The organism is Seonamhaeicola sediminis, from assembly GCF_004358095.2.
GTDB lineage: Bacteria > Bacteroidota > Bacteroidia > Flavobacteriales > Flavobacteriaceae > Seonamhaeicola > Seonamhaeicola sediminis.
Genome location: NZ_SMZJ02000006.1, coordinates 1 through 57,671 on the forward strand (window position 1 = coordinate 1; position 57,671 = coordinate 57,671).

At 32.6% G+C, this 57,671-nt stretch carries 63 protein-coding genes and 1 riboswitch (1 of these 64 running past the window's edge); of the genes, 42 read left to right on the top strand and 21 right to left on the bottom strand.

The features are described from left to right. Positions 1–284: 284 nt before the first annotated feature. The 3 genes from E1J38_RS10750 (at position 285) to E1J38_RS10760 (ending at position 2,238) form a co-directional block, all read left to right on the top strand. The gene (locus tag E1J38_RS10750; RefSeq protein ID WP_255449863.1) at positions 285–620 is read left to right on the top strand and encodes a hypothetical protein; all 336 of its coding nucleotides are present in this window, start codon (positions 285–287) and stop codon (positions 618–620) included. Between the two features lie 78 nt (positions 621–698). Further along, complete coding sequence (purB, locus tag E1J38_RS10755; RefSeq protein WP_133357030.1) at positions 699–2,042, top strand: adenylosuccinate lyase; 1,344 nt, start codon at positions 699–701, stop codon at positions 2,040–2,042. A 7-nt stretch (positions 2,043–2,049) separates the two neighbouring features. Then, on the top strand, positions 2,050–2,238 hold the full coding sequence (locus tag E1J38_RS10760; protein WP_133357029.1) for a hypothetical protein: 189 nt from the start codon (positions 2,050–2,052) through the stop codon (positions 2,236–2,238). A 65-nt stretch (positions 2,239–2,303) separates the two neighbouring features. Here the strand turns inward: E1J38_RS10760 and E1J38_RS10765 are convergent, their stop codons facing one another. From E1J38_RS10765 to E1J38_RS10780, 4 genes are read right to left on the bottom strand one after another with little or no spacing between them, the layout of a single operon-like run. Further along, positions 2,304–2,846, bottom strand: coding sequence for a GFO_1091 family lipoprotein (locus tag E1J38_RS10765; protein ID WP_133357028.1), 543 nt, complete (start codon positions 2,844–2,846; stop codon positions 2,304–2,306). 17 nt (positions 2,847–2,863) lie between these two features. After that, positions 2,864–3,424 carry a GFO_1090 family protein gene (locus E1J38_RS10770; protein ID WP_133357042.1) on the bottom strand — a complete coding sequence of 187 codons (561 nt, stop codon included), beginning with the start codon at positions 3,422–3,424 and terminating at the stop codon, positions 2,864–2,866. A 50-nt stretch (positions 3,425–3,474) separates the two neighbouring features. Beyond that, positions 3,475–3,957, bottom strand: coding sequence for a PG0215 family putative anti-sigma factor (locus tag E1J38_RS10775; RefSeq protein ID WP_133357027.1), 483 nt, complete (start codon positions 3,955–3,957; stop codon positions 3,475–3,477). Next, positions 3,944–4,453, bottom strand: a complete 510-nt coding sequence (locus tag E1J38_RS10780) for a GFO_1088 family ECF-type sigma factor (RefSeq protein WP_133357026.1) — start codon at positions 4,451–4,453, stop codon at positions 3,944–3,946. The genes E1J38_RS10775 and E1J38_RS10780 overlap by 14 nt, the downstream gene beginning before the upstream one ends. A 146-nt stretch (positions 4,454–4,599) precedes the next feature. On the opposite strand from E1J38_RS10780, the gene E1J38_RS10785 reads away from it, so the two are divergent. Next, on the top strand, positions 4,600–6,036 hold the full coding sequence (locus E1J38_RS10785; protein ID WP_133357025.1) for a GFO_1087 family putative carboxy terminal peptidase: 1,437 nt from the start codon (positions 4,600–4,602) through the stop codon (positions 6,034–6,036). Positions 6,037–6,047: 11 nt separating this feature from the next. Beyond that, positions 6,048–6,770 (top strand): Dph6-related ATP pyrophosphatase, encoded by a 723-nt coding sequence (locus E1J38_RS10790; protein ID WP_133357024.1) that lies wholly within the window; start codon positions 6,048–6,050, stop codon positions 6,768–6,770. Between the two features lie 135 nt (positions 6,771–6,905). Here the strand turns inward: E1J38_RS10790 and E1J38_RS10795 are convergent, their stop codons facing one another. Next, positions 6,906–8,777 carry a TonB-dependent receptor plug domain-containing protein gene (locus E1J38_RS10795; RefSeq protein WP_133357023.1) on the bottom strand — a complete coding sequence of 624 codons (1,872 nt, stop codon included), beginning with the start codon at positions 8,775–8,777 and terminating at the stop codon, positions 6,906–6,908. 65 nt (positions 8,778–8,842) lie between these two features. Next, positions 8,843–9,060, bottom strand: a riboswitch (cobalamin riboswitch). Positions 9,061–9,264: 204 nt separating this feature from the next. Here E1J38_RS10795 and E1J38_RS10800 point away from each other — a divergent pair. From E1J38_RS10800 to E1J38_RS10855, 12 genes are all read left to right on the top strand, one after another. After that, complete coding sequence (locus E1J38_RS10800; RefSeq protein WP_133357022.1) at positions 9,265–10,413, top strand: ABC transporter substrate-binding protein; 1,149 nt, start codon at positions 9,265–9,267, stop codon at positions 10,411–10,413. After that, complete coding sequence (locus E1J38_RS10805) at positions 10,414–11,445, top strand: FecCD family ABC transporter permease (protein WP_133357021.1); 1,032 nt, start codon at positions 10,414–10,416, stop codon at positions 11,443–11,445. Then, on the top strand, positions 11,445–12,239 hold the full coding sequence (locus E1J38_RS10810) for an ABC transporter ATP-binding protein (RefSeq protein ID WP_133357020.1): 795 nt from the start codon (positions 11,445–11,447) through the stop codon (positions 12,237–12,239). Before E1J38_RS10805 ends, E1J38_RS10810 begins: the two co-directional genes overlap by 1 nt. A gap of 106 nt (positions 12,240–12,345) precedes the next feature. Then, positions 12,346–14,073 (top strand): tetratricopeptide repeat protein, encoded by a 1,728-nt coding sequence (locus E1J38_RS10815; RefSeq protein ID WP_133357019.1) that lies wholly within the window; start codon positions 12,346–12,348, stop codon positions 14,071–14,073. Positions 14,074–14,148: 75 nt separating this feature from the next. After that, complete coding sequence (locus E1J38_RS10820) at positions 14,149–15,465, top strand: DNA recombination protein RmuC (RefSeq protein WP_133357018.1); 1,317 nt, start codon at positions 14,149–14,151, stop codon at positions 15,463–15,465. 125 nt (positions 15,466–15,590) lie between these two features. After that, positions 15,591–16,199, top strand: a complete 609-nt coding sequence (locus E1J38_RS10825) for a transcriptional regulator (RefSeq protein WP_133357017.1) — start codon at positions 15,591–15,593, stop codon at positions 16,197–16,199. Continuing rightward, positions 16,196–16,900: a DUF3307 domain-containing protein gene (locus E1J38_RS10830; RefSeq protein ID WP_133357016.1), complete on the top strand. Its 705-nt coding sequence runs from the start codon at positions 16,196–16,198 to the stop codon at positions 16,898–16,900. The genes E1J38_RS10825 and E1J38_RS10830 overlap by 4 nt, the downstream gene beginning before the upstream one ends. A gap of 5 nt (positions 16,901–16,905) precedes the next feature. Continuing rightward, on the top strand, positions 16,906–17,442 hold the full coding sequence (locus E1J38_RS10835) for an acyl-CoA thioesterase (protein WP_133357015.1): 537 nt from the start codon (positions 16,906–16,908) through the stop codon (positions 17,440–17,442). Positions 17,443–17,496: 54 nt separating this feature from the next. Further along, complete coding sequence (locus E1J38_RS10840) at positions 17,497–17,877, top strand: OB-fold protein (protein WP_133357014.1); 381 nt, start codon at positions 17,497–17,499, stop codon at positions 17,875–17,877. Positions 17,878–17,926: 49 nt separating this feature from the next. Beyond that, positions 17,927–18,775 (top strand): DUF5777 family beta-barrel protein, encoded by an 849-nt coding sequence (locus E1J38_RS10845; protein WP_133357013.1) that lies wholly within the window; start codon positions 17,927–17,929, stop codon positions 18,773–18,775. Positions 18,776–18,809: 34 nt separating this feature from the next. Beyond that, positions 18,810–19,193 (top strand): c-type cytochrome, encoded by a 384-nt coding sequence (locus tag E1J38_RS10850; protein WP_133357012.1) that lies wholly within the window; start codon positions 18,810–18,812, stop codon positions 19,191–19,193. Position 19,194: 1 nt separating this feature from the next. Then, the gene (locus tag E1J38_RS10855; protein WP_133357011.1) at positions 19,195–19,743 is read left to right on the top strand and encodes a YceI family protein; all 549 of its coding nucleotides are present in this window, start codon (positions 19,195–19,197) and stop codon (positions 19,741–19,743) included. A gap of 24 nt (positions 19,744–19,767) precedes the next feature. Here E1J38_RS10855 and E1J38_RS10860 read toward each other — a convergent pair whose 3' ends face one another. From E1J38_RS10860 to lpdA, 6 genes are all read right to left on the bottom strand, one after another. Further along, on the bottom strand, positions 19,768–20,469 hold the full coding sequence (locus E1J38_RS10860; RefSeq protein WP_133357010.1) for a hypothetical protein: 702 nt from the start codon (positions 20,467–20,469) through the stop codon (positions 19,768–19,770). A 126-nt stretch (positions 20,470–20,595) separates the two neighbouring features. Beyond that, positions 20,596–21,423: a mechanosensitive ion channel family protein gene (locus E1J38_RS10865; protein ID WP_133357009.1), complete on the bottom strand. Its 828-nt coding sequence runs from the start codon at positions 21,421–21,423 to the stop codon at positions 20,596–20,598. Between the two features lie 8 nt (positions 21,424–21,431). Then, positions 21,432–21,620: a hypothetical protein gene (locus E1J38_RS10870; RefSeq protein ID WP_133357008.1), complete on the bottom strand. Its 189-nt coding sequence runs from the start codon at positions 21,618–21,620 to the stop codon at positions 21,432–21,434. Then, positions 21,620–22,192, bottom strand: a complete 573-nt coding sequence (locus E1J38_RS10875) for an RNA polymerase sigma factor (RefSeq protein ID WP_133357007.1) — start codon at positions 22,190–22,192, stop codon at positions 21,620–21,622. The genes E1J38_RS10870 and E1J38_RS10875 overlap by 1 nt, the downstream gene beginning before the upstream one ends. Before the next feature lie 198 nt (positions 22,193–22,390). Beyond that, a complete protein-coding gene (locus E1J38_RS10880) occupies positions 22,391–23,965 on the bottom strand; it encodes a T9SS type A sorting domain-containing protein (protein ID WP_133357006.1) in 1,575 nt (524 codons plus the stop codon). 218 nt (positions 23,966–24,183) lie between these two features. Continuing rightward, entirely contained in the window at positions 24,184–25,584 is a 1,401-nt protein-coding gene (gene lpdA, locus E1J38_RS10885; RefSeq protein WP_133357005.1) for a dihydrolipoyl dehydrogenase, read from the bottom strand. A gap of 190 nt (positions 25,585–25,774) precedes the next feature. Between lpdA and smpB the strand changes: the two genes are divergently transcribed. From smpB to E1J38_RS10905, 4 genes are all read left to right on the top strand, one after another. Further along, positions 25,775–26,233: an SsrA-binding protein SmpB gene (gene smpB, locus E1J38_RS10890; RefSeq protein WP_133357004.1), complete on the top strand. Its 459-nt coding sequence runs from the start codon at positions 25,775–25,777 to the stop codon at positions 26,231–26,233. 75 nt (positions 26,234–26,308) lie between these two features. Then, positions 26,309–26,857, top strand: a complete 549-nt coding sequence (locus E1J38_RS10895; RefSeq protein WP_133357003.1) for a hypothetical protein — start codon at positions 26,309–26,311, stop codon at positions 26,855–26,857. Between the two features lie 4 nt (positions 26,858–26,861). Then, positions 26,862–27,404, top strand: a complete 543-nt coding sequence (locus tag E1J38_RS10900) for a pyridoxamine 5'-phosphate oxidase family protein (RefSeq protein WP_133357001.1) — start codon at positions 26,862–26,864, stop codon at positions 27,402–27,404. Between the two features lie 4 nt (positions 27,405–27,408). Then, on the top strand, positions 27,409–27,846 hold the full coding sequence (locus E1J38_RS10905; RefSeq protein WP_186525856.1) for a YybH family protein: 438 nt from the start codon (positions 27,409–27,411) through the stop codon (positions 27,844–27,846). Between the two features lie 3 nt (positions 27,847–27,849). On the opposite strand, the gene E1J38_RS10910 is transcribed toward E1J38_RS10905, so the two are convergent. Further along, complete coding sequence (locus E1J38_RS10910; RefSeq protein WP_133356997.1) at positions 27,850–28,491, bottom strand: protein-L-isoaspartate(D-aspartate) O-methyltransferase; 642 nt, start codon at positions 28,489–28,491, stop codon at positions 27,850–27,852. 160 nt (positions 28,492–28,651) lie between these two features. On the opposite strand from E1J38_RS10910, the gene E1J38_RS10915 reads away from it, so the two are divergent. From E1J38_RS10915 to E1J38_RS10955, 9 genes are read left to right on the top strand one after another with little or no spacing between them, the layout of a single operon-like run. Next, positions 28,652–29,611, top strand: a complete 960-nt coding sequence (locus tag E1J38_RS10915) for a Gfo/Idh/MocA family protein (RefSeq protein ID WP_133356995.1) — start codon at positions 28,652–28,654, stop codon at positions 29,609–29,611. Between the two features lie 2 nt (positions 29,612–29,613). Next, positions 29,614–30,504: a 3-hydroxyacyl-CoA dehydrogenase family protein gene (locus E1J38_RS10920; RefSeq protein ID WP_133356993.1), complete on the top strand. Its 891-nt coding sequence runs from the start codon at positions 29,614–29,616 to the stop codon at positions 30,502–30,504. Between the two features lie 2 nt (positions 30,505–30,506). Beyond that, the gene (locus E1J38_RS10925) at positions 30,507–31,175 is read left to right on the top strand and encodes a YggS family pyridoxal phosphate-dependent enzyme (protein WP_133357041.1); all 669 of its coding nucleotides are present in this window, start codon (positions 30,507–30,509) and stop codon (positions 31,173–31,175) included. Positions 31,176–31,205: 30 nt separating this feature from the next. Then, on the top strand, positions 31,206–32,567 hold the full coding sequence (locus E1J38_RS10930) for an exonuclease domain-containing protein (RefSeq protein ID WP_133356991.1): 1,362 nt from the start codon (positions 31,206–31,208) through the stop codon (positions 32,565–32,567). Between the two features lie 8 nt (positions 32,568–32,575). Next, entirely contained in the window at positions 32,576–34,537 is a 1,962-nt protein-coding gene (locus E1J38_RS10935; RefSeq protein ID WP_186525857.1) for a DUF3858 domain-containing protein, read from the top strand. Between the two features lie 24 nt (positions 34,538–34,561). Then, complete coding sequence (locus E1J38_RS10940) at positions 34,562–35,392, top strand: ion transporter (protein WP_133356987.1); 831 nt, start codon at positions 34,562–34,564, stop codon at positions 35,390–35,392. Positions 35,393–35,404: 12 nt separating this feature from the next. Continuing rightward, on the top strand, positions 35,405–36,343 hold the full coding sequence (gene miaA / locus E1J38_RS10945) for a tRNA (adenosine(37)-N6)-dimethylallyltransferase MiaA (RefSeq protein ID WP_133356985.1): 939 nt from the start codon (positions 35,405–35,407) through the stop codon (positions 36,341–36,343). Further along, positions 36,318–36,596 carry a pyrimidine/purine nucleoside phosphorylase gene (locus E1J38_RS10950; RefSeq protein ID WP_133356983.1) on the top strand — a complete coding sequence of 93 codons (279 nt, stop codon included), beginning with the start codon at positions 36,318–36,320 and terminating at the stop codon, positions 36,594–36,596. The genes miaA and E1J38_RS10950 overlap by 26 nt, the downstream gene beginning before the upstream one ends. 13 nt (positions 36,597–36,609) lie before the next feature. After that, complete coding sequence (locus E1J38_RS10955) at positions 36,610–37,290, top strand: GNAT family N-acetyltransferase (RefSeq protein WP_133356981.1); 681 nt, start codon at positions 36,610–36,612, stop codon at positions 37,288–37,290. Between the two features lie 13 nt (positions 37,291–37,303). On the opposite strand, the gene E1J38_RS10960 is transcribed toward E1J38_RS10955, so the two are convergent. From E1J38_RS10960 to E1J38_RS10970, 3 genes are read right to left on the bottom strand one after another with little or no spacing between them, the layout of a single operon-like run. Next, the gene (locus E1J38_RS10960) at positions 37,304–39,955 is read right to left on the bottom strand and encodes a DNA gyrase/topoisomerase IV subunit A (RefSeq protein WP_133356979.1); all 2,652 of its coding nucleotides are present in this window, start codon (positions 39,953–39,955) and stop codon (positions 37,304–37,306) included. Further along, positions 39,939–40,439, bottom strand: coding sequence for a hypothetical protein (locus E1J38_RS10965; protein WP_133356977.1), 501 nt, complete (start codon positions 40,437–40,439; stop codon positions 39,939–39,941). Before E1J38_RS10965 ends, E1J38_RS10960 begins: the two co-directional genes overlap by 17 nt. Next, on the bottom strand, positions 40,439–42,298 hold the full coding sequence (locus E1J38_RS10970) for a DNA topoisomerase IV subunit B (protein WP_133356975.1): 1,860 nt from the start codon (positions 42,296–42,298) through the stop codon (positions 40,439–40,441). The genes E1J38_RS10965 and E1J38_RS10970 overlap by 1 nt, the downstream gene beginning before the upstream one ends. A 277-nt stretch (positions 42,299–42,575) precedes the next feature. On the opposite strand from E1J38_RS10970, the gene E1J38_RS10975 reads away from it, so the two are divergent. Further along, entirely contained in the window at positions 42,576–43,586 is a 1,011-nt protein-coding gene (locus E1J38_RS10975; protein WP_186525858.1) for a DUF3500 domain-containing protein, read from the top strand. Between the two features lie 131 nt (positions 43,587–43,717). Here E1J38_RS10975 and E1J38_RS10980 read toward each other — a convergent pair whose 3' ends face one another. Beyond that, entirely contained in the window at positions 43,718–44,875 is a 1,158-nt protein-coding gene (locus tag E1J38_RS10980) for a THUMP domain-containing class I SAM-dependent RNA methyltransferase (RefSeq protein WP_133356971.1), read from the bottom strand. 263 nt (positions 44,876–45,138) lie between these two features. Here E1J38_RS10980 and E1J38_RS10985 point away from each other — a divergent pair, with 263 nt between their 5' ends. The 4 genes from E1J38_RS10985 to E1J38_RS11000 all read left to right on the top strand — a co-directional run bounded on the left by E1J38_RS10985 (position 45,139) and on the right by E1J38_RS11000 (position 47,476). Continuing rightward, the gene (locus tag E1J38_RS10985) at positions 45,139–45,870 is read left to right on the top strand and encodes a class I SAM-dependent methyltransferase (RefSeq protein WP_133356969.1); all 732 of its coding nucleotides are present in this window, start codon (positions 45,139–45,141) and stop codon (positions 45,868–45,870) included. A 46-nt stretch (positions 45,871–45,916) separates the two neighbouring features. After that, entirely contained in the window at positions 45,917–46,591 is a 675-nt protein-coding gene (locus E1J38_RS10990) for a ZIP family metal transporter (protein ID WP_133357040.1), read from the top strand. A 113-nt stretch (positions 46,592–46,704) separates the two neighbouring features. Continuing rightward, positions 46,705–47,007 (top strand): GIY-YIG nuclease family protein, encoded by a 303-nt coding sequence (locus E1J38_RS10995; protein ID WP_133356967.1) that lies wholly within the window; start codon positions 46,705–46,707, stop codon positions 47,005–47,007. 40 nt (positions 47,008–47,047) lie between these two features. After that, on the top strand, positions 47,048–47,476 hold the full coding sequence (locus tag E1J38_RS11000) for a DUF4268 domain-containing protein (protein ID WP_133356965.1): 429 nt from the start codon (positions 47,048–47,050) through the stop codon (positions 47,474–47,476). 82 nt (positions 47,477–47,558) lie between these two features. On the opposite strand, the gene E1J38_RS11005 is transcribed toward E1J38_RS11000, so the two are convergent. Genes E1J38_RS11005 through E1J38_RS11015 form a run of 3 tightly spaced genes read right to left on the bottom strand, consistent with a single transcriptional unit; the run spans position 47,559 to position 49,366 of the window. Continuing rightward, the gene (locus E1J38_RS11005) at positions 47,559–48,050 is read right to left on the bottom strand and encodes a GNAT family N-acetyltransferase (RefSeq protein WP_133356963.1); all 492 of its coding nucleotides are present in this window, start codon (positions 48,048–48,050) and stop codon (positions 47,559–47,561) included. 4 nt (positions 48,051–48,054) lie between these two features. Next, on the bottom strand, positions 48,055–48,681 hold the full coding sequence (trhA, locus tag E1J38_RS11010) for a PAQR family membrane homeostasis protein TrhA (protein WP_133356961.1): 627 nt from the start codon (positions 48,679–48,681) through the stop codon (positions 48,055–48,057). 1 nt (position 48,682) lies between these two features. Further along, positions 48,683–49,366 (bottom strand): DUF4294 domain-containing protein, encoded by a 684-nt coding sequence (locus E1J38_RS11015; RefSeq protein WP_133356959.1) that lies wholly within the window; start codon positions 49,364–49,366, stop codon positions 48,683–48,685. Positions 49,367–49,504: 138 nt separating this feature from the next. On the opposite strand from E1J38_RS11015, the gene E1J38_RS11020 reads away from it, so the two are divergent. The 6 genes from E1J38_RS11020 (at position 49,505) to E1J38_RS11045 (ending at position 55,546) form a co-directional block, all read left to right on the top strand. Then, positions 49,505–50,593 carry a M42 family metallopeptidase gene (locus E1J38_RS11020; protein ID WP_133356957.1) on the top strand — a complete coding sequence of 363 codons (1,089 nt, stop codon included), beginning with the start codon at positions 49,505–49,507 and terminating at the stop codon, positions 50,591–50,593. A gap of 114 nt (positions 50,594–50,707) precedes the next feature. Continuing rightward, positions 50,708–51,262: an NUDIX hydrolase gene (locus E1J38_RS11025; protein ID WP_133356956.1), complete on the top strand. Its 555-nt coding sequence runs from the start codon at positions 50,708–50,710 to the stop codon at positions 51,260–51,262. Further along, complete coding sequence (locus tag E1J38_RS11030) at positions 51,262–51,933, top strand: PrsW family intramembrane metalloprotease (protein WP_133356954.1); 672 nt, start codon at positions 51,262–51,264, stop codon at positions 51,931–51,933. The genes E1J38_RS11025 and E1J38_RS11030 overlap by 1 nt, the downstream gene beginning before the upstream one ends. A 136-nt stretch (positions 51,934–52,069) precedes the next feature. Further along, a complete protein-coding gene (locus tag E1J38_RS11035; protein ID WP_133356952.1) occupies positions 52,070–52,555 on the top strand; it encodes an acyl-CoA carboxylase biotin carboxyl carrier protein subunit in 486 nt (161 codons plus the stop codon). Positions 52,556–52,558: 3 nt separating this feature from the next. Then, the gene (gene accC / locus E1J38_RS11040; protein ID WP_133356950.1) at positions 52,559–53,998 is read left to right on the top strand and encodes an acetyl-CoA carboxylase biotin carboxylase subunit; all 1,440 of its coding nucleotides are present in this window, start codon (positions 52,559–52,561) and stop codon (positions 53,996–53,998) included. 6 nt (positions 53,999–54,004) lie between these two features. After that, positions 54,005–55,546, top strand: coding sequence for an acyl-CoA carboxylase subunit beta (locus E1J38_RS11045; RefSeq protein ID WP_133356948.1), 1,542 nt, complete (start codon positions 54,005–54,007; stop codon positions 55,544–55,546). A gap of 52 nt (positions 55,547–55,598) precedes the next feature. Here E1J38_RS11045 and E1J38_RS11050 read toward each other — a convergent pair whose 3' ends face one another. Continuing rightward, a complete protein-coding gene (locus E1J38_RS11050) occupies positions 55,599–56,174 on the bottom strand; it encodes a YceI family protein (protein ID WP_133356947.1) in 576 nt (191 codons plus the stop codon). A gap of 134 nt (positions 56,175–56,308) precedes the next feature. Further along, positions 56,309–56,902 carry a Crp/Fnr family transcriptional regulator gene (locus E1J38_RS11055; protein ID WP_133356945.1) on the bottom strand — a complete coding sequence of 198 codons (594 nt, stop codon included), beginning with the start codon at positions 56,900–56,902 and terminating at the stop codon, positions 56,309–56,311. A 72-nt stretch (positions 56,903–56,974) separates the two neighbouring features. Here E1J38_RS11055 and E1J38_RS11060 point away from each other — a divergent pair, with 72 nt between their 5' ends. Beyond that, positions 56,975–57,671, top strand: partial view of a multidrug effflux MFS transporter gene (locus E1J38_RS11060; RefSeq protein ID WP_255449873.1) — the 5' portion only. It continues 509 nt past the right edge of the window; 697 of the gene's 1,206 nt are visible here — the first part of the coding sequence; its start codon is at positions 56,975–56,977; the stop codon falls past the right edge of the window.

The following is a 57,671-nucleotide window of genomic DNA, read 5'->3' on the forward strand; positions in this document are numbered from 1 at the left end:
TTGTTATGGCTCTTGTATATATGCTCATCTTCCACAATCGAAATATACACTTTTTCAAAGCGTTATGAAAAACCAACCGTTTTTCATACTTTTCCTTTTCTACACCCGAGGCAAGCCTCGGGGAATTCTATTGGATTAAAAATCCAGATTTAGTTCCAAAATTACTTGATATTCTTTTTAAAGTAAATGATAAAATATCTCACAGAGCTGCTTGGGTTTTTGAGTTTATGTGTACAGATAACATTGAAAATATAATTCCATATTTAGACCTATTTACCAAAAACATGCATAAGGTTCATTTAGATTCTGCTGTAAGACCTGTAGCTAAAATTTGTGAGCTTATTGCTAAAGCATATGCTTCGAAAAACGATAATAAAATAAAAACAGTCTTAACTCCAATTCATAAACAACGTATTATTGAAACCTGTTTTGATTACATGATTAACGATGAAAAAATAGCACCTAAAGCCTACTCGATGAATACACTATTTATACTTGGAAAGGAATACGATTGGGTACACCCAGAATTGGTTCTTATACTTGAGCGCGATTTCCAAATGCAAAGTTCTGGTTTCAAAGCTCGAGCAAGACATATTCTAAAAAAACTAAAAAGATATTAGTTAAAAACTTAGGTTTGTATGCTTCTGTCTTCTTTATAAAAAACTTATCTTTGCAACTTCTAAAAATCACATAAAAATATGTCATTATCTGTTTTAAATGCCATCTCTCCAATTGACGGACGCTATAGAAGTAAAGTCAGTGAATTAGCACCTTTCTTTTCTGAAGAAGCCCTCATAAAATATCGTGTTCTAGTTGAAATTGAATATTTTATTGCGCTTTGTGAATTGCCTTTACCTCAACTTTCAGATGTTGACCACAATATTTTTGATGATTTAAGAACCATTTATAAAGAGTTTTCTACTGATGACGCTTTAGCAATAAAAAAAATTGAAAGCGTAACTAACCACGATGTTAAAGCTGTTGAATATTTTATAAAAGAAAAATTTGATGCTTTAGGTTTATCACAATATAAGGAGTTTATTCACTTTGGATTAACCTCTCAAGACATTAACAACACAGCTATTCCTTTAAGTATTAAAGAAGCAATGAATGGTGTTTATGTTCCTGAATATTTTACGGTTTTAAATAAACTTAAAGAATTAGTTGAAGCCTGGAAAGATATTCCTATGTTGGCAAGAACACATGGGCAACCAGCTTCTCCAACGCGTTTAGGTAAAGAAATAGCGGTTTTTGTAACGCGTTTAGAAGAGCAGTTTAATTTGTTGAACGATATACCAAGTGCTGCAAAATTTGGTGGTGCTACAGGAAATTTCAACGCACATCATGTAGCTTATCCTGATATTGATTGGAAAGCTTTTGGAGATTCCTTTGTTCAAGAAAAATTAGGGCTTCACCACTCGTTTCCAACAACTCAGATTGAACATTATGACCATATGGCAGCGCTCTTTGATTGTTTAAAACGGATAAACACGATTTTAATTGATTTAGACCGAGATGTTTGGACTTATGTATCTATGGATTACTTCAAGCAAAAAATAAAAAAAGGTGAAGTTGGTAGTTCTGCAATGCCTCATAAAGTAAATCCAATCGATTTTGAAAATAGTGAAGGAAATTTAGGGATTGCCAATGCCGTTTTTGAGCACTTATCTGCTAAATTACCAATCTCAAGATTACAACGTGATTTAACTGATAGCACCGTTCTAAGAAATGTTGGTGTTCCATTTGGACATACCATTATTGGGTTTAAAGCAACTTTAAAAGGCTTAAATAAATTACTTTTAAACGGAACTAAATTTGCTCAAGATTTAGAAAACAATTGGGCCGTAGTAGCAGAAGCTATTCAAACCATTCTTCGTAGAGAAGGCTATCCTAATCCCTATGAAGCTTTAAAAGGACTAACAAGAACCAACGAAGCCATAAATAAAAATTCCATTTCAAATTTTATTGATACCTTAGAGGTGTCTAACAAAATAAAAGACGAATTGAAACGTATTACACCTAGTAATTACACCGGAATATAATTTATTTATGCTAACTGACAAACAATCGTTGATACTCTGTGGATTTATGGCCGTTGGTATTTTTGTTGCCGGGGTGCTTGATATTCTAGATAACTTTGTAATCTTAACGGTTCTCACTATTACTTTTTTAGCTATTATACTAAATTTAGTTGTAGCAAAATCATTTGTTAAAAAAGAAGAAGAATTGGAAGAATAAAAAAGCTTATCTAAATATCTTAGATAAGCTTTTTTATTATTGCTTCAAATATTAGTATAATTTATTTATTTAAAGAAATTCATAATATTTTGCATTTGATTTTCATCAACATTAGCGTTTTGTAAACTGTGAATTAATACTCCCATTTTTTCGGGGTTCATATCATCTCCCAAAATCCTTACAATGGCAAAACCCATTTCTTTTGCACTGCCAAATACAATTATTTCATCGGCTGCTTCATCGGTACCTATATACTTAATGGTAATCTTTCTTCCTCTATCACTAACATCCATTAAATCATTATACTTCTGGTCACTTAAAATGGTTTTAACCTTAGCTAATTCAGTATTATACGTTTCTAAATCATTTTCAGAAGTTTTATAGCCCAAAAAATTTAACCTTTTAACAGAATTATAGGCCTCTTCCTGTTCTTCAGTAAAATTAGATTTATCAATTTCTAGCATCGATATTGGAATATCTTGAGTTATGAAATTTTTTGTTTCTTGATTATCTACATAATACCGCTGTAAACTAACACCATCACCACAGCTTACAAAAAAAGCTGTGGTTAAAATGGCACATAAAATATATTGGATTGTCCGCTGCATGATTGATGATGTCTTTTTTATTTATTTTTTTCTAAATGTTCTCCTGCTGGGATATTCATTTTATCTGTAAGCTTTGATATTTCGTTCAAATCAATGTCACCAGTAAAGGATACAACTACCGTTTCTATTTTCCGTTCTTTCCCATTTATCTGGATTTTGTCATCCATATGTTTATCAATACCATTTACAAAGATTAAGAGTTCCTCTACATGATCTGCATCTCTACCTTCTTTTACATAAAATTTCACTTCACTTCCATCATCTCTAACTTCCATTAATTCTTCTAAAGAGCTAGATCTAGATTTTACCCATTTAGAGATATCAGAAGAAATATCTTTATTATCAGTCACTATAGTTTTAAAACTGGTAATACTTTTTACCATATCCATAAATGCCTTTGCTTCAGGATCAGAAGTATCAACCCCTACTTTGGCTATCATTTGAAACATTTTGGGTTTAATGTTTACATACGTTACATTGGGATCATCACTATACTTATCAAAAATATTTTTTTGAGCCATTCCCGCTAATGGCATTAACATAATTGCCATTACAAATACTATTAATCTTGTTTTCATTTTTTCTGTATTTAATTTTATTGTATTCATTTTGTTCGTTTTTTTGATTGTTACTTTTTGAAAATAATTTTGGTGGTATTTTCTATTTCGTTTAAATATCCTAACGTTGCTGTTCCTTTGTCAACTTCATTTAAATATCCAACGGCTTGAGTACCTTTATTGAAATGATTTGAAATCATTGCTAGTTGCTTTGAAACTTCCTCTAAAGCCTCTTCTGGTTCACAATACGTACCTAAATCATTGCAATTATTATCAATAATTGAAGTGGTAAAGTAAAACCCTATCATAAGAACCGCTACAGCTGCAACCGATAACCATTTATAATTAAATCGATTCTTAGGTTTTAATGGAAGGTCTTTAGTAAACTGTTCTTTTTGATTTCCCAAAAAATACTGAAACATTGGCTTATACATTTCTAAATGTGGCGCAACAGTTTCCTGAGAAAAATAGTTTTTTAACTGGGCTTCTTCCTTTAGTGTAGTTTCACCGTTCTCGTACTTTTCAAGTAATTTTTCTATATTATCTAACACCATAATTATGTGTTTTAGTTAACTTTTCTCTTATTGTTTTTCTTGCTCTAGATAAGGTCACACGTACCGCAGTATTATTCATATCAAGCATTTTTGCAATCTCATCATAATCATACGCTTCAATATCTCGCAACTGAATTATCATGCGCTGTTGCTCTGGTAATTCTTCTATTATTTTTCCTACCCAACTTGCACTGTCATTTAATTCAACTTGCCTTTGTAAAGGGGTATTTTTTTCTTCGTAATTGCTATGAACAATCTTTAAATTTTGTGCTTGTTTAGATTTTAACTTATCAAAACAAAAATTCTTGGTCATGGTCATAGAAAAGGCTTCTACATTCTTATACTCTTGAATTTTAGCCTTATTATTCCATAATTTTAACAGAACCTCTTGAGTTGCATCTTCAGCCTCTTCAGTCGATACCAGTAATCGTTTTGCTAATCGATACACTTTATCTTTAAAAGGCATTACAATATTTAAAAACTCTGTTTGAGTCATTCTTGGTCTGGTTTAGTTAATAGCTATTTTGGCTATTTGATATTACGACGAACTACTTCCTAATTTGTTACAAAAATTTTTTATTGTACAATAATGTAAGTAAATTTAGAGTTTGTTAGACTATCTATTGTACTAAAAATTGCCTTATGAAAAAATTCAAGCACTTTATCCTGTGCCTTATAGCCATTTGCTTAACAGGTTGTTTTACTGATAATGATGATAATATTGTCCAAGCCAGTGAGATTAATGACTTTATTTACAAGGGTATGAGTATTTTTTACCTTTATAAAGATAATGTTGATGTGCTATCAAATGACAGATTTTCAAGTGATGCAGAATATGCCGATTATTTGAATGGCTTCTCTAGTCCGTTTGATTTATTTGAAAGTCTAATTTTCGATAGACAAAATGTAGACAGGTTTAGTTGGCTGGTTGATGATTATTTTGAGCTAGAAAGACAATTTCAAGGAATAAGTGGCACCAATGGTATGGCATTCACCTTGTTTCCAGAACCTAACACTACAAATGGTGTTTTTGGTGTGGTAAGGTTGGTTTTACCAAATTCTGATGCCGATTTACAAGGTATAAAACGTGGTGATATTTTTTATGCCATTAATGGTGAAGAATTATTCTTTGATGCTTCTACAGGAAACAATAATTTCAATTTATTTGACCCTCAATCCTACACGTTAAATCTAGGCGTATACGATGATAAAGGTACTCCAGATGATAATGATGACACAGTAGAATCCCTCAATCAAAATGTGTTACTTTCAAAATCAGATTACACTGAAAATCCTATATATGAAACTGGGATTTTTGATGTTGGTGGTGAAAAGGTTGGTTACTTAATGTTTAACGGATTCACATCTGGTTATGATGACGAACTAAATTCGGTATTTAGCAATTTTAAAGCCAATAATGTGCAGCATTTAGTTTTAGATTTAAGGTACAACCCTGGCGGACGTGTTTCCATTGAAACTTCTTTGGCCAGCATGATTACGGGGCAGTTTACTGGTCAATTATTTACTAAACTTATACGTAATAGTAATTTTGAGAATACCAATTATAACTTTGAAGATAAAATTAGTGATGGGTCTACTATAAATAGTTTAGGTCTCATTAAAGTGTATGTGTTAACAACTCAAAGATCAGCATCAGCCAGTGAAGGACTCATAAATGGTTTAAATCCGTATATTGATGTCGTTCAAATAGGCACAAACACTACAGGTAAAACACAAGCATCTATTACACTTTATGACTCCCCTGATTTTACTAGAGAAGGTGTTAACCCAAACCATACGTATGCTATGCAACCGCTTATTGCTGATGGTGTAAACAAAGATGGTACAAAGGTTCCAAATACTGGTTTAATACCAGATATTGAATTTAGAGAAAATGGTTTAAACTATGGGGTTATTGGTGATGAAAATGAACCATTTTTAGCAGTAGCTTTGGCCGAAATAGCCAATGGCATCACCAAATTCGATTTTACCAAATTTGAATCTTTACCAACTTTAAAACAACCTATTAAGGACAGTAACGATTTTATTCCTCACAAAGGAGGAATGATAATAGACTAAAATCAACCTTTTTGAAAAAACAAAAAACCTACTTTAACTGGAGTTCTGGTAAAGACTCTGCTTTATCACTATATTATTTGTTACAAAATGATCAATTTTCAGTTGAGGAACTTATTACAACTGTTAATACTCATTATAATCGTGTATCTATGCACGGTCTTAGAAATGAACTTTTAATTGCTCAAACCCACGCAATAGGTATATCCGCAAGTTTTATTGAACTTCCTGAAATGCCAGATATGGAAACTTATGAGCAAAAAATGAATGCAACTGTTTCTAGATTAAAACAAGAGGGCTTTACACACTCGGCATTTGGCGATATATTTCTAGAAGATTTAAGGCAATACAGAGAAACCAAATTAGCAAAACAAGGTTTTAAAGCTGTGTTTCCTATTTGGAAACGTGACACCAAGGAATTATTAAACGAGTTTCTGGATTTAGGTTTTAAAACTATTATTGTTTGTGCTAATTCTAAACACTTTGATAGCGATTTTGTTGGTACGGTTATAGACAAAAACTTTATTAATAACTTACCCGATGACGTTGACCCATGTGGTGAAAATGGAGAATTTCACACCTTCTGTTTTGATGGCCCTATTTTTAAAAAACCCATAGACTTTAGCATTGGAGAAAAAATTTATAGAGAATATAAAAATCCAAATACCGATAATTCGGTCTGTAACAATGACAAACATCAATATGGTGTTTGGTATTGCGATTTAATTCCAAAATAAAAAGCCGCTATAATCCAAAATCATAGCGACCTTTCTAGTGTTTATTATAATGTACCGGTAAGGTAACTATCGGGATTGTTAAAGAGTGTCGATGAGAACCTGAAATTAATTAAGTTTACATAAAAAAGATACTTCTTACAAATTCAAATTCAATCCTAAATTCACATTTCTACCTCTGGTAGTATATCCTAAAATTTCAAAATAATCTTCATTAAATAAATTGGTAATGTTTGTAAATACCTTCACCTTATTCTTTAAAATTTTATGGCTGAAGTGTAAATCTACCAAAGAAAAAGCACTTAAATCTTCATTTGTAAAAGTTGAGAAGTTAGTATCAGTTCTTTCTCCAACAAATTGATAGTTTAATGAGGCAAACGTGTTTTCACAAAAATCATAACCTATACTCGCATTGGCTTTGTGTTTTGGTATTCTTAAGCGCACGCCATCTTTTACTTCTGTAAATGTATAGTTGGCACTAAAGGTTAAGTTATCAACTAAATCAACTTGAACTTCAGCTTCAAGGCCATGTACCGTGGCATCTGTGGTTGCATTTTCATAGGCCGTAGTGTAAATTATGGTGTTTTCTTCATTTCTATTAAAATAAAGTGCATTAACGCGTAAACCTTTTTTAGTATTAAACTCTAAACCACCTTCAACGGTAATATTTTCTTCAGGTTCTAAATCTGGATTAGCCCCAAAAAAGCCAAATAATTGAGATAAGTTAGGAGCAACAAAAGACGAGGCATAAGAGCCAAAAACTTTGGTATAACCTTCACCAACAGAAATAGTATAAGATGGGTTTAAACTGTAAACAAAATGAGAGCCGTATTCACTATGATTATTTAATCTACCTCCTGCGTTTAAGTTAAAACCATAATCTGAAACATAAACAACGTTAAAATAAGGATCGGTATTTGTGAAACTTTGTTCTGTAGCAAAAAGACTATTATAATGGCCATAATTTATACCAATAATAGTATAAAACTTATTTTTGAAATTGTACTTATTAAATGCATCAATAACATAACTATCAGCTTCATTAATAGAACTAAAAGCAGAAATGGTTTCTCTATTAATTTTGGTATAAGCTGCATTTACCTGAAAACTTCCATTCTTGTAGGTAAACTTTGGAGCAACCCCTACTCGCTTCTGTTCTGAAATAAATTCATCATTAGTATCTGCAAACGCAAACGTAGGTGGCGGAAACCCATCAATATCGGTTTTAAATCTATCTAAACTCTTGTATGCTGATAATTCAAAAGCCTTAGAGAATTGATAACCCAATTTAAAATTCAAGTTATATCTAGAAAAAGGATCTTTTTCAGGTGTTTCAGATTTAGCAGCAGATAAGCCGTCTACATACTGATTTCCAAAACTTGTCAAGTAGGTAAATTTATTCAAAGTTCCATTAATAGAAACATTATTGGTAAAACTAGCGCCATTATAATTTAAATTGTCTTGGGTTTGATTGGTACCCACAACCGACAAAAAATTTCCCGAAATCTTTTCTTTTGAAACTTTTTTTGTTGTGATATTAATAACCGCGGTGGCTGCAGCATTACCATAAAGTGTACTTGCAGCTCCTTTTATAATTTCAATGGATTCAATAGTATTTAAATCCATCAACCTTAAATCAAATTCGTTATTAACTAATGAAGGGTCGTTTACTTGTACCCCATCAATCAATACCAAAACTTGTCTGTTGTTTCCTCCTCTAACAAAACTAGAAATATTTTGTCCTGCAACACTTCGGCTTCCATTAATTTCAATACCACTTTTAGTGTTAATTAGTTCTGAAATGCTTCTACCTTGGTTACGTTCAATGTCCTGCCTTGAAATTTTAACAACCGTTTTTCCAGAATTTTCACGCTTTAGTGCAAAGCGAGAATCTGAAATTACAACCTCATCTAGTTGTTCTAACTTTGTTGAATCTGCTTTTTGTTCTTGTGCAAACCCAAACATTGATATACCAATACACAGTACACCAAAAACATTTATTTTTTTCACTTAATAAAAATTACTCGAGAATCGCGTATATTATCTAACACAAACTTTTATCCCGAAAGTTTAACCTATTTGTTTTGAAAATGGCAGGTCTCCTGACTTATTTAATGTTATTTCACCTTCCCAGTATTACCCAGTGGTTTTGTAGTAAACAACACCCTCAAAAGAGGTACTGAATTTAGTTCAGCATAAACTTACAGTTGCGGGAACAGCTCTGGATTTACACCAGATTCCCTTTTAATCTACTCAGCAGAAACTAAGCAGAACCAAATGTCGCATCAAAAATACTCCTTTTAATTATATAGCAATTGTAAAAACTACTTTTTCTTATTCAATTTGTAAATAAGATAAATAAAGCCTGCAAGAAAATGAGCTATTATAACTCCGGCTACTATATATATTGTTAAATTTGAACCGTCTCGCATGGTTTAATTTTTCCAAAAGTAGATATCTTTAAAATGACAAAACGTGACAATTGTCACATTTATTAATGAAAGACAAATTATTTTTTTTCATAATCTGCATATTCTTTTTTGCTTGTAAAAGCGAACCTAAAAAGCAATTAATAGAAATTGTTACAGGTACTCCTATTCCCCTTAAATATGCTTCCGGTTTTTCTGCCAAGGATTATGGAACTTATAAGATTATTGAAATAACTCAACCGTGGCCAAATGCTAATCAGCATTATCGTTTTGCTTTACTAAAACCAAATTATGATACTGACATATGGAGTCATAAAAAAACAAGATTTGATGATGTTATAGAACTTCCCATCAAAAAAATAGTGGTTACCTCAACAACGCATATACCAGCGCTCGAGCTTCTAAATATTGAAGAAACATTAATAGGGTTTCCGGGAACAGATTTTATTTCTTCAAAAAAAATTAGAAAAAGAATTGATGCTGGTTTTATTAAAGAATTGGGTAAAAACGAAAGTCTAAACACTGAAATATTATTAGGGCAAGATCCAGATTTAGTCGTTGGTTTTGGTATTGATGGAAGCAATAGAGCGTTCAAAACACTAAAAAACTCTGGTATTCCAGTTATATACAATGGAGATTGGACTGAAAGCTCTCCTCTAGCTAAAGCCGAATGGATTAAGTTTTTTGGAATACTTTTTAATAAAGAAAAAACAGCCGATTCTATTTTTAACACTATTGAAAAAAACTATTTAGCAGCCAAAAAAGTTGCTAAAAAAGCAGACACAAAACCAACCGTATTAAGTGGTGCCATGCATAGTGATGTTTGGTATTTACCCAATGGCAAAAGTACTGAGGCTCAATTATTAAATGATGCTAATGTAAATTATCTCTGGTCAAATTCTGAGGGTAGCGGAAGCTTAAAACTTAACTTTGAATCGGTTTTTGAAAAAGCAAAAGATGCCGACATTTGGTTAAGTCCATCAAATTATAGTAGTTTACAAAAACTTAAAAATGCCAACTCGCATCATACCATGTTTAAAGCTTTCAATAATAAAACCATCTATTCGTTTACAAATACAACTGGAAATACTGGTGGTGTTATGTATTATGAATTAGGTTATGCCAGACCTGATTGGGTTTTAAAAGATATTATAAAAATTTGTCACCCAGAACTTCTAAAAGATTATAAACCCTTTTTTTTTAAACAATTACTTTAATTGTCAAATAAAAAATCATATAAAATTTTATTTCTTCTATTAACAATAATTCTAATTGTTTGTTTCTTCGTAAATATTAGTTTAGGTTCGGTTTCTATTCCGCTAAAAGATGTTTTTAATAGTCTTATTAGTGGTTCAACAGAACGAGAAACCTGGCAACATATTATTCAAAATTATAGGTTACCTAAAGCAATTACAGCTATTTTAGTAGGTTCTGGTTTAGGTATTTCAGGATTATTAATGCAAACACTTTTTAGAAATCCTTTAGCAGGACCTTTTGTATTAGGAATAAGTTCAGGAGCAAGCTTAGGGGTTGCTCTAATTGTTTTAGGTTCTAGTGTTTTTAGTGGTATTTTGACTTCTTCTTTTATGGGTCAATGGAGTATTGTTATTGCTGCCAGTTTAGGAAGTTTACTAGTGTTATTGGCTGTATTGATTATATCTTTAAAAGTAAGAGATACTATGGCCATTCTTATTATTGGACTTATGTTTTCTAGTATTACAGCTGCTATTGTAAGTGTATTGTCATACTTTGGATCTGCCGAACAATTACAACAATACATTTTCTGGGGATTTGGTAGTTTAGGAAATTTAAGTTGGAACGAAATTCTAATTTTTGCCATTGTTTATGTTTTAGGATTATTGATTAGTGTTTCTGCCATTAAATCACTTAATACCTTACTTTTAGGAGAAAACTATGCTAAAAGTTTAGGGTTAAACATTAAAAGAAATCGGTTAACCATTATTTTGGCAACTAGCTTATTAGCTGGAACTATTACGGCCTTTTCTGGCCCCATAGCTTTTATCGGTTTAGCAATTCCTCACATAGCGAGACAAATATTTAATACCTCAAATCATAAAACTTTGCTACCAGCAGTTTTTCTTTTTGGTGCTATTGTAATGCTAATATGCGATAGTATTTCACAGCTTCCAAATACCGAGAAAACTTTACCTATAAATGCAATAACCTCTTTATTTGGTGCTCCAATAGTTATTTGGTTATTAGTAAGAAAAAGAAAAATGATATTTTAATGAATTACAAAGCATCAAATATTGTTTTAAAAACCAAAAATCTATCGGTTGGCTATACGTCTAAAAAGAAAGCAACCGTTGTAGCTTCAAACATAAATATTGAACTAAAAAAAGGGGAACTAGTTGGGTTAATTGGCGCCAATGGTATTGGCAAATCAACACTATTGAGAACACTCACAAATGTTCAGCCCAAACTAAAAGGGAGTATTTCAATAAACGGAAACTTATTACAGGACTACTCTAGCTTAGCATTAGCAAAAGTGATGAGCATTGTTCTCACAGAATCTTTAGCCTCTAAAAATCTCACTGTTTTTGAACTAGTGGCTTTAGGAAGGCAACCCTACACCAATTGGGTTGGTAATTTAACTAAAAACGATATAGCTCTAATCAATAAAGCTTTAGAGCAAACCAATATTTTAGAATTAAAAAACAAAAAATGTTTTGAGTTAAGTGACGGACAATTACAAAAAGTAATGATTTCACGTGCCTTAGCTCAAAGCACAGATATCATCATTTTAGATGAGCCCACAACGCATTTAGACATGTATCATAAGGCTTATATTTTAAAGCTTCTTCAAAAATTAGCCAAAGAAACCAATAAAACAATACTGTTTTCAACACATGAAATAGATTTAGCCATTCAATTGAGCAATAAGTTGGTTATAATGACTAACAATCAAGTAGTTTATGATGAACCTTGCAGCCTAATTCAAAAAGGTACTTTTGATGAACTCTTCCCTAAAGACTTAATCGCTTTTAATAATAAAACTGGAAGTTTTAGAATAAAAAAATAGTTTTTATTTCTAACCAAAATTCACTAAATTAACTTGCCTGAAATTCAAGTCTTTAGAATTTTATTACTTATGGAATGTTTTTTCGCAAACTCAAAACCTTCCAATCATGAAAACCAAATTAAGTTTTATTCTTTCAGGAACTATAATAGCAATTTTAATCTTTTTTGTACTAAATAAAAGTAATAACGAATTAACGGTTCACCCTAAACTGATTGTTAGCAATATTAAATGTATTCCTCCAACTTTTTTACTAGAAGAGGTAGATACCACTAAACAAATTTCTCCTCTGTTTGAAAATCTGGGAAACCTCACTTATAAGATTAGTACTAAAAATAAAAACACACAAATTTTTTTCAATCAGGGATTAAAGCTTACTTATGCTTTTAACCACGCTGAAGCACACCGTTCGTTTTTAGAAGCTTCTAAATTAGACCCTAGTGCTGCTATGGCATATTGGGGACAAGCTTATGTTTTAGGTCCAAATATTAACGACCCTATGCCAGATGATGAGCGAAAAACCAAATGTAACGAAGCTATTGAAAAAGCCAAAGAACTCCTTGCTAAAGCGTCTCCCAAAGAACAAGCTCTTATTAATGCTTTATCAAAAAGATACTCTCTCAACTTATCTAAAGGCATTGACACCCTCAATTTAGAATACATGCACGCTATGGAAAAAGTTGTAGAGCAATATCCTAAGGATGCTAATATTTTAATACTCTATGCAGCTTCCGTGATGAATACCACACCTTGGAATTATTGGGATAAAGAAGGTAACCCACAGCCAAAAATAAAAGAAGCTAAATTGGCCTTGGAAAAAGCTATTGAATTAGAGCCAGATAATCCTGGAGCGCATCACTATTACATTCATATGGTAGAATTACCAAAACCTGATTTGGGTGTACCTTCTGCTGATAAACTAGGAAAGCTAATGCCCGCTGCTGGCCATTTAGTTCACATGCCATCTCATATTTATATTAGAGTGGGTAGGTACAAAGATGCCGTTACCGTTAACCAAAAAGCTATTCTAGCTGATGAAGATTATATTTCTCAATGCTATGCTCAAGGCATGTATCCTTTAGGATATTACCCACATAATATTCATTTTTTATGGTCAGCTTCCAGTTTACTTGGAGCTAGTGACATTGCTATTGATGCTGCTAAAAAAACCGCTGAAAAAGTTCCCATTGGCGAAATGAAAGACCTTCATTTTCTTCAAAATTTTGCCGCAACACCATTATTAGCTTATACCCGCTTTGGTAAATGGAATGATATTTTAACATATCCTAAACCAAACGACGATATTAAACATTTAAAATTGATTTGGCACTATGCCAGAGGAATAGCATTCATAAAAAAGAATAACTTAAAAGAAGCTGAGGAAGAACTCGAATCTATTAAGGCTTACACTATAGATATTGATTTTGAAATCAACATGGCAACCGGATTTGACCCCGGAACCACCATTGCCAAATTAGCTTATGAAATTGTTTCTGGTGAAATGGCATTAGCAAAAGGTAACCTAGATTTGGCTATCAGTCATCTAGAAGAAGCTGTTAAAATTGAGGACGGGTTAACTTATAACGAACCTTCTGCGTGGCATATCCCACCAAGACAAAACTTAGGTCATGCTTTGATGAAAGCAAAAAAATATGAAGCTGCCGAAATAATCTATCAAGAAGATTTAAAAGTGTTACGACAAAACGGTTGGTCATTAATGGGGCTATATAATAGTTTAAAGGCTCAAGATAAAATGGAGGAAGCTGCCAGAATTAAAGAGGAATTCAATCAAGCTTGGAAAGAAGCTGATATTGAAATCAATACATCTGTTTTATAATTTTTTTTAACATGCCCTATTTGAATCCCTTTTTTTAGTGCTAAAAAATTATCTTTGGTTAAACTTAATTTTTAAATGAACGAAAGTATAATTTTAATCCTAGCCATACTAGTTTCTGGAGTTATTGGTGTATACATTGGTAAAACTATTGACAAACTTAAAAGCAAAAGTGAACAAAGCACTTTAAAAGAACGTCAAAACCAAATGCAATTGATTATAGATGACTTGAAACAAAATCTTACCAAAATTGAAAATGAACGAGAGAATATACGAAAGGAAAAAGAATTTTTAAATACAGAATTAGTAAGACGTAATTCTGAATACGAAAATTTACAAGAACAAAACCTAAAACGCGATAAAGAACTAGAAGAACGTCAAGAACAGTTACGTAAAGATTTTGAACTTTTAGCCAATAAAATACTTGAGGAAAAATCAAATAAATTTACTGAACAGAATAAGGAGAATATCAAGAATATTTTAAATCCGCTTCAGGAAAAAATTCAAGGTTTCGAGAAGAAGGTAGAGGCTTCCCAAAAGGAAAGTATTAGTATGCATTCGGCCTTAAAAGAACAGCTTTTAGGATTAAAAGACCTCAACCAACAAATGACCAAAGAGGCTACCAACCTTACCAGAGCGTTAAAAGGTGATAGTAAAATGCAAGGAAATTGGGGTGAATTAGTTTTAGAACGTGTACTTGAAAAATCTGGACTAGAAAAAGATCGCGAGTATTTTGTACAACAAAGTTTTACTAGGGATGATAATTCGCGCGTAATGCCCGATGTGGTTTTGCACTTACCAGATGGCAAAAAAATGATTATAGATTCTAAAGTATCGCTTACTGATTATGAGCGTATGGTAAATGCTGATGAAGATGATAGACCTCAATTTTTAAAAGCACATATAAACTCTGTTAGTAAACACGTAGAGCAGCTATCGTCTAAAAACTATCAGGATTTATATGATATTGAATCACCAGATTTTGTGCTCATGTTTATTCCTATTGAACCCGCTTTTGCTGTGGTTGTGAATGAAGATAACAGCATTTACAATAAAGCTTTTGAAAAAAACATTGTTATTGTAACACCATCTACCTTGCTGGCCACATTGCGCACCATTGATACCATGTGGAATAATGAGAAACAACAACGTAACGCTATTGAAATTGCTAAACAAGCTGGAGCACTCTACGATCAGTTTGTTAACTTAACCGACGATCTTTTAAAAGTTGGTAATCAACTAAATACTGTTAAAGGAAGTTATGATTCTACAATGAAAAAATTAACAGGTAAAGGCAACTTACTTAAAAAAGTTGAAAACCTAAAAAAACTAGGTATTAAAGCTAATAAACAAGTAAACGAAAAACTACTCAATAAAGCTGAAGAAAACGAATAATTTGCTTTTCACGTAAAAACGTGATATATTTGAATATTCCTTAAAAAAGGAATAATTTAAAATATTCCTTTAAAAGGGAATTTTAAAGTTTATGCTTTTAATACGGAATATCAAAAAAGTATATCATGACAAGTGTTATAACAGGTGATATTATTAAATCTAGACAAGCAAATCCTGAAACATGGATTACTATTCTTAAAAATGCTTTATCCTTTCTTAGTTCAGATAACTCGAGATGGGAAATATATCGTGGTGACAGCTTTCAAATAGAAATAACCGATATTTCTGAAAGTTTTTTAGCCGCAGTATATTTAAAAGCATGTATTAAAACCATAAAAGGATTGGATGTAAGACTTGCTATAGGCATTGGAAACAAAGCCTACCAAGGAAAAGATGTAACCGAATCTAATGGTGAAGCTTTTGTTTTCTCTGGTGAAACCCTAGAATCTCTAAAAAAGGAAAAACAAAACCTTAGAGTTAAAACCAGTAATACTAAATTTAACGTCGAACTTAACCTCTACTTTAAACTTGCATTGGTAACTATGGATAATTGGACTGTTAATTCTGCAGAAGTTATTAAGTTAAGTATTGAAAATCCTAATGCTTTACAACAAGAATTGGCACAACTAATTGGCACCAAACAAGATGCCATTAGTAAACGTCAAAAACGAGCAGGATTAGAACATATATTAGAATTAAACCAAATGTACCAACTCAAAATAACATCTTTATGATGCTTTTCTTAAAACTATTCTTAGCCCATATTATTGGTGATTTCTTTTTACAACCAACTAAGTGGGTGAAAGAAAATGAAAAGAAAAAGCTAAAATCGCCAAAACTCTACATTCATGTAGTCATCCATATAATTCTGGTAACACTTATTCTTTGGGATAAATCGTTATGGCCAATATTTGCAGTCATAGGTATTACACATCTTGCTATTGATGCCATGAAGCTTTCTTTTCAGAAGAAGAAAAGTAAAAGACTTTGGTTCTTTATAGACCAGTTATCTCATATTGTAGTAATTGCTATCTGCTATTATATCTTTTCAGAAAACACATCAACAATAAAAATTGAGTTCACTGAAAATTCTATTTTACTTGTAACCTGCTTATTGTTTTTAACAATTCCGGTATCTATAATTATGAAAACTATTTTTTTAAAGTGGAATATTTCAGAACTCACTAAAAATAATGAGTCCCTAGAGGATGCTGGTAAATATATTGGTATTTTAGAGCGCATTTTAGTGTTCATTTTTATTGTATTGGGCCATTGGGAGGCGGTTGGATTTTTAATTACTGCTAAGTCGGTTTTTCGCTTTGGAGATCTAAGAGAATCGAAAGACAGACAACTTACTGAATACATTTTAATAGGTACATTAATAAGCTTTGGCATAGCCATTATAACAGGAATACTTTATAATTTATTAGTTTAAGAAATATGTTCAAAAGTGCAATAGAATCACAGGTTACTATAACGGAATTAATGTTACCAGCTCATTCTAACTTTAGTGGTAAAATTCACGGAGGTTATATTTTAAATTTAATGGACCAAATAGCCTTTGCTTGTGCATCAAAACACTCTAGACATTATTGTGTTACAGCTTCGGTAAATCGTGTAGATTTTCTTAACCCCATTGATGTTGGTGAATTAGTTACCCTTAAAGCTTCAGTAAATTATACTGGTAGAACTTCTATGGTTATAGGTGTAAGAGTAGAGGCCGAAAATATTCAGACAGGTGAAAAAAAACATTGTAATTCATCTTATTTCACTATGGTGGCCAAGGATGAAAATGGCAATAATGCTCCCGTTCCAGGATTAATTTTAGATAATGAACAGAGCGTACGTCGTTTTTCAAGAAGCATTGCCAGACAAGAACAAGCAAAACATAGAACTACAAAATTTAAATCTACTGAATTTAAAGTTGCTGACCACTTAGAGGCTTTAAAACCTCATAATGTGAAAATCGTATTATAAAATTGTAAGTTTTCATTTATTTTAACGACATTGCTTTATAATTAAAGCAATGTAATGCGCAAATACATAATTCTTATTGTATTATTGATATTAGCCATAATTGGATATAATTATATATATCAAGAACATAGAAATATTGAAGCCGAACCACCTGAATTTACACTATCCTCTGAATCTTTATTTAATCAATTCGTCGAAAATGCCTCAGATTCTGAAAAAAAATATTTGAATAAAACTATTGAAGTGTCTGGTGTAATAACAGAATTAGATAAGTCTAATTTAGTTTTAAACGAAAAAGTATTTTGTCAGTTTCAAAACCTCAACAATAAAAATATTTCAAAAAGCATAACAATTAAAATTAAAGGACGTTTTATAGGTTATGATGAACTACTTGAAGAGGTTAAACTGGATCAATGCGTAATTTTAAACCATTAAACCTTTTATTATTTATAAAGTCTAGTTAAACAACCAACCATTTTCCTTTATGAAAAAAACTATACTACTATTCTTTTTAATCCCTTTTTTAAGCCTATCACAAGAAGATTTGCTTGATGAGATAGATATTGATTCTACTGGTATTCAGTATGAAACTGCCACCTTTAAAGGTCTAAAAATTGTAAACTTTGAATCTACCAAATTAGTTGCTGATAATGAATTCACCTTAGTAGTTTCTCATAGGTTTGGAAGTTTAAAAAACGGTATTGATACTTTTTTTGGATTGGACGATGCCGTTACTAGAATCAATTTTATTTTTGGAATTACCGATGGTCTAAATGTTAGTGTTTCTAGAAGTTCTTTCATGAAAATTTATGAGGGTTCCTTAAAATACAGACTGTTTAGACAGGAAAAAAATGGATTTCCTTTTACCATAGTTGGTTACAATTCAGTCTTAATCAATACAGCAATAGATAAGGTTAGTTACCCGCTTCTTGAATTCAAACACAGAGTGGGATATACCTCTCAAGTTTTAATTGCCCGAAAGATAAATTCAAATCTTTCTCTAGAATTAGCACCTACTGTCTTTCACGAAAACTTTGTGGTTTTAAATGAACAAGATAATACACAATACGCTTTAGGTATTGGAGGACGTTATAAATTGAGTAAACGCTGGTCTCTAAATGCTGATTATGGTTGGCATTTTAATAGAGCAGACAATTCACCGTTTAAAAACCCGTTATCTATAGGAGTAGATTTGGAGACTGGTGGCCATGTTTTCCAAATGCATTTTACAAATGCACAAGGTATGAATACAAACTCTTTTTTAGGTCAAACTTTTGGGGACTGGGGTGATGGTAACATTTATTTTGGTTTTAATTTAAGCAGACGATTTTAATAAGTATTAACATAAACTATAAAAACAATTAGCTATGAAAACAAAACACTTATTGTACATTCTTGGTTTTTCAATTTTACTTTTTGCTTGCTCTAGTAGTAGTAGTGATGACTTAACGGGTCAAAACCCAGACCCCAACCCTAATCCAGACCCGGATCCAGACCCAACCGCCAAAGTAACTTATAAAGATGATATTAAGGGTATTATTGATGGTAATTGTATTTCTTGCCATGGTAGTCCAACAAATGGTCCTTCTAATTCCCTACATACCTATAATCTAGTAAAAAATGATGTTGACAAAATTATTGACCGTATAAATAGAACTGGAGCTGGAAAAATGCCACCTAATGGAACATTATCCAATTCTGCAAAAGCATTAATCCAGCAATGGAAAGATGATGGTTTATTAGAAGAGTAGAATGAAACATTTAATTTACATAGCATTTTTGTTTTTAAGCGTTAATATTTTTTCTCAATCAAAATATCTGACTAAAACAGGAACCGTAGGTTTTGAAGCCTCGGTGCCTTCTTTTGAAGAGGTTAAAGCCAGTAATAACTCAGTGACCGCAATTATAAATACTGATAATGGTGAATTTGCTGCCTTGGTTTTGGTTAAAGGCTTCCGATTCAAAAATGCTTTAATGGAAGAACATTTTAATGAAAATTATGCTGAATCTGATACCTATCCAAAAGCTGCTTTTAAGGGTAAAATTGAAGATTTTCAATTGGCCAGTTTATCAAACACGAATATGTCTTTTAAAATAAGTGGTGAGCTAAGCTTTCATGGCAAAACCAAACAGTTTCATAATTTAGATGTAGAAATTTCAAAAGAAAATGATGTTATAAACCTAATGGGAAGCTTCAAAACACTAGCCTCATACTTCGACATTAAAATCCCAAAAATTGTAAAAAACAAAATTGCCGAGGATATTCAGGTTTTTTATGATTTTAAGTTAAAGAAAAAGTAACAACAAAATAGTTTAAAATTAAAATTAATTGAAGAACCCTGTTTTGGGTTTTAAAGCATTTGGTGCCCAAACTTTTATATCATCAAACTTCCCCGTGTCATCAAAAGAGCCAAAACCCAAATAACCTGATTTAAAATGGGTATCTACAGCTTTCATAATAGGTTTAGACATGTCATCAAAATAAATTTCAATAATACCATCTTCAACTTTTCTAACAACTCTTACAGTATGCCATGAATCCATAGCCCCCCAATTAGTTCCATCGGTTCTTTCAGAAACAATACTCACTCTTGGCGCATCATTTACAATAAAAATACTATTGGCATGTGCATCTGACTTTGATGCAATATGGGTGTAATAAAAATTTGAAGGATTATTTATGCCAAACATTAAACACAAATCCCTATGACCATACTCTCTCCCGTTTTGGTTTAACCTTATTTCAAAAATAAAATCACCCACCAAAATATCTTTTATCATAGCAATATTAAATGGCGAACGAACTACCGGTTTGTATTCACTTTGTTTAAAAAGCTCCATACAGTTATCATTGTCACCTTTACCAATTCTCCAAGCGTCAGGATCTGTCATTTCTAAATCAATAATAGCCTGAGGTTGCTCAAAATCTTGAGCATAAACCAGTTTGTAATTATTTGGGATATCAGCCTGAGCATTTAGTTTTAAACAAAATACAAGTGCTAATAGAACAACAAAATATAATTTCATGAAGTAAATATTTAATTTGTTCGAAGTTATTATAAAAAAAATCCCCTTCCAAATTCATGGAAAGGGATAAAGTGAGTCTTTCAAATTACAGAACCTAACCAACCAAATTTTAACCCTAACTTAAAGTTAATCCTGTATTTTTACTTGACTCTCAACCAAGTCTTTAATTGGTATAACCAATCTACCTTTATCTGTTTTTAACATTATGCGCATGTTATCAATTGCCTCAACTTCTCCCGTTATATCATTAAACTCAATAATTTGTCCAATTTCATAGGTTTTTCTGGCATAAAATGTTTTTAATATATCTGCTACTACTTTTTGGGCTCCTAAACCAAAGGCCAAAGCAAAGGCCAATAAAAATGCCGCCAAAATCATGGTGATATTACTGGTAATAATGTCGGTATTAATACCCGCTACATTTAATGCTGTAATTGATGTGAATATGAAAATTATAAAGAAGACTACCTGACTAATAATTTTTGCCCCAGATAAATCCATAGACTCAAAAAAGGATTTTAGGCCTTTTTTGATAACATTAGCTAAAACAAGTCCAATTGTAAAAATAACTAAAGCAGCAAATAATTGCGGTAAATACCCTAGTAGATTACTTATTTGCTCTGATATCATTTTTAGATTTAAAATATCAGACACCATGATAATTATCATGATATACATTATCCACTTAACAAATTTTGAAACAATTTTAATGGTATCAAAGTTTAGATTTTTGCCTTCTATAATTTCAATTTCATTTAGTTTATTATCTAACTTATTTGCTTTTGCAAGTTTTAAAGCCTTCTTTATTAACCGAACCAACAATTTGGTAATTAACCAGCCAAATACAAGAACAATTAAAGCTCCTAATATACTTGGAAACACTTTAGTTATTTCTAGCCACATAGCTTGTAGAGACTCAACAGCTATATTTTTCCACTCTGTTGCTTTTTCCATGATTACTTTTATTTGTTAGGGTTGTTTTTTTCTCGTTGTTTCATAACCGTTTCTATAATATCTCCAATATTATAAGAAAATAACGCCGCCAATTCCATTAACAATTTTGCTATGGCAATATCATTCATAACCTTAGATTTAAGTTCTGGTGGAACTTCCTTAAGCGGCTTATTTACGTATTCAAACGGGTTATCCATTATTTAAGGTTATTATAAACGGTTATTAATTTGTCTTTTGCACGCTTAATTCGCATTTTTACGGCGCTTGGTCCAATATCTAAAATATCTTCTAAATCTTTTATAGAAAGTTGGTCTTGGTATTTAAGCAATAGAATCATTTTTTCATCTGGTGAAATTTGTTCTAAAGCTATTTTTAATTTATCAACCTTCATACTCAACAATCCGGAATCTTGTTCATCACCTTCTGAAAGGTTTTCAATATCTTTATAATCAACTGCTTTTTTCTGAAATTTTTTAGCAGTATTTCTAGTTACATAGTTTACACAGTGGTTATAAGTAAACGCATATAACCAAGTTGAAAATTTAGACTTGCCTTTAAAGCTAGCCAGCTTAACAAAGAGTTTCAAAAACACATCTTGTGTTAAATCTTTGGCTTCATCTTCATCTTTAGCAAACCCTAAACACTTGTTATATACAAGCATAGCATACCTGTCATATAAAATTTCAAAAAGCAATGTGTCATTAGTTTTGACAATTACTTTTACAAGATCTTCATCTGGTGTTTTATTAATATTCTCTAGGGTTTCCAATTCTAGCTTTTGGCTATTTGTTTTGATCTTCTTTTAAGACACAAAAATATTTGTGCGGTCACAAAGAAACATAAATTGTAATAAAAATCAGTAAAACAATTTTTTTTAAAAGACTAGGATAATGCACAATAAGGGCAAAAAATGAAAAGTAACTACTTAAGTTACTTTTCTAAATTGGTTAATGTAAAAACTATTTTACTAGTTCTTCAATATTTTTTTAACATGGCTTCCATCTGGTGATTCAAGGTTTAAAAAGTACAAGCCTTGCGGCAGATTGGATAAATCCATTTCATTCATTCCAATACTAAAATGGCCTTTAAACATTTCTTGACCTTGAATATTCAATAAGTTATAAGAAACACTTAATACAGTTTCTAGGAAAACTTTATTCTTTGTGGGATTGGGGTAAAGTGAAATTGATTCTTTAAGAAATTCATCCACACTTAAAGAACAGTTTAAACTAAATTCTGTATCAAAATCACGCTTCCAATTTGGCTGTGACTTACCATAAGCTTTTGTTTCATCATCTACTTGAATGCAATCTAGCAAGGGATTTTCATCAGCCCACATCCAATCAAAACTATCAATGTTTCCATTAGCAATGTTCAATGAGGTAAGCAAATTACTTTTATTACAATATAACTGGGTTAGGTTAGTGAGCATACTAACATCAATATCACTAAAATTTCCTCCGGCTATATCCATTCTTTGTAAGCCAGTATTAGTGGTAAAATCAAGAGTTGATAAGCCATTTTGAAAAAACCAAATATTTTCTAGCGTTGTTGAATTTGTTGGAAGTGTTAAACTATTTAAATTTAAAGTATCATAACCCCAAACTGTAACTAAATTAGCTAGCATTGAAAGATTTATATTGGTCAAGCCAGAATTACCTCCAAAATCTAAGCTCTGTAGCAAAATATTATTTGAAAAATCTAAACTTGAAAGATTATTGTAATAGCACCATAAGGTTTCAATATTAGGAAATTTTGCAAGTTCTAAAGAGTTTAAATTATTACTCCCACAGTCTATAAAAGTCATATTGTTATATGGACTAGCTGAATAAATAATTGTATTAAGACCTATATTATAGCACCTAACTTCTCTTAACTTGGTATTAGCAGAAATGTCGAGAGTTGATAAATTATTAGCATTTGAAAATTCATTTGTTGTAAAACAATGTAAAAGATCTAAGTCAGTGCATGTTGATATGTCTAACGAAGTAACACCCGAATTATGAAGATACAAAGTAATCAATTTAGTGTTAGGCTTTAAATCCATTACTCCCAAATCGCCATTAAGATTATTTGCACAAGCCAAATATGTAAGATTAGGATATCCACTTACATCAAGCCCTGGTAAGTTATTATTACCACAGCTTAAATAAGTTAATGTGTTATTGTTAGGCAATGTTAAATTGTTTATGCTACAATTAAAAATGCGCAATTCTGTAATAGAAGTATTATTAAACACATTTAAGGAAGTTAATAGGTTGTTACTGCTACAATTAAGATTTTGTAAAGCTGTAAAGGCTTCTATACCATTCATTGATTTAATGCCTTGCGCTGATACATCAAGATCAGTGACAACTTGAATTCGAGATGTAAAAACCAAGTCATTATTAGGAATGTCATCTCCTAATCCAGCAGACTCAAGATAAGCCTCAAATTGATCATCTTCAATACAAGTTTTATCTGCCGGTGGTACACACTGACCTAAAATCATAGAATAGTTACCAAGAAAAAGGGCTAATGAAAGTAGTAATTTTGTTTTCATAATGTTAGGTTTAAAAGGTTAAACATAACATTCATAGTACATAGAACAGGTAGGAATCATTTCTAAACAATTCCATAAGGGGTTAGTTGCGCTATTAACTGTTCTCAGAGCCTAATTTACTAAATATTAGACTTTTAAACAAGAGTCTAGTGAATTTATAATGATTACAAAAAAAAGGGAGCCAGTGGCTCCCTTTTTATTATATTAAAAGGCAATTACTAAATATGTAATGCTCTATCATCTGTTGCCGCTAAAGCAGCTTCTTTGATAGCCTCTGTAAATGTTGGGTGTGCATGAGACATTCTAGAGATATCCTCTGCACTTGCTCTATATTCCATAGCAACAACTGCTTCAGCAATCATATCGGCTGCTCGTGCACCTACCATATGCACCCCTAAAATTTCATCGGTATTCTTATCAGCCAAAATTTTCACAAATCCGTCAATATCCATACTGGCTCTACTACGCCCTAAAGCTCGCATTGGGAATTGTCCAACTTTGTAGGCCACTCCTGCTTCTTTTAATTGCTCTTCAGTTTTACCAACTGCAGCAACCTCAGGCCATGTATAAACTACTCCCGGAATTAAATTATAATCGATGTGTGGTTTTTGTCCTGCCAAGGTTTCAGCAACAAACACGCCTTCTTCTTCTGCCTTATGAGCTAACATAGCACCTTTAACAACATCGCCTATAGCATAAATATTAGAGGCACTGGTTTGTAAGTGTTCATTCACTTCTACTCGACCTTTTTCATCTAACTTTACACCTGCAGCTTCAGCATTTAATCCATCGGTGTATGGGCGACGTCCCACAGACACTAAACAGTAATCTCCTTTAAACTCTACTTCCTCTCCTTTTTTGTTATCGGCTTTTACGATAACCTCATCACCTGCTCGCTCTACAGATTTAACTTTATGAGAAGTATTTATTTTAAACTTCTGTTTCTTCAATACCTTATTGAGCTCCTTAGATAAACCAGCATCCATGGTTGGGATAATTCTATCCATAAACTCAACTACAGAAACCTCAGCTCCTAATCGTTTATAAACCTGACCAAGCTCTAAACCAATTACACCACCTCCAATAACAATTAAATGCTTTGGCACTTCTTTAAGTTTCAAAGCTTCGGTAGAAGTAATGATACGTTCTTTGTCTATATTGATAAACGGTAAACTTGAAGGTTTACTTCCTGTAGCTATAATCGTGTTTTTGGCTTCAATTTCAGCAGTCTTATCACCTGAAATTGTAATATGAGTGGCATCTTTAAAGCTTCCAAGGCCTTGATAAACATCTATATTATTATTCTTCATTAAAAAATCGATTCCACCAGTGGTTTGATCTACAACAGCTTGTTTACGGGCAATCATTTTTTCTAGGTTCACTTTTACCTCACCTGGAATTTCAATGCCGTGCTCCTCAAAATGTTTAACCGCATCTTCATAATGATGAGATGAATCTAAAAGCGCTTTGCTAGGAATACACCCTACGTTTAAACATGTACCCCCAAGTGTAGAATACTTTTCTATTAATGCTGTTTTCATACCTAATTGTGCACAACGTATGGCTGCCACATATCCGCCAGGACCAGATCCAATAACAGCTACTTCATATGAATTCATATTTTGAATTGAATTTCGTTAATTTTAAGACAGTCTCAAAAATACAAATGTTTTACAGTACAGCAATAAAAAAATATGCTTTATACTTTATATTACAGTTTAATTGATACAGAGAAGCTAAAACCTTTTTTTATTCAAAAAAAACAGTTTTAAAAAGTAAAGAATGTAAATTTACGTAGTTTTGTGCTCCATGCAAAAAAAGATCAACATACTTAACAAAAAGGCACGCTTTCAATATGAAATATTAGACAAGTATACGGCTGGCATTGTATTGTCTGGAACCGAAATAAAGTCTATTAGAAATAGTAAAGCCTCTATTGCAGAAAGTTTTTGTGAATTTAATGACCGTGGTGAACTTTTTGTTGTTAATATGACTATTGAAGAATACAGCCATGGCACATATTACAACCACAAACCCAAGGCTACCCGAAAGCTTCTTTTAAACCGAAAGGAGCTTAAAAAATTAGAAAAAGAAGTTCAAAATACAGGACTCACTATTATTCCGTTACGTTTGTTTATAAATGAAAAAGGCTTTGCTAAATTAGACATTGCTCTTGCTAGAGGTAAAAAATTATATGACAAACGAGAAACCATTAAAGACCGGGATAACAAACGTAATTTGGATAGGATTAAAAAAAACTTCAAATAATTTATGAAAGACTTAACCTTTTAAGTTTTTCAAATTCATTAATTTTCCTTCTTAGGACATCAATTTATTCTTAAAATGAAGCAGATACTCATCGTATTACTATTTATTACTGTTTTTTCAGCTCAAGCACAAAAAAAATCGAAAGACGAAACTCCAAAAGTTTACGCCATAGACACTACAAAAGTTATTACTTTAGATAAAACCATTAAAACACTTTACGACGTTATTTCTGGAGAAAAAGGTAAAAAACGCAACTGGGGACAGTTTAAATTTCTGTTTCATAAAGATGCCAAATTGATTCCATCTGGAAAAGGTAAAGAAGGCTACTACAGAGTAAGATATATGAGTCCTGATGACTATGTGAAAAGTTCAGGTTCGTGGTTAGTTGAGAACGGTTTTTTTGAAAAAGAAATAAACCGCGAGGTTAGTATTTTTGGCAATATTGCCCATGTATTTAGTACTTATGAAGCATTTATGAGTGAATCTGACGAATCCCCATTTATGAGAGGTATTAATAGCATTCAGCTTTTACATGATGGAAAAAGGTGGTGGATTATAAATATTTACTGGACACAGGAGACTGAGGACAACCCAATTCCAGAAGTTTATTTGCCAAAAAATTAAAAGTATGGCTACGTTTTTCACAGAGATTTCACCAGAGCTAAAAACCTTTATTGAAGCCCAAAAAGTTTTTTTTGTGGCCACAGCTGCTACCGAAGGTAGAATTAATTTATCACCCAAAGGTTTAGATACTTTTAGAGTTATGGAAGGTGGCAATAAAGTGTTATGGTTAAACCTAACTGGTAGCGGTAACGAAACCGCAGCACATATATTGAAAAATAACCGAATGACAGTGATGTTTTGTGCTTTTGAAGGTAAACCCCTTATTCTTAGACTATATGGGCATGCTAAAATATATCATGAGCGCGATAGTGAATTTCATTATCTTATTAATTTATTTCCTAAAATTGCTGGTACCAGACAGGTGATTGAAATGACCATAGACTCTGTACAAACCTCTTGTGGTTACGCTGTTCCTTTTATGGACTTTAAAGAAGAACGGTTACAGCTAAATAGTTGGGCCGAAAAACAAGGTGAAGAACGCTTAAAAAACTATAGAAAAGAGAAAAACTCTAAAAGTATTGATGGGTTTGAAACCAATATTATATAAAACGATGAAGTTATCAACGGTATTAATTCTTGTTATTTTTATCTTGTTTTCATGTCAAACAAAAGATAATAAAAAAAAGGTTGAAAAATGGAAAGAAGAAATTATAAAAACTGAAACTGAGTTTAGTAATTTATCAAAAGAGGAAGGTATGAATGTGGCTTTTCTAAAATATGTTGCAGATGATGGTATACTTCTAAGAAATAATAGGTTAATAAAAGGTAGAGACAGTATTAAACAATATATGATAAATAATACCTCTAAAGGTCTATCTTGGAAGCCAGATTTTGTAGATGTTTCTCTTTCGGGTGATTTAGCTTATACCTACGGAAAATACAATTTTGTTTATAAAGACTCTCTTGGTAACACTAAAATTAGGAAAGGTATATTTCATACTGTTTGGAAAAGACAACCCGATAATAATTGGAAATTTGTTTGGGATTAAATCTTAATTCTTATCCTCCAAAAGTGGTACGAATCTAAAATCACCAAACTCGTGTTTTTCAAATTCCTTAGAGCCTTTTCTAATAAAAAGCGTCATGGTTTGCACCTCTGTTCCAACAGGAATTACTAATCTCCCCCCCTCTTTTAATTGACTCAATAAAGGTTTAGGTACAAATGGCGCTCCTGCAGTTACTATAATACCGTCAAAAGGCGCTTCTTCAGGAAACCCTTTATAGCCATCACCAAAAATTAATTTTTTAGCTCGGTAACCCAATTTTGGCAAAAACTTACTGGTCTTTTTAAATAATTCTTGCTGGCGCTCAATACTGTAAACTTTTGCTCCCATTTCACACAAAACAGCACATTGGTAGCCACTACCTGTTCCTATTTCTAATATTTTGTCACCTCGTTTTACTTGCAACAACTCGGTTTGAAATGCCACAGTGTAAGGTTGTGAAATAGTTTGATCTGCTGCAATAGGAAAAGCTTTATCTTGATAGGCATGGTCTAAAAAACTAGAATCCATAAATAAGTGTCTTGGTATGTTACCTATGGCTCTTAATACATTTTCATCAGTTATTCCTTTGGCTTTTATAACATTAACCAACTGCTGTCTTAGGCCTTTATGTTTAAATGTGTCTTTCAATAGTTAGTGAAGTTTGCAAGCCTAAAATTAGTCAAACATTTTAAAGCTTAAAATAAATTACAAAATAATTTAATCTTATAGGATTTAAACATGATTTCGAAACCGAAAATTTAGTCAGAAATCATTAAATTCATGTATTTTTGTTGAAAACCCTTTTATTATGCTAAACGCTGGTGTTCTTGGTGCTGGCCACCTTGGAAAAATTCACTTAAGACTTCTAAATCAATCCAATAAATATAATCTAGTAGGCTTTTATGATGCCGATGAAGAAAACGGAAAAAAAGTAGAAACTGAATTTGGATTCAAGTTTTTCAATTCTATGGATGCTCTTATTGATGCTGTTGATGTGGTTGATATTGTAACACCAACTTTATCACACTATGACTGTGCAAAAAAAGCCATAGCCAGTGGAAAACATATTTTTATTGAAAAACCCATCACTAATACTGTAGAAGAAGCAGAACATATTAGAGAACTTTTAGCAGAAAATAATTTACGAGGACAAGTTGGTCATGTAGAGCGGTTTAACCCAGCATTTTTAGCGGTGAGAGAAGATATCAAGAACCCTATGTTCATTGAAACACATCGCTTAGCAGAATTTAACCCAAGAGGTACTGATGTTCCGGTAGTTTTAGATTTGATGATTCATGATATTGATATAGTGCTAAGTCTTGTAAAATCTAAGATAAAGCATATTTCTGCCAGTGGAGTTGCCGTAATTAGTGATACTCCCGATATTGCAAATGCCAGATTAGAATTTGAAAATGGCTGTGTTGCCAATTTAACGGCTAGTAGAATATCACTCAAAAAAATGCGAAAGGCAAGGTTTTTTCAAAAAGATGCTTATATCTCGGTGGATTTTTTAGAGAAGAAGTGTGAGGTAGTTAAAATGAAGGATGCTCCAAAAAATCCTGGAGATTTTGATATGATTCTTCAAAATGCCGAGGGTGTCAAAAAACAAATTTATTTTGACAATCCTAAGGTTGATAACAATAATGCCATTTTAGACGAGTTGGAAACCTTTGCAGATGCCATTAACAATAACACGTCTCCAGTAGTAACACTTCATGATGGTACAGAAGCATTAAGAGTAGCAAATCAAATAATAAACAGTTTTTAAATATGAAACATGTTGCTGTTATTGGTGCAGGTACCATGGGTAATGGTATTGCACACTCTTTTGCGCAATCTGGTTTTAAAGTTCGGCTAATCGATATCAATGAAATTTCTCTTAAGAAAGGTCTTGATACGATTGTTTTGAATTTAGACCGAATGATTGCCAAAGAAAAAATATTGGTAACTGATAAAGTTAATACACTTGCCAATATCTCAACCTTTACAGATTTAAAAGATGGTGTTACAAATGCTGATTTAGTTGTTGAAGCAGCCACAGAAAATATAGAGTTAAAACTCAATATCTTTAAACAATTAGACGAATCTTGTTCTAAAAAAACAATTTTAGCAACGAACACCTCTTCCATTTCTATTACACAACTTGCAAGTATAACCTCAAGACCAGACAAAGTAATAGGTATGCATTTTATGAATCCTGTACCTATAATGAAATTGGTTGAAGTTATTAGAGGATATAACACCAGTAATGATGTGACCAAAACCATCATGGAACTATCTAAAACCTTAGGAAAAGTAGCGGTAGAGGTCAATGATTACCCTGGCTTTGTTGCCAATCGTATTTTAATGCCCATGCTTAACGAATCTATAGAAACCTTGTATAATGGCGTAGCAGGTGTTAAGGAAATAGACACCGTAATGAAACTAGGAATGGCTCACCCTATGGGACCATTACAGTTAGCTGATTTCATTGGATTAGACGTTTGTTTATCAATCCTTAACGTTATGTACGATGGCTTTAAAAACCCTAAATATGCTCCTTGCCCGTTATTAGTCAATATGGTACAAGCTGGAAAGTTAGGTGTGAAATCTGGTGAGGGTTTTTATGACTACTCAGAAAGCAAAAAAGCAGATAAAGCGTCTTCTCAATTTTTGAAATAATGATGTCGATAGCAAACAATCTTTTAAATATAAAATCGACTATTCCTGAACATGTAACCTTAGTAGCAGTTTCTAAAACCAAACCCGTTAGTGATATTATGGAAGCCTATAATGTAGGGCATAAAATTTTTGGTGAAAACAAAATTCAGGATATGGTTGAAAAATATCATGCCATGCCCAAAGATATTAAATGGCATATGATTGGTCATGTTCAGCGTAATAAAGTTAAGTATATGGCTAGTTTTGTGAGTTTAATTCATGGTGTTGATAGCATTAAACTTCTTGAAGAAATTAATAAACAGGCCTTGAAAAACAATAGAGTGATTGACTGTTTAATCCAAATTAAAATTGCTAAAGAAGACTCTAAATTTGGAATATATCCAGAAGAAGCTTTAAAAATTATTCAATCTCAACAATTTTCAGAATTAAAAAATATTAGAGTTGTTGGCTTTATGGGAATGGCAACATTTACAGAGGACAATGAACAGATAAAAAAAGAATTTAATTTACTTAAATCAACCTTTGATAGTTTAAAAGAACTTGAAATATTCAACTTTAAACCCGAAACTATAAGCATGGGCATGAGTGGAGATTATAAACTAGCTATTGAATGCGGAAGTACTATGGTTAGAGTTGGAAGTGGTATTTTTGGCGCCAGGTATTATAACTAAACAAAAAAGGACCTTAACGCATAAACATTTTTGTACGCAATACTAGACATAGAAACTACTGGAGGTAGATATAATGAAGAAGGCATTACCGAAATTGCCATTTATAAATATGACGGTCATAAAGTTGTTGATCAGTTTATAAGCCTAGTAAATCCAGAACGAGACATTCAACCTTTTGTTGTAAATCTTACAGGTATTAACAATAACATGTTACGTAGTGCTCCTAAATTTTATGAGGTTGCCAAACGCATTGTTGAGATTACAACAGACTGTATTATAGTGGCTCATAACGCCCAATTTGATTATAGAATTTTATGTACCGAATTTAGGCGTCTAGGTTTTGAATACGAAAGAAAATCACTTTGTACTGTTGAATTATCTAAAAATCTAATTCCAGGACAGCAATCCTATAGTTTGGGTAAATTAGTGAGGTCTTTAGGAATTCCTGTTTCTGATAGGCATCGTGCATCTGGTGATGCACAAGCAACCGTTAAGCTTTTTAAAATGCTTATGGATAAAGACTCTGAAAAGAGTATTATTCAAAATTCTGTACGAGCCAATCCAAAACTCCAATTAGAACCCCGACATATTGATATTATTGATGAACTTCCATCGGTTACGGGTGTGTATTACATTCATAAAGCAGACGGTGAAATCATTTATATTGGTAAGAGTAAAAATATTAAGAAACGTATCAATCAACACTTTACTAATACCAACCCTAAGTCAAAAAAAATACAAGCCTTAGTTAGCACAGTAACTTACGAAGAGACGGGTAGTGAGCTAGTAGCTCTTTTAAAGGAAAGTGAGGAAATAAAACGACTCAAGCCTATTTTCAATAGAGCCTTGAGGAGAACAATTTTCACGCATGCTCTATATAGTTTTATTGATGAACACAACTACATAAACCTAAAGATTGATATTGTTGATGGGCGTAAAAAACCAATAACCACATTTAGCAACAGACAAAGTGGCAAAAGCTTTATTTTAAATGCTATTGAAGAATATCAATTATGTCAAAAACTCACAGGTTTTTATAAAACTAAAACCAGTTGTTTTAATTATGATATAAAAATGTGTGAAGGAGCTTGCATACAAGAAGAACCTCCTGAAGTATATAACAAAAGAGTAAACGCTCTTATTTCAAAAAACAGTTATTCTAATAAAAATATGGTCATTATTGACAGAGGACGTGATATTGACGAGCGCAGTGCTATTTTAATTGAAAATGGTATATTTGTTGGTATAGGATTTTTCAACCTTAATTATCAGATAAATAATATAGATATTCTCAAGTCAATCATTACTCCTATGAGTAACAATAGGGATACTCAACATATTATTCAATCTTATCTAAGGAAAAACAAAAAAGTAAAACAAATTACATTATAATGAACATTATGAGAATTATCCAAATTTTGCTATTACTACCTACGCTCGTTGCTTTTTCTCAAACACCCTTCAATTCAGAATCTCACCAAGTTACCTTAGCAGATATTAAGACCAATACTTTTGAAAAAGATACTACAGCTAATGCGCTCATCATATATGAACATGGCAAAAGTTGGGTTCACCCGGGCACTTATAAGTTAACGACTAATGAAATACGTAAAATAAAAATACTTAGCAAAGAAGGTTTTGACCAAGCCACAGTTAAACTGTATTTGCACAAAAAAAGCGGAAACGATTATCAAAAAGTTGAAAATATTGTAGGTACAACCTACAATATGGTAAATGGTAACGTAGTAAAATCTAAACTAAGTAAAAAAGACATTTTTGAAGAAGATTATAATGAAAATTATGACCTTGTAACATTTACATTACCTAACATTAAAGAAGGCTCTGTGATTTCTTATAGCTATACTTTGTCAACTCCTCAATATCTTATGTGGAATTACAAAGGCTGGGATTTTCAGCACAAAATACCTACGCTTTACAGCGAGTATGAAACCAGTATACCCGGTAATTGGGAATACAATATAAAACTAGTTGGAGGTAAAAAACTAACAGTTAATACCGTTGATGTAAAAAAAGATTGTTTGGAAGTATCTGGGGGAGGCAAAGCTAATTGTTTAGAGAGTGTTTATGCCATGAAAGATATTCCCGCTTTTATTGAAGAAGATTACATGACCACCGAAGATAATTATTTAGCTAGAGTAGAATATGAATTAAAGACTTTTAGAGGTTTTGACGGAACAGTAACTAACTATACTAAAGAATGGAAAGATGTTGATAAAGAATTAAAAACAGACCCAAATATTGGAAAGCAACTTTCTAAATCCATTAAATTAGAAGACGTACTTCCCATCAGCTTAATAAACAACATAAATTCAAAAGAAAATGCTGCATTAATTTATGAGCATATTCAAAAAAACTTTACATGGAACGAAAAATTAGAGATTTTTAAAGATGTTTCTATCAAAGACTTAATAAAGGATAAATCTGGTAATGTGGGTTCTATAAATATTTTACTTCATAATATTTTAAATGAAAAAGGCTACAGTGTTAAACCGTTATTAATTTCAACAAGACAAAATGGGCATCCAACTAAAATATATCCTGTAATTTCAGATTTTAATTATTTAGTAGTACACTTAAACATAGATGAGGAAAACTATCTACTTGATGCCACCGATAAATATCTTAGCTTTGATGAAATTCCGTTTAGATGCTTAAACCAATATGGAAGACTTCTAGATTTTAATGCTGGTAGCGAGTGGTTTGATATTGTTCCAAAAAAATCGGATGTATTCTATGAAGCCAAACTACATATTGATGATAATGGAGATATTGTTGGCAAAATAGTATCAAAAAGAACTGGTTATCACGCTTACAACTATAGGAAATCTTATTTTAAAAATAAGTCAGCTTACATAGAAAATCTTCAAAACAACACAGCCTATGTCAATATTTCTAATCATAATACTGTTGAAAGTTCTCCTATCCACCCTGTTTTTAACGAACAATACAATGTTAAATATCAAAGCGAAATAACTGGTGATAATATGTATCTAAACCCATTTTTTGTGAAGTTCTTTTCCGAAAATCCTTTTAAACTTCAGGAGAGGAGTTATCCTATAGATTTTGGTTACAAAGACTCTTACTATTATACCTTAAAGCTTGATTTAGGAGATCAATACGAAATAATAGAAAAACCAAAACCTGTAGTTACTAGTTTACCTAATAAAGCAGGGATACTTTTCTATTCTTCCAGTACGTTTGATAATGAACTTTCCCTTACCTTTAGAATTGACTTTAAAGAAGCCGTTTATACCCCTGAATACTACCCCTATTTAAAAAAATTCATGAACAAAATAGTTGATGTTCAGAACAATTCGCTTGTTTTATTAAAGAAAAAGTAATACATCTTTACTATTTTTGGGTTAATGAGTAGATATACAAGAAATAAATGGCGTTTGAAACTTCAAAAAATTATTTATGAAGCAGATACTCCTGCTGGTAAATTATTTGATGTTGTACTACTTATAACTATTTTAGCTAGTGTTATCCTAGTAATGTTAGAAAGTGTACATAGTATTGATCGCAAGTTTCATTCGTTTCTAAACATTTCAGAGTGGGTTATCACAATTCTCTTTTCTATTGAGTATATCTTAAGAATTGTTACTGTAAAAAAGCCATTAAAATATGTACTTAGTTTTTATGGTATCATTGATTTACTGTCTACTATACCAAAATACATATCCTTAATTGTAGGTGGGGTACATGCTCTTGCAGCTTTACGTGCCTTACGCCTGCTCAGGGTTTTTAGGATCTTAAAGTTAGCAAGGTATCTAGGTGCCTCAAATAATTTAATGAGTGCTATTAAAGCAAGTAGAGCTAAAATTTCGGTCTTTTTGTTTGCAGTCATCATTATTTCCATAATACTAGGTACCATTATGTACTTGGTTGAAGGTGAAGAACATGGTTTTACCGATATACCAAGAAGTGTTTACTGGTGTATTGTAACACTTACTACGGTTGGCTTTGGTGACATTGCTCCACAAACTCCACTGGGACAACTTATAGCTTCGCTTGTTATGATACTAGGTTATGGAATTATTGCGGTGCCAACTGGCATAGTTTCCGCTGAATACACGGCTCAAGCTAAAAAAGAAAAACCTTTATCTAATCCGCAAATTTGTTCTAAATGCCTTGCAGAAAACCACAACAATAAAGCTCAATATTGTTATAATTGTGGAGAACGTATACACTCTTAATTTAAGCCTAAAATAAAAACGAAAACTAAATATTTAATTTCAGTGATTGGGCCTACTGCTATAGGAAAAACAAACCTTAGCATACAATTGGCAAAACACTTTAAAACCGAAATAATTTCGGCAGATTCCCGTCAGTTTTTTAAAGAAATGCAAATTGGTACGGCGGCTCCAACAGATCAAGAATTAGCTGCTGCAAAACATCATTTTATTCACCATAAATCTATTCATGACGAATATAGTGTTGGCTCTTTTGAAAAAGAGGTACTTCAAAAACTAGATGCACTTTTTAAAACACACGACATAGTTATCATGGTAGGCGGTTCTGGCTTATATGTTGACGCTGTTACTAAAGGCTTAGACCATTTTCCTGATATTGATTCAAGTATAAGAGAAAGATTGAATAAGCAATTGGAAGTTGAAGGTTTAGAATCATTGCAAAAACAACTAAAAGAGTTAGATGAAACATCATATAATTCTATTGCTACAGATAATCCGCATAGGGTTATTAGAGCTTTAGAAATTTGTATTGGCACTGGCAAATCTTATTCTTCATTTTTGAACAAAGACAAAACCCAAAGAAATTTTAAAACCATAACAGTTGGGCTTACCGCCGAAAGAGAAACTATTTATAACCGTATTAACAAGCGTGTTAATATTATGGTAAAGGAAGGTTTGTTAGAAGAAGTTGAAACACTTATACCTCATAAAAACTTAAATGCTTTAAACACGGTAGGCTATAAAGAAATATTTAAATATTTTGGTGGTGAATGGACCTTAGATTTTGCCATTTCTGAAATCAAAAAAAATACCCGAAGGTTTGCAAAACGCCAACTTACTTGGTTTAAGAAAAGTGAAGATACCCTTTGGTTTGACTACACAACTGATTTAAATACAATAATAAATTCAATTAATAATAAAATAAACCATGATAAAAGTAAACGAGTATTTTGAAGGAAACGTAAAATCTTTAGGTCTGAATAACTCTCAAGGAAATTATACTGTAGGGGTTTTATTAAAAGGCACTTATGAGTTTAGTACTTCAACCAAAGAATGGATGACGTTAACCTCTGGTAATTGGGATTTGGAACTTCCAGGAGAAGAAAAAAAATCTTATGCCATTTGGGAATCATGTGAAATACCATCAGGAATTGTATTTAAAGTATATGTAAATGAAGATTCTTCTTATTTATGTAGATATGAATAAATAGTAAAATAAGATGAAACCCTTCCCAGAAGATCCTTTAGATAACCCTGTTTGGTCCTCGCTAACCAATATACATTATGAAACATGCATAGATTATGGCAACATAAAGTTTTACCATCCAGACTTCACACCTTTTGGAGCTTTTGTAAATAATGTAGATACTTGTAATGCTATTGAAAAACATTCAAAATTATTAGACCGTTTTTTCATTGTTGGCAATAAACCAAAAATACCTACTAATTTCAATCTTAAAAAATACGTTGGGCTACAAATGATTATTTACAATGAAATTGATTACCCAATTTCCGAGAATATTGTAGAACTCAATGAAACTCATTATCATGACTTAATGGATTTAATTGCCTTAGTGTACCCGCATTTTTTTAAAACTAAAACCAATTTATTAGGACGCTATTGGGGTATTTACAAACAAAACAAGTTAGTTGCTGTTGCTGGGGAACGTATGCAAACAACTAATTTCACAGAGATTAGTGCAGTAGCTACGCATCCTGAATATACTGGAAATGGCTATGCTAAACAGTTAATTACGCACGCTGTTAAAAATATATTTAAAAAAAGTAAAGTTCCTTTTTTACATGTAGATGAAACTAACTTGGGGCCAATTAACCTTTACAAGAAATTAGGTTTTACAGAACGAAGAAAAATGCTGTATTGGTTAATTACTCGCAATTAGGTTAACCTCATTATTAAAACAATGTAACCTGTCCTTCGTTACCTACTTCAAAATCACCCTCATCATCAGTATCAGAATCTGATTTAGAAACCTTGTTTTCTGATGACACCTCGGTTTCATCCACTACCTCTATTTCACTTGCTGGTGTTTCTTTTGGGGCCTCATAAGGTAAAGGATCCAGTATATTTATTTGATTGATACGTTCTTTAGTTAATTGATTTCCAAGGGCATTAATACCCTTAATAGCTATAAACTCTTCAAGATTAATTTCCAAATTTTCACGTCTATCTTTGCCGCGCTCCTTGGCAAATACTACCTCTGCCATTGGTCTCCAATCTGTAGAAACAATCTCTAATTGTGAGTCTGTATGCTCCGAAATAAATATTTCTTCCTTGTTTTCATTTTCAACAAGAAAGCGTTTCACATAATAGCGCTGTTTTTCTCCATCATAATAAATAGCAGAAATTGGCTTTTTTGGAATCCATTTCTCAAGAACAATCATATCACTATCAAAATGGGTAGTAAGTTCTGGAATAATTGTTTTTAATCGCCCAGATTGTGAAATAATTAACAAACGATCCTCTCCTCTAAACTCACCTATAAGTTCTCCTCTACCATCTACATTTAATCTTTGAACAGAGTCATCAAACCATATTTTACGTGGTTTCAACGTTGATACCCCCTTCTCCTTAAGTTCGATACGCTTGACCGAATATTTAGTAACCAAATTTCCTTTAGACACTCTTCCTTTAATGAGAATATCAGCAAAATCAATATCCCATTTCAACTTTTTAATACTACCTGCTTGTCTTAAGTTAACAGTAACCACTTCGGCTTCCCCATTAGGGTTAGCTGAAAAGTATAGAACAGTAGACTGCTTATTTCCATTGGTTAAGTCATATTCTCGATCTCTTGTAATCGAAGTTACAGCAAAACGCTTTATGTAAGACGGCCCTCCTTTACCGTCTCTATATATCATATTATAAATGGTGCGCTTATCTTTTTTCTTAAACACGGCTACATGAATGATTTCTTTACCAACAAAGGTTTTACTATCAACTTTTGTAACCATCATTTTACCTGATTTGGTAAATACAATAATATCATCAATATCACTACAATCACACACGTATTCATCTCTACGAAGTGAAGTACCAATAAAACCTTCTTCTCTATTTACATAGAGTTTGGTATTTCTAATAACTACTTTTGTGGCATCAACATCATCAAAAATTCTAATTTCTGTCTTACGCTCACGCCCTTCGCCATAATCATCCTTTAATCTTTTAAAATAGGTTATAGCATAATCTATTAAATTTTCGAGATTATGTTTTACTTGTGCAATTTGTTCTTCTAAAGCATCTATTTTTTGTTGTGCTTTATCGATATCAAACTTAGAAATACGTTTGATGCGAATTTCCGTTAAACGCACAATGTCATCTTCTGTTATAGCGCGTTTTAAATGTTTAATGTATGGCTGAAGCCCCTTATCTATAGCATCAATAACGCCTTGCCAAGTTTCTTCTTCCTCAATATCCCTATAAATTCGATTTTCAATAAAAATACGTTCTAAAGACGCAAAATGCCATTGTTCTTCTAATTCTCCCAACTTGATTTCCAATTCCTGCTTTAAAAGTTGAACGGTATTATCGGTAGAACGACGGAGCATTTCAGAAACCCCAATAAACAATGGTCTATTGTCTTCTATCACACAGCCTAAAGGAGAAATTGACGACTCACAACTGGTGAAGGCATACAAGGCATCAATAGTCTTGTCTGGAGATAAACCTGAAGGCAAATGAACTAAGATTTCAACCTCAGCAGCTGTGTTATCTTCAATCTTTTTAATCTTAATTTTACCCTTATCATTAGCCTTCAAAATTGAATCTATTAAAGATGAAGTAGTTGTTCCAAACGGAATTTCAGAAATTACTAGGATGTTTTTATCAAACTGCGAAATTTTGGCTCGTACCCTTACTTTACCACCCCTATTACCATCATTATAATTTGTAAAATCAGCTATTCCAGCCGTTGGGAAATCTGGTAAAATAGTAAATCGTTTTCCTTGAAGATGCTTTATGGAAGCCTCAATAAGCTCTATAAAATTATGAGGTAATATTTTTGTTGAAAGTCCAACAGCAATTCCTTCGCCTCCTTGAGCCAACAGCAAAGGAAACATAACTGGTAAATTAACAGGTTCTTTTCTACGGCCATCATAACTAGCCTGCCATTCTGTTATTTTCGGATTATAAACAACATCTAAAGCAAATTTTGAAAGGCGAGCTTCTATATACCTAGAAGCTGCTGCACTATCGCCTGTTAGTATGTTTCCCCAGTTACCTTGAGTATCAATTAGCAAATCTTTCTGGCCTATCTGTACCATTGCATCTGCTATACTAGCGTCACCATGCGGGTGGTATTGCATGGTATGCCCTACAATGTTAGCTACCTTATTGTAACGCCCATCATCAAGATCTTTCATAGAATGCATAATACGACGTTGCACTGGTTTAAAACCATCTTCAATAGCAGGAACGGCTCTTTCTAAAATAACATACGATGCATAATCCAGAAACCAATCTTTGTACATTCCCGTAACACGTGTAATGGTTTCATTGTGTTCATCATTTTGCTCGTTTTCTAAGCTATCATTCTCTTCCATCATTAACTATTTGCTTTTTTCTATTAATCCTCACCATTTTTCTTAAGGACTGCCTTATATATTTTCTCTTTTTTTTTGACACCAATGTAACATTAAAGTATACATGCTTTACTTTACCATTATTATTTTGAATACCCAACCTAAGACCTCTATAAATTAAAAAATTACGAAATTTATAAGATACTAAATTGTGTTTCTCAAACTCAACTTTGTACTCTCTGTAATTTAGATAATCTGACAACAAAAGCCCTCTGTTAATTATAACCACTTTCATACCGTCACTGTCATACTCAAAATACTTTGATATCCAGTGCACTAAGAAAAATAAAGCTACAAAACCAAATAGGAACAGGAAGAATGTTAAGATTGGCGTACCGGTTACATCTTTAAACGCACTAAACACAGTAGATAGAATAATAGCTATCACAATCAAGATGAAATAGATTGAAATAATAACATTCCTTACTCTGGCATTACTAGTGCGCATTAATTTCTTTCTTCAATTAAATCTAATTCAACTTTCAAGTTATCAATAATAAATTCTTGTCTTGTTGGAGTATTTTTACCCATATAAAAGGACAACAGTTCTTCAATAGACATATTATCATCAAGCATTACTGGGTCTAAGCGCATATCTTCACCTATAAAATGCTTAAACTCGTCTGGCGATATTTCACCAAGACCTTTAAACCTTGTAATTTCAGGTTTTGGTTTTAACTTTTCAATAGCATTAATGCGCTCTTCTTCTGTGTAGCAATAAATAGTTTCTTTTTTGTTTCTAACCCTAAATAATGGGGTTTGTAATATATACAAATGACCTTCTTTAATAACTTCAGGAAAAAACTGCAAAAAGAATGTAATTAACAACAACCTGATATGCATGCCATCTACATCGGCATCGGTGGCAATAACCACGTTATTATAACGTAAATCCTCAAGAGATTCTTCAATATTCAAAGCTGCTTGTAGTAGATTGAACTCTTCGTTTTCATAAACAATTTTTTTTGTAAGTCCGTAACAATTCAAAGGTTTACCTTTAAGACTAAAAACCGCTTGTGTATTAACGTCACGTGATTTGGTAATACTACCCGAAGCCGAGTCTCCCTCAGTAATAAACAGGGTAGTTTCAAGATTTCGTTCACTTTTAGTATCTCCAAAATGCACACGGCAATCGCGTAATTTTTTATTATGGAGACTTGCTTTTTTTGCTCTATCTCTTGCTAGCTTCCTAATACCTGACAACTCCTTACGCTCTCGTTCTGCTTGTAAAATTTTCTTCTGTATCTTTTCGGCTGTATCTGTGTTTTTATGAAGATAATTATCCAGATTTGTTTTTACAAAATCGTTTATATAAGTACGAACCGTTGGATAATCGCCTCCCATATCGGTTGACCCCAATTTTGTTTTGGTCTGACTTTCAAAAACGGGTTCCATTACTTTAATAGCAATAGCACTGATGATTGATTTTCTAACATCGGAGGCATCATAATTCTTACCATAAAATTCTCTAACCGTCTTTACAACCGCCTCTCTAAAGGCATTTAAATGCGTACCTCCTTGTGTAGTATTCTGTCCATTAACAAATGAATGATATTCTTCACTATATTGAGTTTTACTATGTGTAATAGCTACCTCAATATCATCCCCCCTAAGATGAATGATAGGGTACAATAAATCTGCCTCATTGGTACTCTCTGTGAGTAAATCTTTTAATCCGTTTTCGCTAAAGTACTTTTCTCCATTAAAAACAATGGTTAACCCAGGATTTAAGTACACATAGTTCTTAAGCATTTTTACAATGTACTCACTTCTAAACTTGTAATTCTTAAAAATACTTTCGTCTGGTATAAACGATACTTTTGTACCTTTTCTACGGGTAGTATCATCAAGTAGCTCCTTCTCTGTAAGTTCTCCTTTTTCAAACTCTGCTGATGCCGATTTACCATCTCTTGTGGATTCTACCCTAAAATAATTTGAAAGCGCATTGACAGCCTTGGTACCAACACCGTTTAGACCTACCGATTTTTTAAATGCTTTTGAATCATATTTCCCACCAGTATTCATTTTAGAAACTACATCAACCACTTTTCCTAACGGAATCCCCCGACCATAATCTCTAACAATAACCTTGTTTCCTTGAACAGAAATCTCGATAGTCTTTCCTGCTCCCATTACAAATTCATCAATAGAGTTGTCTATAACTTCTTTTAACAGGATATAGATACCATCATCTGGTGATGACCCATCACCGAGTTTTCCGATATACATTCCAGGACGCATCCTTATATGCTCCTTCCAATCGAGTGAACGTATATTTTCTTCGGTATAATTAGATGGTACAGCCATAAAATTGATAAAAATTAATGATAGAACGCTAATATAACACAACGCCTTAAAAAATGAAATAGCCAAGAAACAAAGTAATTAACAATATAAAAGCCTATTTGTTGAGAACCTAAAAAGGTAATTTAATGCACTAAGCTTTAATTAGAACTCTCAATTATTTAAAATATCATTACCTAACAACTAAAAATATGCAATAAACAAACAACTCCCATGAAAACTCAAGCTATTTTAGATAAATAACGTAACTTAGAATGTTTTTATTCCAATGACTAAACAAATGAAAAAACTAATAATTATAATTGGCATAATTGCCCTCTTTCTGTTACAATCTTTTAGTTTACACAATAGTAAACATGTAGTAAAGTTTTTAGATTCTTTAAACACTGAGCAAATAGAAAAAGTGTTGTTTCCGTTTAATGATGCCTCAAGGGAATCATGGCATTTTTTACCAAACAAATCCTATCCTCGTGAAGGTATTTCATTAAAAGAACTCAATAAAGAACAGAAAGACCTTTTCTTTAAAATGCTTGGCTATTTTTTAAGCGAATCTGGTTACAATAAGACTAAAAAAATAATTAGCCTTGAAAGTGTTTTGGCTGAATTGGGAGGTGACCCAGAATACAGAAATCCCGAAGCCTATTTTATAGCCATTTATGGCAATCCAAAAAATGACAAACTTTGGGCTTGGGCATTTGAGGGGCATCATGTGGCTTTAAACTTTACCGTAGTTAATGATAACATTACGGCTACTCCCCGCTTTTTTGGGGCTAATCCTGCCATTGTAAGAAGTGGTAGTAGAAAAGGAGAGCGTACTTTGCATAGAGAAGAAGAACTAGCCTATGCACTTGTTAATTCCTTAACTGAACATCAACGTAAACAAGCTATTTTTACTAATGTTGCCTACAATGATATTTTAACTTATAACCACTCTAAAGTAGAGCCTTTAAAACCCGAAGGTATTCTAGCAAGTGCTCTTAACGATAAACAAAGGACCAAATTAAGGGCTATTATAACTGAGTACTTAAGCGCTCTACCGGACGATTTAGCACATATTAGAGAGGCTCAAATACTACAGGAAGAATTTAATGATTTACGTTTTGCTTGGGCAGGAAGCACCGAAAAAGGTGAGCCGCATTACTACAGAATACAAGGTAAAACGTTTTTAATTGAACTGGATAATACTCAAAACAACGCTAACCACATACATTGTGTGTGGCGTGATTTTGATGGCGATTTTGGTAGAGATTTAATTATGGAACATTACAAACATTCTAAACATCATAATTAACAATCTTGTTAATTTAAGTCCTTTCTACACATATACTATATTTATAATTCCTAGTAAGTAATTCTTATTTTCTGTTAAGAATAAATTAGTTTCTTAGTATTACAAACACAATAAAACCTTAATTATAACATCTACTTCATATACTTTCCCTTCTTACTCCCTTCATACATCACATACTTAACCAAACGAGATTCTAGTTTAGCATTGTACAGTTGTATTTTTCGTGAAGGGCGCAACCCTACATGCTTTAAAGCATCTAAGTTTGAGGTAATAAACCATGCCTCGGTGCCTGGGTAGTTTTGCTTAAGTGTATCGCCAATGTTTTTGTAAAACGTTTCCATGTCAATATTTAAGCGCTCTCCATAAGGTGGATTAAATACCATATGTAACTTACCACTTCCTCCTTTTTGAGTTTTAAAAAAGTCTTCGTGCTTTACGGTAATAAAATCATCTAATTGGGCATTCTTAATATTGTCTTTGGCTTTATACACGGCACTAGGCGCTTTATCATACCCTATAATTTTATAATGAAAATCGCGTGTTTTTTTAAGCAACGATTCTTCAATCTTTTCAAACAAATCTACGTCCCAATCTTGCCAACGCTCAAAGGCAAATTCCTTTCGCATTAAATTGGGCGGTATATTACAGGCAATCATAGCCGCTTCAATAAGCATAGTTCCAGAGCCACACATAGGATCCATGAAATCGCTCTGTCCGTCCCAACCAGATAGCATAATCATACCTGCTGCCAACACCTCGTTAATGGGTGCAATATTAGTGGCTGTTTTATAACCGCGTTTGTGTAAAGAATCGCCAGATGAATCTAAAGACACTGTACACTGGTTGCGGTCTATATGCACATTTATCTTAACATCTGGAAACTTTAAATCTACATTGGGGCGTTGCCCAGTATTGTCCCGAAACCTATCTACAATAGCATCCTTAGTCTTTAATGCAATGAATAATGAATGTTTAAATAAATGGGAATAAACAGTGGCATCAACCGCCAAAGACCCACTAGATTTCAGGTAGTTTTCCCATGGCATTTTGTATATGTTGTTATACAACTCTTGTTCATTATGAACCCTAAAACTATGTATGGGTTTTAAAATTTTAATGGCTGTTCTTAATCCCAAATTTGCCTTATACATAAAGCCTTTATCGCCTACAAAACTCACATTGCGTAACCCCTTCTTAACTTCTTGGGCGCCAAGTTGCGTGAGCTCATTAGCTAATAAATCTTCAAAACCAAATAAGGTTTTTGCCACCATTTTAAAATTGTCCTCCATTTTTCTGTGTGTTGCGTTAAGCTTAACTACACAACAAAAATAGAGTAATTTTTCTGGGGTAAAAACATAATTTTTAAATGATAAAAAAACCTGTATTTTTGCGTTATGTTTATATTAGCAGGATTTGGGTTAAGGATTGAAGCCCTTTCACTGCGCTCAGGGTAAACTCATGCTTTTATGTCAGTTCTAGTAATACACCAAAAGTGTGATGTGTAGAGAACAATTGAATTGACTACAAAAGTACAAACCCTTAAAAACAATTAATGATAGCAGATAAATCAACTTGGTTTTCTTCTTGGTTTGATACACCATATTACCATATTTTATACAAGGATAGAGATGATACCGAGGCACATGCCTTTATGGAAACTCTTACCAATTATTTAAATATTCCTGAAAACGGAACTATTTTAGATTTGGCTTGTGGACGCGGGCGACACGCTAGATATCTAAACAAGATTGGATATGATGTAACTGGTGTTGATTTGAGTGAAAGCAGTATTGCTTTTGCAAAAAAATTTGAAAATCACAGGTTAAAATTTGACGTGCACAACATGTGTAAACCTTACCATAAAACGTTTGATGCGGTTTTTAATTTGTTCACAAGCTTTGGTTACTTTAATGATGATGCCGATAATCTTAAGACTATCAAATCAATTAAGACTAATTTAAATGAGTTTGGTTTTGGTGTTATTGATTTTATGAATAGTGAATTTGTAATTAATAATATAGTTCCTGAGGAAGCTAAAACTGTTAATGATATTACCTTCTACTTAAAACGTTACGTTGAAGCTGGCTATATTATTAAAGATATTAAGTTTACAATAGAGGGTAATTTATACCATTTTCAGGAACGTGTGCGGGCATTTACACTGAGTGATTTTGAAGATTTATTTAAAAAAGCCGATGTACATTTGCTTGATGTTTTTGGAGATTATAAATTGCATAAGTTTAGTAGTAAAACCTCTGAACGTTTAATAATGATTTTCAAATAGCCACGAATTGGCATTAATTAGCACCATTTTTACGGATGTATTTTCAATGAGTGATTATCTTTTTCCTTTTTTAGCCGTTGTTTTAGGCATTGTTATAGCAGGTTTTACTAAAAGTAGTAAATCTTGGGACACCAAGCTCCTACTCTCTTTTAGTGGTGCTTTTTTATTAGCGCTTACTCTTTTTGAATTGCTACCAGAAGTTTACAATCATTTGGAAGCAAAAAGTACTGGCCTTTTTATTATGTGTGGTATTTTGCTACAAATAATACTAGAGTTATTTTCTAAGGGTGCAGAACATGGACACATGCATATTCATAAAAATAGTACAACTTTCCCATGGTTACTGTTTATTAGTTTGTGTATTCACAGCTTTTTAGAAGGTTTTGCTATTCATGAACATAATGATATGGTTTATGGTGTTTTAGTACATAAAATACCCATTGCAATTATAATTAGTTTGTTTTTGTTTAAAGCTAAATACAGAAAACTACAAATTGTATTATTCTTATTAATATTTGCTTGTATGACACCTTTTGGAACCTTGATTTCACAAACTTGGGAAGCAGAAGGTAACACCGTACATATTATTAATGCTGTAGTTATTGGTATTTTTTTACATATTTCTACAACCATACTGTTTGAAAGTAGTGATGGGCATAAATTTAATATGTCTAAATTTATTGCCATTATTTTTGGTGTTGGGATTGCTTATTTGATTTAAAAATTAAGAAGGAAGAAAATAGAATAATGACTCTATCTAACTGCATTTTTTCTTTTCTCTATACCAAAAAATAAATAACCTTGTCATTCCGCACTTGATGCGGAATCCAAAACATGTACAGAAACCATCATAATTTTTATGTTTATATTCTTTCAAATAAAAAGAATGGAACATTGTATATTGGTATGACAAATGATTTGGAGCGAAGAATGTTTGAGCATAAACATAAATTTGTAGAGGGTTTTACAAAGAAATACGGTTTAGATAAACTGATGTATTTTGAACACTTTCAACATGTTAACGATGCCATTAAAAGAGAAAAGCAATTGAAGAACTGGAATAGGCAATGGAAAATTGATCTTATAGAAAAAGATAATAAAGGTTGGAACGATTTATCTTCAGATTTGTTTAATTAAAGTGGATCCTGAATCAAGTTCAGGATGACAACAAGGAGTTATGTTTAGCAAAGAAGAATCTAGAATATTACGACAAGAATTTTGGACCAGTTTTGGAAAGTCTTTTCCAAGGAAGTGGATTCTTTACAATACCAAATTAAAGGGGTTTAGCTTTAAATTTCATTTTGATACCAAAAAGGCTTTGGTAGCACTAGATCTTGAAGACGATTTGGAACATCGAATTAAATACTGGGAAAAGCTAACTGCTTTAAAACCCATTTTATTAGAGAACTATCTCCCAGAGGCTATTTTTGATGAAGAATACATACTAGAGAACTATAAAGAAATCTCAAGAATATACATTCCTTTGCAGGAAAAGGTGTCTATTCACAACAAAAATTCATGGCAAACAGTCATGGCATTTTTCAATGAAAAAATGAGTCTGTTCGAGGCCTTTTTTGAGGAATACAAAGAAGTAATTGAGGGCTAGGTTTGGTATTTATTTTTTAGTTGTGAAATTTAAACTCTAAACAATGAAAAATAGTTAGGGTTAATTACACAAAAAAATTACTTTAAAGCTTCTTCACCATTTCAAAATCATCCATTACAAACCCTTTACCTATATCAATTACCACAGAGCCTACATTGTTAAAGCCAAATGTCTCATAAACCTTTATAGATTTAAGGTTGTTAACATTTACGGTAAGTCTAATTTTTTCTAGATTATAAATTTTTGCCTTCTCCTCTATAAAAATCAGTGCTTCTCTTCCAATATTCTTACCTCTGTATTCACTCAATACATAGAACTTACTTAAAAACAAAACTCCAGTTTCTTTTTTTATACTAATATAACCTACAGATACATTTTCATATTGCAGTAAATAGTATTCAAAGCCATTGGCAACTTGATGTGCTATTGCGTTAACAGATTGAAATTTACCCAACATGTAATTTACTTGTGGCAATCCAATCATTGGAATGTAATGTTCTCTCCAAATGATATCGGCAAGTGTAGCGATGTTTTGAAAATCTTGGGTAGATTTTGCAATTGAAATTGTTAGCATATAACTAAATTACATAAAAGAAAATCATAAAAAAATGAAAAATAGCGCCTGCCAAAACAAACAAATGCCAAATGACGTGGTTAAAAGGAATCTTTTCAATAACATAAAAAATAATACCCCCAGTGTATGCCAACCCACCGCCAAACAATAATATTACAGCATTACTATCAACAACTTGAGAAAGATTTGAAAAATCAAACACAATCAACCACCCCATAACTAAGTACAACAAAGTTGAAAACACTTCAAACTTTCCGGTAAAAAATAGTTTTAGAATAACACCAAAAGCGGCAATTCCCCAAACCACCCAGAATAGTAACCAACCTAGACTATCTGTTAATGTAACTAATAAAACAGGGGTATAAGTACCAGCTATTAGCAAATAAATACTAATGTGGTCTACTATTCTAAAGTACCGCTTTAATGTTTCGTTTGTAACAGCATGATATAACGTAGAAGCTGTAAAAAGCACTATTATAGAAATACCGTAAACAATAACACTAAATAAACTCCAAGGTGTTTTATGAGTATCAAAAACAATTAGCAAAATTAAAGCAATTATTCCAAAAATTGCACCAAAACCATGACTTACGGCATTGAGCTTTTCTTCAAAATAGGATTGTTTTCGCATACTATTTCTCTTGAGAATCAGCGTTTAACCACTTATCGGTTAAATCATAGAAATCAAATTCTAAAGCCGGCTCTTGGGCTTCTAATCGGCCGCTCTGAAAGTTTCTCTGTAAAATATCTTCAATTAAATAATCTTCCTTCACATTTTCAGGATCAAACTCTTGCTTTAATGAAATATCAAACATACTAGCTGTAGTATTATACCAAAAGGCGCGCCATCCACTACGTAATTCTTTTACCAATTCAAAAGCTGTGGTTCCTGTTTGCCTATGTATTAGTTTTACTAAAATCTGACCCTCTGTTCGTGTCATTTTTTTTAATTCATCTGAAAATTCTCCCTCAATGTATTTTTGTACACGCTTGGTATAACGCTTTTTATCGCGCTTTCGCTTCATATTTGCCATTTGCTTGTTCATTGAATCTAAACGTACAGCAGCTAATTTGGCATAAGGGTAAACTTTAATAGTTTTTCGCCTTAAAATCAAGTATCTAATACGGTCTTCTCTATTATCAAATTTAAGCTTATGCAAAAGTCTAACTTCTGCTAGTCCAATACTGGTTCTAGGAACAGAATCTCCTTCAATAATTAAATACTCAACTGTTGAAGTAGAATCTTGCTTAACATTGTGTACTTGAGCCATTAAAAATGTTGGAAACAGAAAAAATATGTATTTAAACCTGTTCATTATTCAGTGTATTGAGGCCTTTACTGTCAAAATTACTAATTTACTCTTGTTATAACGTTTTTTTTAGGTGGTTATTTTTATGTTGTAAGGCGGTGCACTTTCTGTTTATATTATTATTTTAGTGCAAAACTTTTACAAATGGCGAAGAAGCATATACTTAATAAAAAATCTATTGAATTTCTAGAAAAATACTTAAACAATGCTGCTCCTACTGGCTATGAATGGGGTGGACAAAAACTGTGGATGAACTATCTAAAACCCTATGTTGATGAGTTTATTACAGACACCTATGGTACTGCGGTTGGTGTGATAAACCCCAAAGCAAAATACAAAGTGGTTATAGAAGGACATGCCGATGAAATTTCTTGGTATGTTAATTATATAAGTGATAATGGGCTTATCTATGTTATTAGAAATGGAGGTAGTGATCATCAAATTGCTCCTAGTAAAGTAGTAAATATTCATACTAAAAAAGGCATTGTTAAGGGTGTTTTTGGTTGGCCTGCCATCCACACTCGAAATAGAGCTAAAGAAGAGCCCCCTAAACCAGACAATATTTTTATTGACTGTGGTTGCTCTAATAAAGAAGATGTTGAAAAATTAGGGGTGCATGTGGGTTGTGTTATAACCTATCCAGACGAGTTTCACATCTTAAATGATGATAAATTTGTTTGTAGAGCTATAGATAACCGCATGGGAGGGTTTATGATTGCTGAAGTGGCGCGTTTACTAAAAGAAAATAAAAAGGAACTGCCATTTGGTTTATACATAACCAATGCGGTACAGGAAGAAATTGGGCTACGTGGCGCCGAAATGATTACGCAAACCATAAAACCCAACGTAGCTATTGTTACAGACGTAACACATGATACTACAACTCCCATGATTGAACAGAAAAAAGAAGGTTATTTAGAAATTGGTAAGGGTCCTGTAGTGGCATATGCCCCGGCTGTTCAACAAAAGTTACGCGATTTGATTATTGATACAGCTGAGGATAAGAAGATTCCTTTTCAACGGTCTGCACTATCTAGAGCTACTGGAACAGATACTGATGCTTTTGCTTATAGTAATGGTGGTGTGGCTTCTGCCTTAATTTCGTTACCGCTTCGGTATATGCATACAACAGTTGAAATGGTTCATAAGGAAGATGTTGAAAATGTAATTAGATTAATTTACGAAACCCTTTTAAACATAAAAGACGGCGATACGTTTAGTTATTTTGAATAAAACATTATAGACGTCATTGTGAATAAGACCAAAGCATAGTATGGTAATCTCTTTATTTATGAATCTGTATGACCACGTCACTTTTCGCTCCTCGTAATAACCTATATTTCTGTTATGGATGAACTTATAGATGTTGTTGATACTAATGGCAACCTAACTGGACAATCAGAATTAAAATCTGTGATACACCAAAAGGGGCTTTACCATAACACGGCTCATATTTGGTTTTATACAAAAAATGGCCAAGTACTATTATCACAACGGTCTGCAGAAAAAACTATTTGTCCGTTAATGTGGGATGTATCAGTAGCTGGACATATAGACTCAGGCGAGACTATAGAACAAGCTGCCATCAGGGAAACATTGGAAGAAATAAGTTTGTCTATTATAGAATCTGATTTAAATAAAATTGGTGTTTTTAAGTGTTTTCAAAATTATGATAATGGCATAAAAGACTTTGAGTTTCACAACACGTTTATTGCCGAATTGCACTCGCCGCTATCAGTATTAATTCCGCAAAAGGGAGAAGTTGATGCGCTTAAATTAGTGTCATTTAAAAAATTTCAGCAACTCATTAACACACTCGGAGATAATGGTAACCACTTTGTGCCTTCAAACAAAAGTTACTATGAGTTTGTACTTAAAAAAATAATAGAAACTGTTAGATAATGAATTTATTATTACTTGCTGTTGCACCTGTATTTATAGTCATAATTTATATTTATTATAAAGATAAATATGAAAAAGAACCTAAACGATTCTTATTATCTAATTTTTTGTTAGGAGCTATTGTTAGCATTATAGTAACTACCATTATTTACTATATTATTGGTACCGTCATTGAGTTTAATCGTGGTAGTGTCTTTCAACAATTTATTTATGCATTTTTTGTAGTAGGTCTTTCAGAAGAGTTCAGTAAGTATATCATTGTTAGATATTTTGCACAACCTAGTAAACAGTTTGATGAACCTTTTGATGGTATTATTTATGCCGTTATGGTATCTATGGGGTTTGCTGCCACTGAAAACATTTTTTACGTTCTAGAGAGCGGTTACCAAACCGCTTTATTGAGAGCTTTTACAGCAGTTCCTGCTCACGCTACCTTTGGGATACTGATGGGTTATTTCATGGGAAAAGCTAAATTCTCTAAAAACAAAGCACTACTAAATTTAACTGGTTTATTACTGGCCTCTGGATTCCACGGCGCCTACGACTTCTTTCTGTTTATAGATTTTATTCCTGGTATTTGGTTAGGTGCATTTATTTCTTTAATTGTTGCTATAATCCTTTCTAGAAAGGCCATCAAAAGGCATCAAGCCAGCTCTAATTTCAAACCTTAAAACAGTTTGTTAACATAATGAGTCTCATATTTATAAATTGCTAGTTTAAATATATTTATGGTTCTTTTTACTTGCTAACCATTGTATTATGTCTAATACATTATAACTATATTTACCTAAACCAAGTATTCTAATTATGAATAAGATTTTCAAAACTAAGGTTAATGATACTTTTGATTTTGAAATTAATACCGAAGACATTTCTAAACTGGATGTGGTAGAGATTTCAAAATCTAAATTTCATATTCTTCAAAACAACAAATCTTTCAGAGCCACTATTGTAGAGAGTGATTTTAACCATAAAACCTATAAGGTTAAAATTAATAAAAACGTCTACAGGGTAAATATTTTTAATGATTTAGATCTTCTTATTAAAGAAATGGGGTTTGCCATAGGTACATCTAAGCATATTAATTCTATTAAAGCTCCTATGCCAGGTCTTATCTTAGAGATTAATATTACCGTGGGACAAGAAGTAAAAGAAGATGATTCATTACTTATTCTTGAGGCTATGAAAATGGAAAACGTAATTAATTCTCCAAGAGATGGCGTAATAAAATCTATTAGTGTCCAAAAAAATGATACTGTTGAAAAAAACCAACTATTAATTGAATTTGAATAGGTTATGAAAAAAATATTAGTAGCAAACCGAGGAGAAATTGCCATTAGAGTTATGAGTACAGCACAAAAAATGGGTATTAAAACCGTTGCTGTATATTCTAAAGTTGATAGAAATGCACCTCATGTAAAATTTGCTGATGAGGCAGTTTGTATAGGCGAAGCACCATCAAGCCAATCCTATTTAAGAGGAGATAAAATTATTGAAGTTGCAAAACAACTTAATGTTGATGGTATTCATCCAGGGTATGGCTTTTTGAGTGAAAATGCTGATTTTGCTGAGTTATGTGAAGTTAATAATATTATTTTTATCGGACCGCGGTCTAAGGCCATTAAAATGATGGGTGATAAATTAGCCGCTAAGGAAGCTGTAAAAGGTTACAATATTCCAATGGTACCAGGTGTTGACCATGCAATTACCAACCCAAAAGAAGCCATAGACATTGCTAAAAAAATTGGTTTCCCTATTCTTATAAAGGCTGCAGCCGGTGGCGGTGGCAAAGGTATGCGTATTGTTGAGAAAGAAAAAGATGTTGAGAGTCAAATGAAACGTGCCATAAGTGAGGCAACATCAGCATTTGGAGACGGTTCTGTGTTTGTTGAAAAATATGTAACCTCGCCAAGACATATTGAGATACAGGTTATGGCTGATATGTATGGTAATTACCTTCATTTCTTTGAGCGAGAATGTTCTGTGCAAAGACGCCATCAAAAAGTAGTTGAAGAAGCACCTTCATCTGTATTATCTCCACAACTAAGAGATAAAATGGGGCAAGCGGCAATCAATGTAGCCAAGTCTTGTGATTACATAGGTGCAGGTACGGTAGAATTTCTGCTGGATGCAGATCATAATTTCTACTTCTTAGAAATGAACACACGCTTGCAAGTTGAACATCCGGTGACTGAATTAATTACTGGTATTGACTTAGTGGAACTTCAAATTAATGTAGCGCGCGGTGAAGCCCTAAAAATAAAACAAGAGGATTTAAAAATTTGTGGTCATGCTTTAGAGTTAAGAGTTTATGCAGAAGACCCCTTGAACGATTTTCTTCCCAGTGTTGGTAACTTAAGCACCTATGTACTTCCGGTTGGAGAGGGTATTAGAGTAGACAATGGTTTTGAAGAAGGTATTGATATTCCCATCTATTATGATCCCATGCTTTCAAAATTAATTACCTACGGAAAAACTAGAGAAGCAGCAATACAACTCATGATTAAAGCTATAGATAACTATCATATTGAAGGAGTTCAAACCACATTGCCCTTTGGCAAGTTTGTATGTGAACATGAGGCCTTCTGCTCAGGGAATTTTGACACACACTTTGTAAAAAAATACTATGCGCCTGAGGTACTTCAAAGTGATACTGAAAACGAGTCTAAAATTGCTGCTTTAATGGCTTTAAAACAATATTTAGCAGACCAAAAACTTTTAAGAATACCAAACTAAATACTTATGGATTCAAGAATAAAGAAACTTAATGAACGTGTTGCATTGGCCCACTTAGGTGGTGGACAAAAACGTATTGATAAACAACACGCTAAGAAAAAGTTAACAGCCAGAGAACGTATTAATTATTTACTAGATGAAGGGTCTTTTGAAGAAATTGGTGTTTTAGTAACCCACAGAACGACTGATTTTGGAATGGATAAAGAAATTTATTTTGGAGATGGTGTAGTTACGGGTTACGGAACTGTTAATGGTAGATTGATTTATATCTATGCGCAAGATTTTACCGTTTTTGGTGGTGCTTTATCTGAAACCCATGCCGAAAAGATTTGCAAAATCATGGATATGGCTGTTAAGGTAGGAGCTCCAATTGTGGGTTTGAATGACTCTGGTGGTGCACGTATTCAAGAAGGTGTTAAATCGTTAGGTGGTTACGCCGATATTTTCTATAGAAACGTAAGGGCATCAGGTGTTGTTCCCCAGATTTCAGCTATTATGGGGCCTTGTGCTGGTGGTGCAGTATACTCTCCCGCCATAACAGATTTTACAATCATGGTAGAAAACACCAGCTATATGTTTGTAACAGGGCCTAATGTGGTAAAAACAGTTACCAACGAAGAAGTGAGTAGCGAGGAATTAGGTGGAGCCCATGTACACGCTACTAAATCTGGAGTGGCTCATAAAACTTCTGCTAACGATATTGAATGTTTAGAAGATGTCAAAAAGCTTTTAAGTTACCTACCACAAAACAATAGAGAAACTACTGAAAAACTAGTGTTCAATCCAAAAGACGAAATAAGAGATATTTTGTCTGATATTGTTCCTGAAAACCCTAATAAACCTTATGACATGCATGAGGTAATTAAAGGCATTATTGATGAAGATTCCTTTTATGAAATCCATAAAGATTATGCCGAAAACATAATTGTAGGATTTGCACGTTTAGGTGGTAGAAGTATTGGTATTGTTGCCAACCAGCCCATGTTTTTAGCTGGTGTACTTGGTGTTAAGAGCTCAAAAAAAGCGGCTAGATTTACACGTTTCTGTGATTGTTTTAACATTCCTCTGTTAGTATTAGTAGATGTTCCTGGTTTTTTACCAGGTACCGATCAAGAATGGAATGGTATCATAGTTCATGGGGCTAAACTGCTTTATGCTTTAAGCGAAGCTACAGTACCTAGAGTCACCGTTATTACCAGAAAAGCTTATGGCGGCGCTTATGATGTGATGAATTCAAAACATATTGGAGCTGACTTTAATTATGCATGGCCCGGTGCCGAAATTGCGGTAATGGGTGCTAAAGGTGCTAGTGAAATTATTTTTAGGCGTGAAATAGCTGCCGCTGAAAATCCTGTTAAAAAACTTGCCGAAAAAGAAGCAGAATATGCCGAAAAGTTTGCTAACCCATACAGAGCTGCCAGACGTGGTTTTATTGATGAAGTAATTTTGCCAAAAAACACCAGAAGAAAATTGATTAAAACATTTTCCATACTTGAAGGCAAACAAGAAGAAGGGCCTAAACGAAAGCATGGTAATATTCCTTTATAGAAAAGCAAAAGCACCTCATTAAGGTGCTTTTAAATTTCATCGTTGTTTGGTATTAAAACTCTAAATCTGTAATTAAATCAAATTCATCGTAAATTACTTTGTCTTGTAAGTTATCAAAAAAGCTTGATGATCCATATCTAACATCGTACTTACTTCTGTCAATTTTTAAGTTAGCAGTAGCTTTGCTACCATATATTGAAATGGTAAATTCTACAGGGTTTGTTTTTCCTTTAATAGTTAAGTCTCCTACAACTTTATAAGCATTTTTACCTGAAGCTTCAACATTTGTAAAAACTAAAGTGGCTTCTGGATATGTAGCAACACCAAAAAAATCATCAGACTTTAAGTGACCATCTAACTTATCTTTCCAGTTTCCTTCTAAATCGGTAGTGTTAATACTGGTCATATCAATAACAAACTCACCACCTACAAGCTTATCATCTTCAAAATTTAAAACCCCTGACTTTAAGTTTATGGTTCCTTGATGAGACCCTGTTACTTTGTAACCTTTCCAAATTACTTTACTACTTTCTACTTTAATTTCTTTTTTATCGTCTTCAATTGTATTGAAAGCGAACGATAAAAATAATACTGCTACTAATCCTAATGTTTTCATTATGTTTTTCATGAGTTTATGTTTTATTTATGTAATTTTTAATTAACGGCGATAAGACGCATTAAATAATTTTTTACAAATTTCAGTAATATTATCTAACAAGAAAATAAGGTAGTTTATAAAATAATGTTAAACTAGATTAACTTTTATTCTGAAGCCAACTGGCTTTTAATTTTGCTAAGAAACTCCTTGGTGATACCTAAATAAGAAGCTATCATATATTGAGGAATGCGTTGTTCAATTTCGGGATATTGCTCTTTAAAATGAAGATATTGTTCCTTAGCCGTTAAACTAAAATTTCTAACAATTCTTTTTTGTGAAGCTACAAAAGCACGCTCCAACATCATTCTGAACAAACGTTCTAGTTTTGGTACTTTTTGTAGCAGTTCTTCTTGTGCGTAATATGAAAACTGAATGGTCTCTGTTGTTTCTAAGCATTGCACATTATAATCTGCAGATGTTTGCGTTATGAAACTTCCAATATCTGAAGTCCACCAGTCTTCAATAGCAAACATAATAATATGCTCCTGCCCTTTATCATCTACATAGAAGGTTTTGGTGCATCCAGAAAGAATAAAACTACTGTATTTACAAACATCACCTTGCTGTACAATATATTGCCCTTTTAAATATTTTCTGTACTTAACGCTAGATAATACAATGGTTTCTTCCTCATGAGTCAGGGTTACAAACCTGCGTATGTAATCCAATAATGGTTGTGCTTTTTTTTCCTGAATCATGTGCCTAGTAATCTGCGATGATAATAACTATTTATAAAACAAAAATAAATAATATTAGGTTACTTTTGCTCCATGCAAAACGGAAACTCTTTTAAAATAGAATTTGTGGCTTTAATGGCCTCATTAATGTCTCTTGTGGCACTTTCTATTGATGCATTATTACCAGGATTACCAAATATTGGAAGTGACTTAGGCGTCTCTAACCCCAATGACAATCAATTACTAATTACCATGATTTTCTTAGGGCTTGGTTTTGGCCAATTAATTTTTGGTCCGTTGTCTGACAGTTTTGGAAGAAAACCTATCGTGTATGTTGGTTTTCTTGTTTTTATTATTGCAAGTATTATTTGCTTAACTACCAAAAGTTTTGAAATGATGATTCTAGGGCGTGTACTTCAAGGTGTTGGTTTGTCTTCTCCTAGAACCTTGAGTCTTGCAATCATCCGCGATTCTTACAGTGGAAACTATATGGCAAAAATTATGTCTATAGTTGTCATGGTATTTATTCTAGTTCCTGTAATTGCTCCTGCTATGGGGCAACTAGTTTTAAGTGTTTACAGTTGGCACTCCATATTCTACATTAACCTAATTTATGGGTTATTAATTATGCTATGGTTTTGGAAGCGACAAGAAGAAACATTAGTAAAAGAGAAAAGAATTAAATTGACTTCGCATTTATTTATAGATGGTGTAAAAGAATTTGTAAAACATAGAGATGCCGTGGCGTTCACAATTGTTTCTGGATTTATTACGGGGTCTTTTATGGTGT

Coding starts and splice junctions, on each gene's coding strand:
- E1J38_RS10750 (WP_255449863.1), top strand. CDS start 285: ATGCATAAGGTTCATTTAGATTCTGCTGTAAGACCTGTAGCTAAAATT.
- purB (WP_133357030.1), top strand. CDS start 699: ATGTCATTATCTGTTTTAAATGCCATCTCTCCAATTGACGGACGCTAT.
- E1J38_RS10760 (WP_133357029.1), top strand. CDS start 2,050: ATGCTAACTGACAAACAATCGTTGATACTCTGTGGATTTATGGCCGTT.
- E1J38_RS10765 (WP_133357028.1), bottom strand. CDS start 2,846: ATGCAGCGGACAATCCAATATATTTTATGTGCCATTTTAACCACAGCT.
- E1J38_RS10770 (WP_133357042.1), bottom strand. CDS start 3,424: ATGAAAACAAGATTAATAGTATTTGTAATGGCAATTATGTTAATGCCA.
- E1J38_RS10775 (WP_133357027.1), bottom strand. CDS start 3,957: ATGGTGTTAGATAATATAGAAAAATTACTTGAAAAGTACGAGAACGGT.
- E1J38_RS10780 (WP_133357026.1), bottom strand. CDS start 4,453: ATGACTCAAACAGAGTTTTTAAATATTGTAATGCCTTTTAAAGATAAA.
- E1J38_RS10785 (WP_133357025.1), top strand. CDS start 4,600: ATGAAAAAATTCAAGCACTTTATCCTGTGCCTTATAGCCATTTGCTTA.
- E1J38_RS10800 (WP_133357022.1), top strand. CDS start 9,265: ATGAAAGACAAATTATTTTTTTTCATAATCTGCATATTCTTTTTTGCT.
- E1J38_RS10810 (WP_133357020.1), top strand. CDS start 11,445: ATGAATTACAAAGCATCAAATATTGTTTTAAAAACCAAAAATCTATCG.
- E1J38_RS10815 (WP_133357019.1), top strand. CDS start 12,346: ATGAAAACCAAATTAAGTTTTATTCTTTCAGGAACTATAATAGCAATT.
- E1J38_RS10820 (WP_133357018.1), top strand. CDS start 14,149: ATGAACGAAAGTATAATTTTAATCCTAGCCATACTAGTTTCTGGAGTT.
- E1J38_RS10825 (WP_133357017.1), top strand. CDS start 15,591: ATGACAAGTGTTATAACAGGTGATATTATTAAATCTAGACAAGCAAAT.
- E1J38_RS10830 (WP_133357016.1), top strand. CDS start 16,196: ATGATGCTTTTCTTAAAACTATTCTTAGCCCATATTATTGGTGATTTC.
- E1J38_RS10835 (WP_133357015.1), top strand. CDS start 16,906: ATGTTCAAAAGTGCAATAGAATCACAGGTTACTATAACGGAATTAATG.
- E1J38_RS10840 (WP_133357014.1), top strand. CDS start 17,497: ATGCGCAAATACATAATTCTTATTGTATTATTGATATTAGCCATAATT.
- E1J38_RS10845 (WP_133357013.1), top strand. CDS start 17,927: ATGAAAAAAACTATACTACTATTCTTTTTAATCCCTTTTTTAAGCCTA.
- E1J38_RS10850 (WP_133357012.1), top strand. CDS start 18,810: ATGAAAACAAAACACTTATTGTACATTCTTGGTTTTTCAATTTTACTT.
- E1J38_RS10855 (WP_133357011.1), top strand. CDS start 19,195: ATGAAACATTTAATTTACATAGCATTTTTGTTTTTAAGCGTTAATATT.
- E1J38_RS10860 (WP_133357010.1), bottom strand. CDS start 20,469: ATGAAATTATATTTTGTTGTTCTATTAGCACTTGTATTTTGTTTAAAA.
- E1J38_RS10865 (WP_133357009.1), bottom strand. CDS start 21,423: ATGGAAAAAGCAACAGAGTGGAAAAATATAGCTGTTGAGTCTCTACAA.
- E1J38_RS10870 (WP_133357008.1), bottom strand. CDS start 21,620: ATGGATAACCCGTTTGAATACGTAAATAAGCCGCTTAAGGAAGTTCCA.
- E1J38_RS10880 (WP_133357006.1), bottom strand. CDS start 23,965: ATGAAAACAAAATTACTACTTTCATTAGCCCTTTTTCTTGGTAACTAT.
- lpdA (WP_133357005.1), bottom strand. CDS start 25,584: ATGAATTCATATGAAGTAGCTGTTATTGGATCTGGTCCTGGCGGATAT.
- smpB (WP_133357004.1), top strand. CDS start 25,775: ATGCAAAAAAAGATCAACATACTTAACAAAAAGGCACGCTTTCAATAT.
- E1J38_RS10895 (WP_133357003.1), top strand. CDS start 26,309: ATGAAGCAGATACTCATCGTATTACTATTTATTACTGTTTTTTCAGCT.
- E1J38_RS10900 (WP_133357001.1), top strand. CDS start 26,862: ATGGCTACGTTTTTCACAGAGATTTCACCAGAGCTAAAAACCTTTATT.
- E1J38_RS10905 (WP_186525856.1), top strand. CDS start 27,409: ATGAAGTTATCAACGGTATTAATTCTTGTTATTTTTATCTTGTTTTCA.
- E1J38_RS10915 (WP_133356995.1), top strand. CDS start 28,652: ATGCTAAACGCTGGTGTTCTTGGTGCTGGCCACCTTGGAAAAATTCAC.
- E1J38_RS10920 (WP_133356993.1), top strand. CDS start 29,614: ATGAAACATGTTGCTGTTATTGGTGCAGGTACCATGGGTAATGGTATT.
- E1J38_RS10925 (WP_133357041.1), top strand. CDS start 30,507: ATGTCGATAGCAAACAATCTTTTAAATATAAAATCGACTATTCCTGAA.
- E1J38_RS10935 (WP_186525857.1), top strand. CDS start 32,576: ATGAGAATTATCCAAATTTTGCTATTACTACCTACGCTCGTTGCTTTT.
- E1J38_RS10940 (WP_133356987.1), top strand. CDS start 34,562: ATGAGTAGATATACAAGAAATAAATGGCGTTTGAAACTTCAAAAAATT.
- E1J38_RS10950 (WP_133356983.1), top strand. CDS start 36,318: ATGATAAAAGTAAACGAGTATTTTGAAGGAAACGTAAAATCTTTAGGT.
- E1J38_RS10955 (WP_133356981.1), top strand. CDS start 36,610: ATGAAACCCTTCCCAGAAGATCCTTTAGATAACCCTGTTTGGTCCTCG.
- E1J38_RS10960 (WP_133356979.1), bottom strand. CDS start 39,955: ATGATGGAAGAGAATGATAGCTTAGAAAACGAGCAAAATGATGAACAC.
- E1J38_RS10965 (WP_133356977.1), bottom strand. CDS start 40,439: ATGCGCACTAGTAATGCCAGAGTAAGGAATGTTATTATTTCAATCTAT.
- E1J38_RS10970 (WP_133356975.1), bottom strand. CDS start 42,298: ATGGCTGTACCATCTAATTATACCGAAGAAAATATACGTTCACTCGAT.
- E1J38_RS10975 (WP_186525858.1), top strand. CDS start 42,576: ATGAAAAAACTAATAATTATAATTGGCATAATTGCCCTCTTTCTGTTA.
- E1J38_RS10980 (WP_133356971.1), bottom strand. CDS start 44,875: ATGGAGGACAATTTTAAAATGGTGGCAAAAACCTTATTTGGTTTTGAA.
- E1J38_RS10985 (WP_133356969.1), top strand. CDS start 45,139: ATGATAGCAGATAAATCAACTTGGTTTTCTTCTTGGTTTGATACACCA.
- E1J38_RS10990 (WP_133357040.1), top strand. CDS start 45,917: ATGAGTGATTATCTTTTTCCTTTTTTAGCCGTTGTTTTAGGCATTGTT.
- E1J38_RS10995 (WP_133356967.1), top strand. CDS start 46,705: ATGTACAGAAACCATCATAATTTTTATGTTTATATTCTTTCAAATAAA.
- E1J38_RS11000 (WP_133356965.1), top strand. CDS start 47,048: ATGTTTAGCAAAGAAGAATCTAGAATATTACGACAAGAATTTTGGACC.
- E1J38_RS11005 (WP_133356963.1), bottom strand. CDS start 48,050: ATGCTAACAATTTCAATTGCAAAATCTACCCAAGATTTTCAAAACATC.
- trhA (WP_133356961.1), bottom strand. CDS start 48,681: ATGCGAAAACAATCCTATTTTGAAGAAAAGCTCAATGCCGTAAGTCAT.
- E1J38_RS11015 (WP_133356959.1), bottom strand. CDS start 49,366: ATGAACAGGTTTAAATACATATTTTTTCTGTTTCCAACATTTTTAATG.
- E1J38_RS11020 (WP_133356957.1), top strand. CDS start 49,505: ATGGCGAAGAAGCATATACTTAATAAAAAATCTATTGAATTTCTAGAA.
- E1J38_RS11025 (WP_133356956.1), top strand. CDS start 50,708: ATGGATGAACTTATAGATGTTGTTGATACTAATGGCAACCTAACTGGA.
- E1J38_RS11030 (WP_133356954.1), top strand. CDS start 51,262: ATGAATTTATTATTACTTGCTGTTGCACCTGTATTTATAGTCATAATT.
- E1J38_RS11035 (WP_133356952.1), top strand. CDS start 52,070: ATGAATAAGATTTTCAAAACTAAGGTTAATGATACTTTTGATTTTGAA.
- accC (WP_133356950.1), top strand. CDS start 52,559: ATGAAAAAAATATTAGTAGCAAACCGAGGAGAAATTGCCATTAGAGTT.
- E1J38_RS11045 (WP_133356948.1), top strand. CDS start 54,005: ATGGATTCAAGAATAAAGAAACTTAATGAACGTGTTGCATTGGCCCAC.
- E1J38_RS11050 (WP_133356947.1), bottom strand. CDS start 56,174: ATGAAAAACATAATGAAAACATTAGGATTAGTAGCAGTATTATTTTTA.
- E1J38_RS11055 (WP_133356945.1), bottom strand. CDS start 56,902: ATGATTCAGGAAAAAAAAGCACAACCATTATTGGATTACATACGCAGG.